The sequence below is a fragment of the Billgrantia ethanolica genome (assembly GCF_021404305.1).
Lineage (GTDB): Bacteria > Pseudomonadota > Gammaproteobacteria > Pseudomonadales > Halomonadaceae > Halomonas > Halomonas ethanolica.
This window is the reverse complement of the sequence record NZ_JABFTX010000002.1, coordinates 507,899-563,594: the sequence shown is the minus strand read 5'-3', so window position 1 is coordinate 563,594 and position 55,696 is coordinate 507,899. Positions and strand designations below refer to the sequence as shown.

Here is a 55,696-nt window from a genome sequence, read left to right as displayed (position 1 = left end):
TGCTTGGAATGCTGGCCTGGCTGCTGGCCCTGTTGAGCTGCTACGGCACCCTGGCACTGGTGGCCCTGCTGCCGCTGCTGGGCGTTCACCTGACCCTCGACGAAGGCCTGTGGGCCGGTACCATTGCCGCCCTGGTCGTGCTGACCCTGGCGGTCGTGGCCGGCGGCATCCGACGGCATCACGCTGTCGGCCCCGTTCTGGCGGGCAGCATCGGTGCCGGGCTCGTGCTGTATGCTCTGTTCGTCGATTACGCCATGGCGCTGGAGCTGAGCGGTTTCCTGCTGCTGGCAATCGCCGTGGGATGGGACGTGCTCTTGCGTCGTCGAAGTGAAGCCGAGCTGCTAGGGGTGGGAAAAAAAAGGCGCGACCGGAGTCGCGCCTGAACGCCGCCAGCTCAGGCGACGAGAGAGCAATCTTTCAGCTGGCCAAATCGAGCACCACTCGGCCTTCGATCTTGCCTTCGTGAAGACGCTGGAAGACGGCGTTGATGTTCTCCAGTCGGTCGGTACTCACCGTGGCCTTGACCTTGCCCTCGCAGGCGAAGTCGAGCGACTCCTGAAGGTCCTGACGGGTGCCGACGATGGAGCCACGTACGGTGATACCGTTGAGCACGGTCTCGAAGATCGGCAGCGGGAAGTCGCCGGGCGGCAGGCCGTTGAGCGAGATCGTGCCGCCGCGGCGCACCATGCCCTGGGCCTGCTCGAAGGCCTTGGGCGACACCGCCGTGACCAATACGCCATGGGCGCCACCGATGGCCTTCTTGAGATAGGCCACCGGGTCGGCCTTGGCGGCGTTGACGGTGACGCTGGCCCCCAGACGCTCGGCCAGCGCCAGCTTGGCGTCGTCGATGTCCACGGCGGCCACGTTGAGCCCCATGGCCTTGGCGTACTGCACTGCCATGTGACCCAGGCCGCCGATGCCCGAGATGACCACCCACTGGCCAGGGCGGGTGTCGGTGACCTTGAGCCCCTTGTAGACGGTGACGCCGGCGCACAGCACCGGGGCGATTTCGACGAAGCCGACGTTGTCCGGCAGGTGACCGGCATAGTCCGCCACCGCCAGGGTATAGTCGGCGAAGCCGCCATTCACCGAATAGCCGGTGTTCTGCTGCGACTCGCACAGGGTTTCCCAGCCGCCCAGGCAGTGCTCGCAGTGGCCACAGGCGGAGTGCAGCCAGGGCACGCCGATACGGTCGCCCTCCTTGAGGTGCTTGACCCCGGCACCGACGGCGGCGACGTGGCCCACGCCTTCGTGGCCGGGAATGAAAGGCGGGTTGGGTTTGACCGGCCAGTCGCCGTGGGCGGCGTGCAGGTCGGTATGGCACACGCCGGAAGCAGCGATCTTGACCAGCACCTCGCCGGGGCCGGGACGTGGCACCTCGACCTCCTCGATGGCCAGCGGTTCGCCGAACTTGCGCACCACGGCGGCTCTCATCGTCTTGTCCATAGCCTTGCTCTCCTTATCTCCTGTCGTGTCGGACGGCAGTTGCCGAGCGACGGAATCAACGCAATCGCCAGGGCCTGGAGTGGTGGGCCACTCTCGAAAAGAGGAAGGACGCCGCCCGGCGGGGCCGGGCGACGTGGTTCACGACATGCCGGCTCAGAAGAAGCCGAGCGGGTTGATGTCGTAGCTCACCAGCAGGTTCTTGGTCTGCTGGTAGTGCTCGAGCGCTACCTTGTGGGTCTCGCGGCCGACGCCGGATTTCTTGTAGCCACCGAAGGCGGCGTGAGCCGGGTACTGGTGGTAGCAGTTGGTCCACACGCGGCCAGCCTGGATGCCGCGGCCCATGCGGAAGGCGACGTTGATGTCGCGGCTCCACACGCCGGCGCCGAGACCGAACTCGGTGTCGTTGGCGATGGCCAGGGCCTCGGCCTCGTCCTTGAAGGTGGTCACCGCCACCACCGGGCCGAAGATCTCCTCCTGGAACACGCGCATCTTGTTATTGCCCTTGAGCAGGGTCGGCTGGATGTAGTAGCCCTTGTCGTAGGCCGGATCGAAGCTCTCCTTGTCGCCGCCGGTGAGGAACTCGGCGCCCTCTTCACGGGCGATGTCCATGTAGGACATGATCTTGTCGAACTGCTCCTGGGAGGCCTGAGCACCGACCTGCACGTCGGTGTCCAGCGGGTTGCCGCGCTTGATCTTGCCCACACGTTCCATGACCTTGGCCATGAAGGCGTCGTAGATGTCTTCCTGGATCAGCGCCCGCGACGGGCAGGTACATACCTCGCCCTGGTTGAAGAACGCCAGCACCAGGCCCTCGGCGGCCTTCTCGATGAACGCCGGCTCGGCATCCATGATGTCGGCGAAGTAGATGTTGGGCGACTTGCCGCCCAGCTCCACGGTGGATGGAATGATGTTGTCGGCGGCGCACTTGAGGATGTGTGCACCCACCGGGGTGGAGCCGGTGAAGGCAATCTTGGCGATGCGCTTGCTGGTGGCCAGCGCCTGGCCCGCTTCTGCGCCGTAGCCGTTGACCACGTTGACCACGCCCGGCGGCAGCAGATCGCCGACCAGCTTCATCAGCTCGAGCACCGAGGCCGGGGTCTGTTCGGCGGGTTTGAGCACCACGCAGTTGCCGGCGGCCAGGGCCGGGGCCAGCTTCCACACCGCCATCAGCAGCGGGAAGTTCCACGGGATGATCTGCCCCACCACGCCCAGCGGCTCGTGGAAGTGGTAGGAGACGGTGTTGGCGTCGATGTCGGCGGCGGTGCCCTCCTGAGCGCGGATACAGCCGGCAAAGTAGCGGAAGTGGTCGATGGCCAATGGCAGGTCGGCGTTGAGGGTCTCACGCACCGCCTTGCCGTTGTCCCAGGTCTCGGCGACGGCGAGCTTCTCCAGGTTCTGCTCGATACGGTCGGCCATCTTGAGCAGGATGTTGCTGCGCTCGGCGGCGGAGGTCCGGCCCCAGGCGGGAGCGGCGGCATGGGCGGCATCCAGCGCCTTGTCGATGTCCTCGGCGGTGGAGCGCGGAATCTGGCAGAACACCTCGCCGTTGACCGGGCTGACGTTGTCGAAGTACTGGCCCTTGACGGGCGGAACGAACTCGCCGCCGATGTAGTTGCCGTAGCGCTGTTCGAAGGTGATGACGGAACCGGACTGACCGGGATTGGCGTAGATCATGATGCTAGCTCCTGATTGAGTTGTTCTTGCTCGGCAATGCAGAGAAAGGCTGCTTGCTTTCGGGTCATCGGTATCGCCGCCGGGTACTGCCACCTCTGCCCCGACTCGCTTCACCGGCCCGCCAGGAAGCGAGTCTTGTAGCCAGTGTAGATACCCTTTGAAGGCCTGCCCCATACTTCATTTGAAGGAGGATGGGGTGGCCTTTGGTAGTAGCCTGCCGGGCCCGGTTTCGGCCCGGCGAGCAACGTTTTCCCGCCCCTATTACTGCGCGTACTCACTCGGCAGCTTGAAGGTCCACAGCATGCCCCCCTGGTTGAAGTTCTTGATCACCTCGGCCACCTCGCCGCCCCATAGGGGCACCGCACCGCCCCAGCCGGACACCACCGAGACGTACTGTTCGCCATCCATCTCCCAGGTGATGGGCGTACCGACCACGCCGGAGCCGGTGTTGAAGCCCCACAGCTCCTCGCCGGTGACGGCGTCGAACGCCTTGAGATAGCCCTCCGGCGTACCGGTGAAGACCAGGTTGCCGGCAGTAGTCATCACACCGCCCCACAGCGGAGCGCGATTCTCGTGGCGCCAGACTTCTTCGCCGGTGCGCGGATCGACAGCCCGCAGCACACCGATGTAGTCGTCGTTGGCGGGCCGGATGGTGAACCCCGCGCCCAGGTAGGCCGCCCCCTTGCGGTAGGAGACTGGCTCGTTCCAGATATCCATCATCCACTCGTTGGAGGGGATGTAGAAAAGGCCGGTGTCCTGGCTGTAGGCCATGGGGTTCCAGTTCTTGGCGCCCAGGAAGGCCGGGTAGGCCTGCACCGACTCGCCTCGCTCATCCGCCACATCCGCTGGATTGCCCGGTCGCCCTGCGGGGTTGAAGATCGGCCGGCCGTTCTCGTCCAGGCCTTCCGCCCAGGTGATCTTGTCGGCGAAGGGGAAGCCGCGAATGAACTCGCCGTTCTCACGGTTCAGCACGTAGAAGAAGCCGTTGCGATCCGCCGTGGCCGCCGCCTTGATCACGCTGCCGTTATCCTCGTAGTCGAACGAGATCACCTCGTTGACGCCGTCGTAGTCCCAGCCGTCGTTGGGCGTGGCCTGGAAGTGCCACTTGATGCTGCCGTCGTCGGGAACGATGGCCAGCCGTGAGGAGCTGTAGAGGTTGTCGCCGGGGCGCAGGTGAGAGTTCCACGGCGCCGGGTTGCCTGTGCCGATCAGCAGGGTATGGGTGTCGGCGTCGTAGAAGCCGCCCAGCCAGGGGGCGCCGCCGCCCTGCTGCCACATGTCGCCCGGCCAGGTCTGCCCGGCCTCGCCGCCGGTGATGCCGTGCTCCACCGCTTCGCCGTTCTCGTAGACGTAGCCCATGTGGCCCTCGATCACCGGCCGGGTCCACAGTTCGTCGCCGGTCTCGGCATCGAAGGCGAAGATCGTGCCCACCACGCCGAATTCACCTCCGGCCACCCCGGTGATCAGCTTGCCGTCGATCACGATGGGCGCCGCCGTGATAGAGTGCCCCGCCTGATAGTCGGCCACGCGCTTGATCCACTGCACCCGGCCGGTTTCGCGGTCCAGCGCCACCAGACGCGCGTCCAGGGTGCCGAAATAGACCTTGTCGCCATAGATGGCGGCACCTCGGTTGATCACGTCGCAGCAGGGCATGATCCCATCCGGCAGACGCGCCTCGTACTGCCAGATCTGTTCACCGGTATAGGCATCCACCGCCCAGATACGCGAGTAGGAGCCGGTCACGTACATCACGCCGTCCTTGACCAGCGGCTGGGACTCCTGGCCCCGCTGCTTCTCGCCACCGAAGGAGAAGGCCCACACCGGCCTGAGTTGATGAACGTTGTCGGTATTGAGTGTCGTCAGCGGGCTGTAGCGCTGGCCGTGCAGGCCCATGCCATTGGTGACCACCTGATCGGTGGCGAGGTGGTCGTTGAGCATGTCGTCGAAGGTGACGGCCTGGGCCTGGGCGGAAATGGCCAGGGCAAGGGCCGTCAGGGCAAACGGTCGAGACAGCTTGCCGATGGGAAATGACTGAGTCATGACGCTCTCCGGAGGGGCAGTAGGTCAACAGGATTGTTATTCGCTCCAGCGCCGCTCCTGCCAGGCGCTTCACGACTCAATGTGTGTCAAGTGTTACTGGCCAACCATGGCCAACAGGGACGACATGTTCTCCTCTCTTGGTCGTAAGACTCTTATTGAAAAGATCGCTGCGATACTGTCGCATAGCCAATGTCGTCGCCTTTTTGTCAGCCATTACTTACACGCTGATCAGAGAAAAACGACAGAAGCCTCCGGGAGGGGGTGGTATTTTTCTCATTCGATAAAGCAACCACTAATGCAGCATCGGGCGTACTTGCGCGCCCGGCAACACGGACGTAGGGAGGCGTCATGGCGCACGCAACTGGACTGCAGTTCACCCTGACCCTGCCCGGTGTCGATGACGTGGCGGTGGTGGACTTCATCCACCGCGAGGCGCTTTCCAAGCCGTTCGAACTGATCCTCAATCTGGCCAGCCGCCACGGTGACCTGGACGCCGCTGCTCTGCTCGACCGCGAGGCTTGCCTGACGATTTGGCAGGACGGCGAGCCGCTGCGCCGGGTGCATGGGGTGATCAGCGAGTTCGGCCGCGGCGACCGCGGCCATCGCCGTACCTTCTATTCGCTGGTGCTGCGTCCCGCCCTGTGGCGTCTCTCGTTGCGCCAGAACTCGCGCATCTTCCAGCAGCTCTCGCCGCTGGCGATCATCGAGACCCTGTGCGGGGAGCGCGGTCTGCACGACATCGCTTTTGCCGTGACACGCGAACCCCAGGTTCGGGAGTTCTGCGTGCAATATCGCGAATCCGACCTGGCCTTCATCGAGCGCCTGGCCGCCGAAGAGGGGCTGTGCTACTTCCACGAGTTCAGCGACAGCGGTCATCGCCTGGTGTTCGCCGATGCGCCCCACGTGCTCAGCGCTCTCGGACCGCGCCGTTACCACAGCCGCGCCGGTGGCACGGCCCCTGAGCGTCACGTGCGCCAACTGCGCCAGCTCGCCCGGGTGGCACCCTCCTCGGTGACCCTCAAGGATTACTCCTTCAAGCAGCCCGCCTATGATCAGCTGCATGAACACGTCGGTCAGGACGTGGAAGCACTCGGTCAACGTGGCGTCGCCGATCAGGGGTACGAGCACTACGACTATCCCGGCCGCTACAAGCAGGATGCCTCCGGCCAGCCCTTCACCCGCGTGCGCCTCGAGTCGCTGCGCCACGAGGCCCTCACGGCCGAAGCGGTCAGCGACCTGCCCGAGTTCGCCCCCGGCGCTCGCTTTGAGCTGACCGACCACGATGCCGCCAGCCTCAACCGCGACTGGCAGCTGATCGCGGTCACCCATTACGGCAAGCAGCCCCAGGCCCTGGAAGAGGACGGCATCGTCCTGAACGGTGAGCAGGGGGCGGCCGATGATGCGGGTGGCATGACGCGCTACCACAACGAACTGTTGCTGACCCCCGGCGACATCGCCTGGCGCCCCAGGCCCAATCCCAAGCCGCGGGTCGACGGCCCCCAGATCGCCTTCGTGGTGGGACCGGCGGGGGAAGAGATCTACTGCGACGAATACGGCCGGGTCAAGGTGCAGTTCCCCTGGGACCGCGACGCCGCGCCTGACGAAACCGCCAGCGCCTGGATCCGGGTCGCCCAGGGCTGGGCCGGTGGCGGCTACGGCAGTATCGCGATTCCCAGGATCGGCCATGAGGTGGTCGTCAGCTTCCTCGAGGGCGATCCAGATCAGCCACTGATCACCGGGCGCACCTACCACGCGACCAACACGCCGCCTTACCCGCTGCCCGTCCACAAGACTCGCACCACGATCAAGACCCAGACCCACCAGGGCGAGGGCAGTAACGAGCTGACCTTCGAAGACCTGGCCGGCGAAGAGTTCATCTACGTGCATGCCCAGAAGAATCTGGAGCTGCACGTCAAGAACTCGCGCCAGAAGCGCGTGGAGTACGACGACAGCGCCACCATCGGCCACGACTCCACTCTCGCCGTGGCCAACGACCGTATCGAAACCATCGAGGGCAACCGCGACGTCACCGTCGGCGCCAACCTCAGTGAAAAGATCGACGGCGAGCGCGGCCTGCGCGTCGGCAGCAGCTTCCAGACCCACGCCGGGGGTGACATCACCCTCAAGGCCGATGGCGAGATTGTCCTCGACGCGTCCAAGATCACCCTCGTGGCGGGCGCCGCCGCGTTGGTCGTCGCGGGCGGTCGTGTCGACGTCACCCCGCATCTCAACGTCGGCTCCGCCTCACCGGGGGCCGCCGCCCTGCCACCCATTCCCGCCGTGCTGGAAGCGGCCGCCGGAGAAGGCAGCCCCTTCGTCTCCCACTGCCCGCTGCAGGGCTAAGCCCCATGTCGTCCCACGACTACTGGACCGGACGCTGCCACCTGCGTGCCGGCTCGCCGGCGGCGAGACGCTGGCAGGCCGACACCGACGACGCCATGGTCACCGTGGTGGTACGGGCCGAGTCGGAAGAGGACATGCGTACCCAACTGCAGGCGACGCTCGACGGCGAAGGGCTCCGACTCGTCCGGCTCGACGCGGTACAAACCCTGCTGCAGCGCTTTCGCCGCGAAGGCATGTCGAAAACGCTGCTCGACCTGGCGGAGGCGCTCTCATCGCGTACCCCGGTGGCCTTCGGCGAGATGCTCCCGCTACTGCCGGAGGCGACAGCGCCGGCCGAGGCAGTCCCCCCGACACAGCCCCCGGTCCGCTACGACGAGATCGCCTGGGCAGACCTCTTCACCCCCACCTCGCCACCGCTGTGGGCGGTGATCGACGGCGTCAACTGTCGCGAGGCCATGCAACGGCTCGCTGCTGCCGAGGTCCAGAGCGCCTGCCTCTACGCCACCACCGATGCCGCCACCCGCGCCATCGCCCCCTGGCTGGTACGGCTTGAACCCGACAGTGAGATCCGCCACTGGCTGGCAGGCCTGCCCCAGGAGCAGCACTGGGGCCTGCTGCTGCAGTCCCACGCCACCCTGAAGCAACTACGCAGCCACCTGCGCAAATTCACCATGCTGTGGACCCCGGCCAACGATCAGGCGCCGGTCTACTTCCGCTTCTACGACCCGCGCGTGGCGCTGGACATGGCCCAGGCGCTGGCCCCCTGGAAACTGGCCGCCCTCATGGCCCCGCTGGACACGCTTATCGTTGGGCTCTCGCCCCTGATGAACGTGCCCGACATGGCCAACCTCAGCGACCCGCCCCATTTCGCCGCCACGTCTCAGGAAGTGCAAGGGCGGCTGCTACGGCTGACGCTGAACGACAGCGAAACCGAGCGCCACGGCGAGGCCACTCCCATCACCCCTGGGCGCAGCTTCGCCATCGACCCAACCGAGTTCACCCGTTTCGGCGCCCTGCAGGCCACCCGGGCGCAGCGCAAGCTGGCCAGGGAACTCATGGAACCCTACGCCAAGACCCCGCTGGCAGAACTCCTGGCCGCGGTCGAGGCTGCCGGCAGGCTGGGGCAACGCTATGGAATGACCTCGGGGAAGCAGGTGGCGACGTTAGCCAAGTGCGTGCTCGAGTTCGGCCAGGATTTTCTCCATGAATACCAGGATGCCAAGAGCATCCTGAACCATCCTGGCAAGCTTGCATGGCAGAAGCGCAAGCTCATCGAAGAGTGGATTCCGCGTGGCCGTATTCGGCGTGACTTCCTGAAACAGCAAGCACAGATCAGCGTGATACATGGCGCCTGGATCGAGTCGCCATAGCAGGCAGAGGAAAATCGGAATGAGCTATAACCCAACCGCAGAAGATCTCGCCTATATCCTCGCCTCGGATGGAGAGCGCTTCAACGCCCATGACCGCCGCTTGCTGGAGAACGAGATCGGCAAGGCCTTCCAGCGCAGGAGCGACAACGGCGCAAGTAACCTGGAAAACCCCGTCATGAGAAATTGGGCCAATAGGTGGGTCGAGCAGGGTGGTAATGGCGGGCAACCGCTTGCCAGAAGCCCCATCCCACCGGAGCCGGGTAGCGATCCCACCCTCGATCCGGATTTCGCAGCGGCCTGCGTCGAATGCCAGTCCAACGAGCCTTGCTGTCTAATCTCGGGAAGCATATCCGACAGCACCGATAGCACTCGCAAGGTTACCTGGCCACCGGCAATGGCCGAGTCGGACGAGCAATGTGTCGCGGCCACTACACTCTTGGTCGTTGCCAAGGAGGTAGAAGGCATGCATCTGCTCTCCAAAGTGCAAGTCGAATGGGAAGGACAGCGCTGCCAGGCCGGGCACTATGATCGGCCCAGAATGGATACAACGGGCCTGACCAATGGGCGAAGTCGCATCGAAGAGCAGCAGGTGGAAGTGGCCACAGGTTACGAGCAAATGCTCAACGTTAGCCTGGCGCTGCGAAACTACGTACCAGAAAATGTACTGTATGCGCTATTTGCCATGGATGCCGTACTAGCCATTGCCTCGGCTGTGAGGGGAAGACAGGGAGCCAGTTTCACACCCTTCCAGTGCCTTTCGGATGCCTCGATGGGAGTGCCTTGTCGAGTCATTCCGCTGCCCTATGCCAAGCTGGATGGAAAACTGGAGTTGGCCACTCGCATCAGCTTCACAACGGCTGGGGTTTCCGCCTCCGCGGAGGCCAAGGGATCGCTCACCGGGCAGTACGGTGCCTACGAGTTGACGGCCGAGGGCAGCGCCGGTGGCTCCGCCAACACCGGCCAGGCAGTCGATAGCGGCAGCGAGGCCCCGGGGCTCGTGGGCACCATGGCCAACATCATTGGCAAGATGGATCACTATGTTGCCGTAGGCAACCGGCAGCGACAGGAACTGAATCGCACTCAGTTCGCTTCCGGCATACAGCTCAGCAAATCGTTGACCTTCGAGCCGAAGGGCTTCGAACTGACCGCCGTTACGGGGGCGCCTGACCTGCAACTTGCCATCTCCAGCCTTGAATCGACGCTCAGCATCGGAGTATCGGGTAAGCTCGATTTCATCGATGCCCTGGCTATGACCTTTAGTGGCCCTGGAGCAAATGCCATCAGCGAAGCTCGGGCACGTATGGCGGCAGGTGAGCATATCACCGGGAAATTGGACGCTTACCTGGAAATGGCCGCCACGGGCAGCCTGCGGCATACGATCGATAGCGGAGCGAGTATTACGATCCCGGCCAATGGCAATCTGGAAGCGGCCTACGCTGGTATTCAGCAACAGTTTGGCGGTGAGCTAAAGATCAACGGTAAAGCCGAGATCGCCATCGAAATCGAAGCTCAAGTGTGGGTCTTCAGCGCCAAGGCCGGGGCCAGCGGTTCGCTGCATACTGCCTGGATCTGGGCCATGCGTATGCATGAAGGTGAGCGGCAGTGCCGCTATGAGTTCGAAGGCGTCGTGTTGACTCTCACGGCTTATACGGAAGTAAGAGTGCGCAATGATGAAGACAATGCTAAGCAAACGGGATTCAATGTCGGCAGAGAGAACACCTCCGAGGTGCAAGTAGGGGATCTTTTCGAACAGGTAGGACAGCATATCGGCTCATCACAAACGGCGGCTGAGAGGATGGCCCAGGAACGACCGGATGCTCCCGTTAGCGGCACGAATTATTCCATATGGAGCCCCGAGGTAATCGAATGGCAAGCATATTGAGACTGTTGAGTATCGCACTTCTGACAATGATAGTTTGGCAAGGATCGGCAATGGCTAACAATTTCGAGTATCGATACAACGCTTATATTCACACCGAGGGATCCGCTTGGTCCCTTCGGGTCAATGATATTTATGTGCGTGACAATGTCGATGTTCCCTATGCAGATTATTCACCAAATATCGGCTTGAACCTCCGTCCTGGAAAAAACACCCTTTCTCTACTTTTCTCTCCTATTACCGGGCAGGACCCGAGTACCGAAGAGTATCTCTATTCCCTACATGATGGAGTGGCGATCGACATTGCGGTCGAGCGTTATCAATGGACGACCCAGGAGCGGGAGCGCATTCACCCTATTCGCATCCGCTACAACGAGGCGGAAGGCAGGTTCGAACATCTCGAACTCACTGCCAGTGGCGAGGAGCGTGTGCTAGAACAGCCGCACCTGCGTAGCAATGGTCGCATGCAACTCTCCGAATTTGATGACATCATTTTTGGTGGTGGTCAGACGATTGATGGCTATCGTCTGGACATCACTTTTACCGTCGATGATCCCATCCCGGCCTTTCACTGGGAGCGGGAAGCCGTCGTGCTGGAGGATACTCCTGAACTGCGCCGTGAGCTACGCGATGCCTATCGGCATATTCATGGTTTGATTTCAAGAAATGATACAGAGGCGATCTTTCAAGAGGTTGAGCCAGTCTGGGAGCGTACGGCATATATGCTGACGGAGAGAAACTCCGCTCGTGATTTCATCGAAAACACTCAACATGGTTTGGCTGGATACGAGCGGGTGGGTCCAGGAGGTGAGGTATTGCAGCCTCTCTACTGGGGTGATAACCCGCAGGAAGATCAGTTGGAGTTTCTGGATAACGGTCGTCTAGTTCGGATCCGTCCCAATCCCATTCTCTGGGAGCATCCCCCTGCTGGCAGCGAGCGTTTTGCCAGCTTCCCGGTGGTCTTCTACAAAACCCGCAATGGCGAATGGCGGGTGGCGGATGTAGCGACCGGCATATGAAACCCATTGCACGAAAAGGCGATCTGCATCGCTGTCCTATCCCCGGCCACGGCGTAACGGAAATCGTCTCGGGCTCGCCCTCTCAAGTCGAGGGCCAGCCCGTGGCCCGGGTGGGCGACAAGACCGGCTGCGGCGCCACCATCATCGAAGGGGCGAGCAGCTCCACCACCGATGGAAGGCCTACGGCTTACCTTGGCTGCAAAACGGACCACGGTGGTGAGATTATCACCGCCTCGGGCAAGGCAAAGGTGCAGCCGTAGTCGTCTCTGCCCAACGACTGCGTGAGACGAGCAACAAAGGTGTCCAGAAGAGAGGAAGCACGAATGCGGCAACGTAATCGAGGCGCCTCACGCGAATGGACGCAGGGTGAACTAGCTCTGCTTGAGAGCCATTACCTGGACATGACGTGGTGGGAGCTGCAGGTACGCCACTTTCCTCATCGTACCCCCGCGGCGATCAAGCGCATGGCCCACAAACAGGGGTTGAAAAAGCGGGCGGTCCCGATCACGGAGAAGCAGCCTTGGACCGAGGAAGAGCTGCTCGTGGTGGTTCAACACTTTCCCACACTCACGGCACCGGAGATTCGGCGTCGCTTTCTGCCGCACCGTACCGTCATCGCCATCCGCCACGTGGCCAAGAAATTCGACCTGAAGGCCTTTTCGGCAGAGCGCTGGACCGAACGAGATCTGGCGATTCTACGACGCGGCTTTCCTCAAGGCGGCGCTTCGCAGGTAAGAAGGGAACTGCCACATCGCACCGAGGAGGCGATCAAATTTAGGGCTCGGGCAGAAGGCCTGCGCTATGTGCCCCAAGGTGATGGCGATACAGGTGATAGATGGAGTGCCGAGGAGCTTCAGCGTCTCGAGGAGCACCGACACTTGCCTGCCGAGGAGCTGGCCAAGCTATTTCCACACCGGCCCAAGCGAGCAGTTATCAACAAGCGCTACAAGCTACGGTGGGCACCGACCCAACGATGGTCAAAGGCCGAGCTGCAGCACTTGCAAGAGAACCTGAACGCTCCTTTGGAAGTCTTGTGTCAGCTGTTTCCCCACCGCCCCCGAGATGGCGTCCGGATCAAGCGGGACCGTTTTCGGAGGCGTGAAAAAAGCCACCCAAATCTCACCTGATAGTATGAGGAGGATGGCAAGAGCCATGCGCGACAAGAAACGGCAATGAATCGGGGTCGGTGTGGTGTCATCCTCCTTCGGAAATCAGTTCGAGAGCCTCCAGCTCATAGCGCCCGTAGAGGTGCACCACGCTGCGCATCAGCTCGTGGCGAGCCACGGCAATTTCATCGAATCGTTCGGGAATCGGCAGTGCCATGACCTCGCTTGCGGTCATGCCGGCGCCGGCGGCACTGCGCAGGGTGTCGTCCAGCCAGGCGAGATAGTCGTGCATCTGCTCGAAGGGGGCCGTTCCCTCCACCACCGGCCCGTGACCGGGCACCAGATAGCGGAAATCGAGCGCTTCCAGCGTACGCAGCTCCTCACGCCAGACGTCGATCCCCGGTGTGTGCGGCGTGGTCGGGGCGCGTTGGTAAAACACCATGTCGGCGGCCAACAGCACACCGGCCGTATGATCCAACAGCACCATATCGGCGCCCGAATGCCCGCTCATGGCGATCAGTTCGATCTCCCGGCTGCCGATCATCACACGTCCGGGTGTCACCGCTTGCGTGGGCAGCACGACCTCGGTACCACGCATCCAGTCGCCCAGTGCGCGGTAGAGATTGTCCGCGAAGTCGTCGCCCTGCTCGGCAAGACGCCGAGTCGTTCCCTCCAGGGCGTGGAGGTTGTCGGCATCGAAGGCCTGGTTGCCGAACACATGGTCGGGATGGTGATGCGAGAGAAACACATGGGTGATGGGCAGCGCGGTCACCGCCTCTATCGCTTCGCGCATCTGCTCGCCATAGCGACGCGATGGCCCGGTGTCGAACACGATCACCCCTTCCTCGGTGATGAGGAAGGCGGCATTGACGATATTGCCGCCATTGGTGCGGGCAAAATCCTCCCTGGCGCCTTCGAAGACCCACACACCCGGAGCGATCTCCAGCGGCTCGAGATGGTAGCGATAGGCATCGGCCAGGGCGGGGAAATGCCCCATCAGCAGACAGCCCAGCAACAGCAATAGCTGGCGCATGCTCATCCCCCCAAATGGCTTTCGATGAGGTTGCCGCCATTGTCGCGCAGCAGCAGGACGATGCCGGCCGGCTCGTTGTCGTGCTCCAGGTCGAAGACGAACAGCGGGTTCTCCGAGGCCGACTCCGACAGCGTCATGCTGGCCAGGCGCTGCCGGCTCGCTGCGTGCCGAAGCTCCACGCTCTCGATATTGAAGCGGGGAATATTGGCCACCATGCCGGAGTCCATGGGATGCATGACCTGGGCCTTGAGCCGGCTGCCGGCCATGCCCCCGGCCGGCGAGAACAGGGCGCCGCGCACCTGGCCGAAGCTGTTCGCCCAGTCGGGGTTGCTGGCGGTGACGCTGGGCGCCGTGCACCCGCCACCAGCGGCCTCGACGTGAATGCTGCCGATGTGCCAGATGCCCTGGTCGTCACGCACTGCGGCACGCACGGTGGACGCCTGCTGAATGCGGAAATTGAGCGCCACCGTGCGGATGTCGGCCGCCTCTGGGCGCAGGGTGAAGAGGTGCGGCACCGGATTGAGATCCACCCAAGTAATCACCTCCTGGACGGCATGGGGAAACGCCGACAGATCGACGGTCAGCGGCACCTGGGTGGCATCCTCGGCAAAGGGCGGCACCTTGAGCACCACCGTGTCGCTGTGGCGGATCTCGGCCCCCTCGCCCAGGTAGCGGGCCAGGTTGTAGTCCCACATCGGTGAGCGGAAGGGATCCTCCGGCACCTCGGCTGCCACAGGCGTGACCGTCAGCCAGGCCAGGGCCAGCAGCCAGACGCAGCGGCGCGATTCGGGTAGCAAGCGGGGCATCGCCGTCACTCCGTCTGGCCGAGTATCTCGGCGTAGAAGTCGGGCATGCGGTAGACCAGTGCATGGGCCTGGAAGATGTCGCCCAGGCGGCCCTCGCGCAGCGCGCGGTCGACGATCGCCTCGACGGCATAGCCCAGTTGGCGGTGGCTTTCGCGCACCGCCATGCCGATGTCCCATTGCTGGCGGGAGATGCCCGGGAACACCGCCTCGGCGAGGTGGAAATCATGCTGCGGATACTGCGCCAGATAATGTTCGAGCTCGCCGCGCATGGCCATGACCCCGGCCACCTCGCCGCGGGCCATGGCGGCGAAGGCATCTCCCACATCGCGGTAATGGCGTACGCCATCGCGCAGCTGGCCGCCCATGGTGGCCGTTAGATAAGTGGCCGGCAGGGTGTCGTACTCCGCGCCGATGCGCTGTTGGCGGAAGCTGCCCAGGGTGACCTCGCCCTCGAGCCGGCCGGCATCGTAGGCGATGTCCCACTGCTCACGCTGATAGGGGCCGAACATCACCACGCTCTTGTTGATGTACTCGCCGGTGGAGTCGCGCATGTAGGAGAAGTCGCGGTCGTAGGGCACCCGCATCATCACGTCGGCCACCTGAGTGGGGCGCAGATAGTGGCCGCGGGAGACACTGTTGCCAAGATCCCGCCCCAGGCTGCTGCCTGGCTTGATCCAGAAAGGCCGGAACTCCACGCCCAGCCCGGCGGCAATGGCCCGACCGATCTCGGCATCGATACCGCGCGCCTCTCCCTGCTCGTCGCGATAGGCGTAAGGGGGAAAGTCCTGGTAGAGCCCGATGTTGATGTGCCCCGATGCCAGGACCTCATCCAGATCGCGCAGCGCAGGGCGCCGCAGCAGCTCGGCGCTGGCTTGGCTTCGCGTCACCTCGTGGGCGGTTTCGAGTGCTGCCGCCGAGAGTTCGCCCGCACCGCTTGGCGGTGCCAGCAGCAGCCAGCCGGACGCCGCCAGGACGCTGATCCAGTTGCGCTTGCCCATGATGCGCTCCTCCTTCCCGGGAAATCGGTCGGCGGGCGCCCCTCAGGGGGTCACCGATTCGATATAGGTCTTGATCGCCCAGATGGCGGTCTGATCGAGGTTGGACTTGAACGACGGCATCCCCCGCTCGGTGCCGTTGACCACGCGCTGCAGATAGAACTCGTCGTCCCACTCCTCGAGGTTGCGCAGATCGGGGGTCAGGCCGCCCGACATGGCCTGGATGCCGTGACAGACGGCGCAGTTGCCGGCGTAACCGCGCTCGCCGACCGCAACCGCCTCGTCGTGTAGGTCAGCGTGCTGGTTGCCAGGCCGGAAGGGGTTTTCCATCAGCGGCGCCTCGCCCAGGTCGGGCAATCCCTTGGTGTCGACCTCCTGGGGCGTGACGTCGCCATGGCCCAGGGCAGCGCTGGCGGCGCCCAGCGACAGCGCCAGCAGCGCCACGCCGGCAAGGCGTCGGGTAGAAAACGCGGCGGAAGAGAGAGCGGAAAAAGGCATGCGGTTCATGGGGGCACCTGTTGTTGTGGAGACAGACCGGTGTGGTGACTGGCTGGTGATGACTAGCTGAGTCGAGTCTGGTCACAACGCAGCGCAGCCGCATCGCCACTTTCTGCCCCTTACCCCTCCTTCCTTGGTCGTAGTTCGCTTTTCCCGCCCTGCTCCCGTCTTACGCCCTTGGGAGGAGCGCAAGGGCCCCATGGTGTCATGGGCCGATACCGGGCGAAGTGCTGAACTGCTTCTCACCCCTCACGTCACGCAAACGCACATCACGACAGCGCTCATCACGACAACTCTTCATGACAACAAGGACAACGAACATGACTGACGCCACTCTCACCTTACCGGTCGCACGCCCCACCCACCGTCACGCCGGCCTGGCTCTACTCGCTGCGGCCCTGGGCCTCTCCTCGACCCTGGCCCTGGCGGCCGGGGATCTCGCCAACCGCCCCGAACGCCTGGAGCGCCTGGTGATCGGCACCGGCGAGAGCATGCTCGGCGTATCGGTACGCGAACATCACATGGAGACCGGGCAGTCCTACCGCCTGGTGATCGAAGCCACCGGCATGCAGGAGTGCGCCTGGGTGGCGCCCGGCTTCTTCAAGAACGCCTGGCTGCGCAAGATCGAGGTGGGCAACGTCGAGATCAAGGCGCCCACCCTCACCGAGCTGGAGTTCGAGCGGGAGGGCGAGGCGGAGCTGTTCTTCGTACCCATTCGCCCTGGCACCTACGAATGGGCCTGTGCCGGCCTGGAAGAGCGCGGTGTGACCGGCACCTTCATCGTGCAGTGACCTGACCTTCCACTGCCCCTCAGGAGCCGATCATGAAGCCGATTATGAAAGAGTCCCCGCTTAGCCGTTGCCTGGCCGGCGGCGTATTCCTCGCCACCTGCCTGCTCGCCCCCCTGGCCCAGGCCGATACGCTCGAGGTGCGTTTCGGCTACCTGCAGTGGCAGCCCGACCGCGGCCCAGCGCTGGCCCGGCTGACCCCCGAGCCCGAAGACGCCGGCCTGCAGGGGGCGCAGCTGGCGATCAGCGACAACCTGAGTACCGGCCGCTTTCTCGGCCAGCACTATCAACTCGAGAGCGCCATCCTGGGCAGTGAGGACGCCCTGCTGGAAGCGCTGGCCGCCATGCTCGACGCCGACATCGAGTTGATCGTGCTGAACGTGCCGGCGACGACCCTGCGCAAGGCGAGCGAGATCGGCGGTGAGCGCGCCCTGCTGTTCAATGCCGGCGCGCGTGACGTCTCGCTGCGCCTCGACGAGTGCTCCCCCTATCTGCTGCACACCGTCCCCAGCCACGCCATGCTCACCGATGCCCTGGCCCAGTGGTTGAACGTGCGCCGCTGGCGCTCGGTGTTTCTGATCAGCGGAACGACCGACGACGACCGGGCCTGGGCCGAGGCCTTCCGCCGCTCGGCGCAGAAGTTCGCCTTGAACGTGGTCACCGACAAGGAGTGGACCTTCGAGGCCGACATGCGCCGCAACGCCTCCGCCGAGCTGCCGCTGTTCACCCAGGGGCCCGACTACGACGTGGTGGTGGTGGCCGACGAGCGCAACGACTTCGGCGACTTCGTGCCCTTCAACACCTGGCTGCCCAGGCCGGTGGTAGGCACCCAGGGCATGGCGCCGGATGCCTGGCACCCGGCCATCGAGGCGTGGGGGGCCGCCCAGCTGCAGAACCGCTTTGCCAAACAGGCCGAACGTGACATGACCAGTACCGACTATGCCGCCTGGGCGGCGATACGCGCCGTGGGGGAAGCCGTGACGCGCACCGGCAGCGACGACATGCAGACCCTGCGCGACTACCTGCTCGGCGACGACTTCGAGCTGGCCGCCTTCAAGGGCCGGCCGCTGAGCTTCCGCGACTGGAACGGTCAACTGCGCCAGCCGGTGCCGCTGGCCCACCCCAACAGCCTGGTGGCCATGGCTCCGTTCGAGGGCTTTCTTCACCAGCATACCGAGCTCGACACCCTGGGCTATGACCGTCCGGAAAGTCGCTGTCGCCTGACCGACTGAGCCCCCTCCCTGACCGCACCGAGGAATCGACATGAAAATCGCCACTCGCCTAGCCGCCTTCTGCCTGACCCTGGGGCTCTCCACACCGCTGTGGGCCCAGAGCCTGGCCTACGTCTCCAACGAGCGCGATCACACCATCTCGGTGATCGACATGGCCACTCTGGAGGTGGTGGACACCTTCCCCGTCGGCCAGCGCCCGCGCGGCATTCTGCTCTCCCCCGACGAGAGCCTGCTCTACGTCTGTGCCAGCGATGACGATACCGTCCAGGTGGTCGATCTGGCCACGCGCAAGGTAATCGACACCCTGCCCTCCGGCGAGGATCCGGAGCAGTTCGCCCTGCACCCCAACGGCCGCCACCTCTACATCGCCAACGAGGATGATGCCCTGGTCACCGTGCTCGACGTGGAAACCAAGCGCGTGCTGGCTCAGATCGAGGTCGGTATCGAGCCCGAGGGCATGGGGGTGAGCCACGACGGCCGCTGGGCGGTGAACACCAGCGAGACCTCCAACATGCTGCACTGGATCAACACCGAGACCTTCGAGATCGAGAAGAACATCGTGATCGGCTCCCGCCCGCGCCACGTGGAGTTCACCCGCGACGACGCCCTGCTGTGGGCCTCGGCGGAAATCGGCGGTACCGTGCACATCATCGACGTGGAGAGTCTCGAGGAGATCCACACCATCGACTTCCGCATTCCCGGGGTGAATCAGGACCGGGTCCAGCCGGTGGGCATCCAGCTCACCTCCGACGGCCGCTACGCCTTCGTCGCCCTGGGTCCGGCCAATCATATCGCCGTGGTGGATGCTCAGACCTTCGAGGTGCTCGACTACCTGCTGGTAGGCGCCCGGGTGTGGCAGGTAGCGCTCAGCCCCGACGAGAAGACACTGCTGACCACCAACGGGGTGAGCGGCGACGTCTCGGTGATCGATGTGGACAAGCTGGAAGTGATCAAGAGCATCGACGTGGGCCGCTTCCCCTGGGGAGTGAAGATCACCTCGGGAACCCAGTCATGAACGTGCAAGCCCTCGGTATCGGCTATCGCTATCGGCACGATCCCGTCCTGCAGGAGGTCAGCTTCACGCTGGCCTCCGGCCGTTTCCACGCCCTGCTGGGTCCCAACGGCGCCGGCAAGTCGACCCTGTTCGGCCTGCTCACGCGCCTGCTCGCCCTGCAGCAGGGCGATCTGCTGCTGGGCGGCCGCTCGCTCCGGCGCCAACCCGCCGCCGTGATGCGCCACATGGGCGTGGTGTTCCAGCAGAACGCCCTGGACCTGGATCTCAGCGTGATGCAGAACCTGCTCTATCACGCCGCCCTGCACGGCATGTCGCCACGCGAGGCCCGCCGGCGCTGCGCGGAGGAGCTCGAGCGCCAGCGGCTGGACGCCCATGCCCGCACGCCGGTGCGCCGACTCAATGGCGGTCACCGCCGCCGCGTGGAGATCGCCCGCGCTCTGTTGCACCGCCCCGCCCTGCTGCTGCTCGACGAGGCCACCGCCGGGCTCGACCTCGACAGCCGGGCAAAGCTCAACGCCCACGTACACGAGCTGTGTCGCGAACGGGGCCTCACCGTGCTGTGGGCCACCCATCTCATCGAGGAGATCGGCGACAACGATCGGGTACTGGTGCTGCACCGCGGCCGGCTGCTGGCCGACGAGACCGGCGAGGCGCTGTGCCGCCGCCATGGCGGTACCAGCCTGACCGAGACCTTTCACAGCCTGACCCGGGAGGCCGTGGCATGACTCCGCGCGACTGCTGGTACTGCTTTGTGGGCGTGCAGAAGCGCGAATGGCTGCGCTTCTGGCAGCAGCGCACGCGCTTCGCCAGCGCCCTGGTCCGGCCATTGCTGTGGCTGGTGGTGTTCGCCGCCGGCTTCCGCATGGTGCTGGGCGTGTCCATCATCCCGCCCTACGTGACCTACATTACCTACGAGACCTACATCGTGCCCGGGCTGTGCGGCATGATCATCCTGTTCAACTCCATGCAGGGAGCGCTCTCGATGGTCTACGACCGTGAGCTGGGCTCCATGCGGGTGCTGCTCACCAGCCCCCTGCCGCGCCCCTTCCTGCTACTGACCAAGCTGCTGGCCATGGGCAGCGTCTCGGTCGCCCAGGTGTACGTCTTCCTGCTCATCGCCCGCTGGGGCGTCGGCGTGCGTCCGCCGCTCGAGGGTTACCTGGCGGTGCTGCCCGCGCTGCTGCTGGCATCGCTGATGCTGGGGGCGCTGGGGCTGCTGATCGCCACCTGGATCAAGCAGCTGGAGAACTTCGCCGGGGTCATGAACTTCGTCATCTTCCCGATGTTCTTTCTCTCCTCGGCGCTCTACCCGCTGTGGCGCATGCAGGAAGCCAGTCCCTGGATCTATCAGCTATGCCTGCTCAACCCCTTCACCCACGCCGTCGAGACGCTGCGCTTCGCGCTTTATCTGCAGTGGAACGGCGAGGCGGCCACCATCACGCTTGCCACCACTCTGGTGCTGGCCACGCTGGCAATCGGCGGCTTTCGGCCGCAGCGGACCAGGCTACTTGGCATGCCTATCAACTAGGCTATGCCTGAAAACTGCCTGCGCTTGGCCATACAGCGTTAAAAATCAGCTCAAAGTACTCATTTACACTACGTAAACTCCGTCTTTTGACTCGCGACATCCCTGTCGCTCGCTCTTCGAGCAGCGGAGCTGCCCAAATCGGCTTCCCTGCCGATTTGTCGCTGATTTTTGCCTTGTCTGACCTTCGCTCGCCGACTTTTCAGACACAGCCTTGTGCAAAGAGCGCCTAGCTTTCGATCGAGAGAGACTCCCCGGACGCCTGACGCCCCAGCGCATCCAGGCGCCGGGCCAGCCCGGCGTGGGTCTCGGCATCGAGCCGGGCATCGTAGCGCAGGTGGGCGGGGCGCCCCGCCAGATACCAGATGCGATTGGCCAGCGCCTCGGCGTCGCGCGCCTCGTGGGTCACGCAGATCATGGCCATGGCGGGAAACTGCTTCAGCAACGTGCGGATCAAGCGTTTCAGCTCGTCGGCGCGGTGAGGGTCCAGAGAGGCGAAGGGTTCGTCCAGCAGCAGCAGATCGGGGCGCATGGCCAGGCAGCGGGCCAGGGCGGCACGCCGGGCCATGCCCAGCGACAGCTGATCGGGATAGCGGTCGGCGGCCTGCTCCAGCCCGACCCGGGCCAGCAGCGGCTCGACCTGGTCGCGGCCGACCCCGACCAGGCGCAGGTTGTCGCGCAGCGTACGCCAGGGCAGCAGGCGGTGCTCCTGAAACAGGTAGCCGATGCGTAGCGTCGGGCGCGGCTGGCCCCGCTCCAGGCCGGTCAGACGGTTGAGCAGAGTGGTCTTGCCGATGCCGGAGGGGCCGAGCAGGCAGATATGGTCGCCCGGCGCCACCTTGAGGCTCATGGGCGCCAGGATGGCGTGGCCGGCCGGCACGACGAATTCAGACTTGACGAACTCAGGCATGTTCGACTCCGGTACGGCGCCAGCGCGTGGCGCGGCGCTCCAGCGGCTGCAGCAGACCGAGCTCGATCAGCTGCACGATGGCGATGAACGCCAGGCTGTAGGCCAGCAGTCCGGCCACGTCGAAGACCTGGAACGCCAGATGCAGCTGGAAGCCGACGCCGTCGGAGCGCCCCAGCAGCTCGACCACCAGCACGATCTTCCAGATCAGCGCCAGCCCGCCGCGGGTCGCCGCCATCAGGTAGGGAAACAGCTGCGGCAGCCACACGTGCCTCAGGCGCATGAGGGGAGAAAAGCCGTAGGCACGCGCCATCTGCTCCAGCCTCGGGTCGAGACTGCGCGCCCCCTCACGCAAGGTGACGGCGACGTTGGGCACCTTGTTGATGACCACCGCCAGGATCGCCGCGGCCTCCACCAGGCCGAACCAGACATAGAGCAGGATGATCAGCACCAGCGCCGGCAGGTTGAGCAGCAGTACCAGCAGCGGGTCCAGCAGGGCGTCGAGCCAGACCAGGCGTCCCATGGCGATGCCGATCAGGGTGCCGAAGGCCATCGCCAGCAGGAAACTGAGCGCGACCCGCTGCAGGGTCACGGCCAGGTGGCGCTGCAGCTCGCCGCTGGCCGCCTCCCGTTGCAGAGTGTTCAGCACCGCTGCCGGCGAGGGCAGCAAGGAGGTGTCGAGCTGCCAGGCCAGCACGCCCCACAGCCCCACCAGTAGCGGCAGGACCACCCAGCAGGCGAGCGCCGAGCGCCTCATGGCACGCCGCCCGGATCGAGCACGAAGAGCCGGGCGGGCATCACCTCCTCCGCGGCGCTGCCGGCCATGACCAGCAGCCGTTGCAGCGCCGCCACCCGCGCCTCGTCCAGCGGTTCGGGAATGCCCTGCAGGTAGCCTTGGCGCAGCGCGGTGAAGTGGGCGTCGTCGCTTACGCGCATCAGCGGGCGCAGCGCCTCCCAGTGGTCGGGGTCGTCGCGCAACTGCCGTTTGGTGCTCGCCACGGCGCGGACGAAGCCGGCCACCAATGCCTGATGGTCGTCGGCCCAGTCGTCATGGAACACGTAGCCCAGAATGGGCAGCCCGGTGGGAATATCGAGACTCGCCAGCAGCGAGTCCATGGGCAGCGCCACGTCGGCCTCACCGGCGGCGGTCAGCTCGGCAGCGAAGTGCCAGAAGGTCACCAGCACGTCGAACTGCCCGCGGCGAAAGGCCTGGCTCAGCAGCGGCGGCGCGCCGAACTGCACCTGCGCCTCACGCTCCAGTGCCATGCCCCGGGCCTGTGCCGCTCGGGTCAGCAGCACCCAACCCTTGCTGTCGGGGCCACCGGCCACGCCGATGCGCTTGCCGCGCAGGTCCTCGATATCGTGAATGGGCGCCCCGGGGGCGGCCAGCACGTCGCCCATCTGCGAGGAATAGGGTAGATAGCGGTAGGAGTGCCCCGCCACATGCCGAGCCTGGGCCCAGGTCAGATCGACCACGGCACCATCCACATCGCCGCTGGAGACAGCGATGCGCGAGGCCGGCAGGTTGGCCACCAGGCGCACGTCGAGCACGAAGCCCTCGTCCCGATCGAGGCCGTGGCGCTGCAGATGGTCCAGCTCCCAGTGGGCGGTGCCGAACTGCAGCACGCTGAGGCGCAGCAGCGGCGGCTCGGCGCGCAGGCTGTCGGCGGCGACCAGCAGCGCGAGCAGCAGCGCAGCACGGGCCAGCGGCAGGAACTTGGCAAGGCTCGGTGTTTTCATGTCTTCAGACTAAGGAGCTGCCTGTCGCGGCAGAATAGTACTTTCGTGCTTTACGCTTCGCGACAAAGGTGCAATTCCGGCTTACGACAAAAGAGAGTCCCATAGTTCCAATGAGGCTAGCTCCATGAGGCTAGTTCCAAGAGGCCACGGGAAGCACGCCATGAGGATAGCGAAGCGGATACTGGCCGCCCTGCTGCTGGCGGCACTTTGCCCGGCCACTGCCGGTGCCGCCGCCCCGGGCGAGGATCCGCTGCTGTTCTCTGAGCGGGGCTATCGCATCGACCGCTATCGCAGCCCCACTCCCGCCACCGCACCAGGCGCGGAGACGGTGGACACCGCGGCGGTGGTCGAGCTGCTCGGCGCCAGTCCGCCGGCGCTGGCCATCGACGTGATCAACCTCACCTTCCGCCATGGCCGCTTCCTGCAGACCGAGCCGCACCGCTCCGTGCCGGGAGCGCTGTGGCTGCCCAACACCGGGCTCGGTCATCTCGACGACGACTGGTACTACAGCCGCCACGACTGGGTGGGCTACCTGCTCGACGAGGTCGGCGCGGCCAGCGGCGGCGACCTACACCACCCCATCGTGGTGCTGTGCCGTTCAGATTGCTGGCTCTCCTGGAATGCGGTGAAGCGCCTGGCAGAGGCGGGTTATCGGCGTCTTTACTGGTATCGTGACGGTATCGACAGCTGGGAGGCGGACGGTCAGCCGCTGGAGAACGCCGCCCCGCGCCTGCCGTCATTCGCCGCTACTGGACGTCAGGCCCCACGACGTACGACTACAAGGATAACGACAAGATGCACGACCACGCCCCCAGCTACCGTATCCTGATCGCCGACGATCATCCGCTGTTTCGCGAGGCCATCGCCCGGGTGGTCGGCGACGGCTTTCCCGGCAGCGAGCTGCTGGAAACGGCGGATCTCGACGCCACCCTCGCCGTGACCGCCGACGAGGAGGACCTGGACCTGATCCTGCTCGACCTCAACATGCCCGGCATGAGCGGTCTCACCGGCCTGCTGCAGCTGCGCAACGAGGCGCCCACCATTCCAGTGGCGATCATCTCCGCCGAGGAGGACAAGAACGTCATGCTGCAGGCGGTCTCCTGCGGGGCGGTCGGCTTTCTGACCAAGTCCTCGCCCAAGGAGCAGCTGATCAAGGCCATCGCCCAGATACTGGAGGGCAACATCTATCTGCCTTCGGAGATCATGCGTGCCAGTGCCGCCCGCGCCCATGAGCCCAACGAGCGCGGCATCAGCGCCGAACAGCTCGAAACCCTGACCCGCAAGCAGATCCAGGTGCTCGAGCGCATGACCCGTGGCGAATCCAACAAGATGATCGCCTACAACCTCAACATCGCCGAGACCACGGTCAAGGCCCACGTCTCGGCGATCCTACGCAAGCTCGGCGTGAGCAACCGGGTCCAGGCGATCCTCTCGGCCAGCGACATCGACTTCAGCCGCTATCTGCGCAAGCCCTGATTCGGGCTCTCGACGAATTCGAGCGGGGTCTCCGCCAGCAGCTGCTGCAGCGTGGTTCTCAGCCGCAGCGGCTTGACCGGCTTGTTGAGCAACTGGAAGCCCAGCTCGCGCACCCGCTGACGCAGCTCGCGGCTGTGGTCGGCGGTGATCACCAATACCGGCAGCGGCTCCTGACGTAGTGCGTTGATGCGCTCCGCCAGCGCCACTCCGCTGCGCTCGTAATCGAGGTGGTAGTCGACCACCAGGGCGTCGGCCTCGCCGTCGGCCAGACTCACCCGCGCGGCGAGGCGCTCCTCGCTCTCGGCGACCACCACCTGGCAGCCCCAGCGTTCCAGCAGGTGGCGCATGGCCAGGCAGATGGAAGGATCGTTGTCCACCACCCACAGCCGCCGTCCGGCGAGTTCGCGACCGGCCACGCAGCCCACGGCCTGGCGCCGCTCGCCGGCTTCGACGCGCTGGGCGTAGGGCAGCGTCACGCCGAACAGGGTGCCGCGCCCGACCTTCGACTGCACCCGCACCGGCTGTTGCAGCATGCGCGTGATCTTGTCGACGATGGAGAGGCCGAGGCCCAGGCCGCGATCCCGCGCGTTGGCCGCCGCGGGCAGGCGGCGAAACTCCTGGAAGATCAGCTCGCGTTCCTCTTCGGCGATGCCGCAGCCGGTATCGAGTACCTGGATCTCGAGCCCCTCCCGACGCCGCCGGCAGCCCAGCAGCAGGCGGCCGCGAGGGGTATAGCGCACGGCGTTGCTGAGCAGGTTGCGGATCACCCGGACGAGCAGCGAGATGTCGCTGCTGACCAGCGCCGACGACGGCACGTAGTGGAACTCCAGGCCCTCGCTGGCGGCCACCTGGCGATACTCCCGCGCCAGGCCGTCGAGCAGGTCGCGAATGGCGAAGGGTACTATCTCGGGGGTGATCACGCCGGCGTCCAGCTTGGAGATGTCGACCAGGGTGCCGAGCAGCGCCTCCACGTCCTTCAGCGAATGGCCGACCTGCTGGATCAGCTCCTGATTGGCCGGCGACATCTCCTGTTCCACCAGGGCACCGACGAACAACCGGGCCGCATTGAGCGGCTGCAGCAGGTCGTGGCTCACCGCTGCCAGGAACTTGGTCTTGGAGAGGTTGGCCGCCTCGGCCTCGGTCTTGGCCTCGCGCAGCTGGCCTTCGGCGGCCAGCCGCTCCTCGATCTCCTCGCGCAGTTGGGCGTTGACCCGGGTCAGCTCCGCGGTGCGCTCGCGCACCCGCTGTTCGAGGTTCTGATAGGCATGGTGCAGCGCCTCGGAGGTGCGCCGCTGCTCGGTGATGTCGCGGATCAGCACGAAGAACCCGATCACGCTGCCATCGCTGTCCCGGTGCGGCACGTAGGCCCGCAGCAAGACCCGCTGCTCGCCGTCGGCGTTCTGCTCGGGCAGTTCGAAGCTGATGCGCTCCCCCGCCAGCACCCGCTGCAGGTAGGGCATCAGGCGCGCGCAGTGCTCCGCCGAATGGAGATCGCCGAGCGTCGAGCCCAGCAGCAGGTCATGGGGCCAGCCGTACCACTCCTCGTAGACCCGGTTGGTGAACACGTAGCGCAGCTCGCGATCCAGGTAGGCGATCATCGCCGGCACGTGGTCGGTGATGGTACGGATCCAGCGTTCCCGCTCGGCCAGCGCCTCGGCCTGGCGAATGCGCTCGGTGATGTCGGTGTAGGTCAGCACCTGACCGCCGCCCGGCATGGGGTGGCCGCGCACCTCCACCACGCGGCCGTCGCTGAGCCGGCGCTCGCAGGCGGCCAGCACGGCCTGCCCATCGGCGGGATCGACCAGCTCGCTGGCACGGCTAAGCTCGGTCAGCGCCAACGGCAGCGCCAACCCTTCCAGCCCAGTGAGCTGCGAAAAGCGCTGGTTGTGCATCTCCAGCTGGCCCTGAGGGGTGACTACGGCAACGCCCTGGGAGAGGCTGTCCAAAGTGGCCTGCAGCAGGCGCGACTTCTGTGCCAGGGCATGCTCGCGCTCGGCGTGCTCATGGCGCTTGAGTTCGGTGATGTCGACGTAGAGAAACACCCTGCCGCCGCCGCGAATCGGCCGCTGGTTGACCTGCACCCAGCGCCCGTCGTGGAGCTGATAGACGGTGCGCCCCTGGCGCTGCTTGAGCTGCTCGCTGACCACCAGCCCCGAGCTCAGCGCCAGCCGGCGCAGCTCCTCCAGGGTCATGCCGGCGTGCACCTCGATGCCGCCAGGCCGCCAGAACTCGGCGAAGCGGCTGTTGTAGTGACGAATGCGCTGATCGGCACCGAACAGCACGAAGGCGTCGGTGATGCTCTCGATGGCATCGACCAGGTACTGGTTGGCCTGCTCGGCTCGCTCCCGCGCCTCACCCAGCAGGCGGTTGCTGGCGCGCAGCTCATGCAGGGTCTGATTGAGGGCTCGGGTTCGCTCGCGCACTTGCTCGGCCAACAGGGCAGCATGCTCAAAGGCGGCATAGGGTGCGGTGCGCGGCAGGTTGCTCGACTCGACCCGCTCGATCAGCGCCGCATTGATGCGCTGCAGCTTGGCAACCTGGCGCTCCAGCTCGCGTTCGCGCTCAGTGGTCGCCACGGGAGCGTCCTATGTAGACCCCACTGAAGGTCTGGTTGAGGTGCAGGCCGCTGTAGTGCTCGCCGTAGGTGTTGAAGCCGAGAATGCGGCGCTGGCGGTAGAGCTCCCCGGCCGCCTGCTGCCGCCCCTCCTGCTCGAGCTCCAGGCGGCGCAGGAAGCAGTCGCAGCCGAGGATGCACTCCGCCGGCCCCAGGCGCTCCTCGATGGCGGCGATTTCGCGGTCGAGATCCGTCAGCAGGTCGCTGGCCTGCATGGCCGTCAGCACGATGCCGGTCTCCACGGCGCAGTAGAAGCTCAGGCTGAGGTCGGGATTGACGCTCTGGATGGCGCGTACGTAAGTCTTGTCGTGGAGCCTCACGGCCAGCGGATGACGCGCGAACACCTCGGGGTTCAGCTCCTCCAGCGTACAGCCCACCAATCGCGCGTATTCCAGGGCCGCCGGCTCGGCGTTGAGCTCCATCACCCGGCGCTGCTCCTGATCGGCCGCCGTGACCACCAGCTTCTCGCCGCTGGGGCGCAGGTGGTGAGTCGAGAACACCTCGAAGTCCAGCGCGGTGTTGACCATCAGCACCACGGCGGCACGGTCATGGAAGGCGCCCTCACCGTACACGTGCGTGCCGGTGAGGCGGTTGTCGTCGCCAGCGCTGCCGCCGAAGTGAGGGATACCGGCCAGCACCGAGGTCAAGGTCAGCAGCACCTGCTCCTCGCAGGTCGAGAGCCCGTCGAGCAGGGTCATGGCGAAGGTGTGGCCCTTGAGCGGCGCCAGCCCCGAACGGGTACAGTGCTCCATCAGCCGGTCGGTGATGCGCTGGGCGTCGAGCAGGGTGAAACGGTCGAGATCGCGGATCAGCCGATAGTCGAGAGCAAAGGCCCGGCGGTCGAAGCCCACCGCCACGATGGAGCCCCGCGAGTAGCCGTCGCTGCCAAGTTCGCCGGCGGTGGTGCAGCCGCACAGCTTGACGCCCCCCAGGTGCGCTTCCAGGGCCGTGGCCAGGGCCGGCAGATCGTGTTCGGCGGAACAGAAGAACAGCACGCCCTCGAGATCGGGATGCAGCAGCCGGCTGGCCAGGTACTGGGCCGCCAGCTCGGGTTCCTTGGCGAAGGAGTGCGCCACGCGCAGGGGCTCATCCGGCAAAGCCTGGTCACGGTAATGCGACTTCGCTAATGGCAACATGGCACTCCTCGAGCAGGCAGGGATCCTGCTTTCAGTCTAGGGCCTGGTGCAAAGCAGCAACATAGGACTTGAGTGCCGGAGCACGCTCACGCGGCTAGGACCAAGGTTGTAGCTTCACTCATCCCTGTCTTGGCGCGCGATCAGTTGACTGAGCACGGCGCGCAGCTTGCCGGGCCGCAGCGGCTTGTGCAGCAGCGGGATGCCGCACTCCGCCAGGGTGCGGCGCCAGGCCTCGGAGCGGTCGGCGGTGATCACCACCGCCGGCAGTTGCGGCCGCTGCCAGTGCCGCCGCAGCTTCTCCACCAGCCGGTCACCGGTCTCGCCGGCATCGAGATGCAGGTCCACCAGCAGCACGTCGGGCGCCGCGAGCCGCTGCTCCAGCACTTCGTCGAAATCATGGGCGGTGTCGCACCGCATGCCCCACTGTTCGAGCAGGGCCTGCATGCCCATCAGAATGCGGCTATCGTTGTCCACCACCAGCATGCGCCGCCCCGTCAGCGGGCTGTCCGGCTGAGCAAAGGCCGGCGAGGCAGCCAGGGCAGGTGCCGGGCGGCAGATTGGTACCTGGACGGCAAAGCTCGAGCCCCGCCCCAGCGTCGAGGATACCGACACCGCCAGCCCCAACCGCTGGCAGATGCGCTCGACGATGGCCAGCCCGAGCCCCACCCCCTGACGGTTGCGCGCCCGTTCGGCGTTGAGCTGGTGGTACTCCTCGAAGATCGCCCGCAGCTGATCCGGCGGAATGCCCGGCCCGCTGTCGTGCACCTCGATGGAAACGACGTCGCCGCGGCGCCGCACTCCCAGCAGTACGCTGCCAGCGTCGGTGTAGCGGCAGGCATTGGAGAGCAGGTTGCGCAACACCCGCCCCAGCAGTCGGTGATCGCTGTCTACGTACAGGCTGCTCTCCACGCAGCGAAAGCGCAGCGCCTTGCGCTGGGCACGCGGCGCGTACTCGGCCACCAGACCGCACAGCATCTGCGAGAGCGGGAAACACTCACGCTGGGGCTGGATGCGCTCCTGGTCGAGCCGGGCGATGTCGAGCAGGTCGGTGAGCAGCTCCTCGGCCCCCTCGAGGGAGAGATGGATGCTGTCGACCAGGCGGCTCGCGTCATCGTCCAAGGCACGCTCGCGCAGGGTGGAGACCAGCAGCCGGGCCGCATTGAGCGGCTGCAACAAGTCGTGGCTGGCTGCCGCCAGGTAGCGGTCCTTGCTGCGATTGGCCTCCTGGGCCAGATCGCGGGCGGCGCGCAGCTGCTCCTCGATCAGGCGGCGCTCGGCCACCTCGCCGGCCAGATCGTCATTGAGCTGCTCGAGCCGCTGGGTGCGCTCGCGCACGCGAGCCTCGAGCCGGGCGTTGAGTGCCAGCAACTCCTGGCGGGCGCGCTCGCGCTCGGTGATGTCGGCCACGAAGCCCTCGACCAGGATCTCGCCGCCCCGGTCCGGCTTGCGCAGCAGGGTCAGGGCCACCGGCACCCGCTTGCCATCGCAGCCGGCCAGCCAGGTGGTATGCCCTTGCAGGTGGCCCTGCCTGTGCAGCAGACGAGAGACCTCGTCGAGCCCCTCGGCATCGGCGAACAGCGCTTCCAGCGACGTGCAGCGTGCCAGCGTGGCGGCCACGTCGGCATCGCCGAGCATGGCCGCCAGCGCCGGATTGGCGGCCAGCAGGCGCCCGCCCAGCGAGGCCTGGAAAATGCCGTGCAGGGCGTTTTCGAACAGCCATTTGTAGCGGTTGCGCTCCGCCTCGAGCTCGGCCATGCGCGCCGTCAGCTCGGGGTAGTAGCTCTTGCGCGCCGACTGCTGACCCAATCCCAGCAGTTGGTTGACCGAATAGCCCTCGGGGTCGCCGGCCTTCTTCATCGGCTACCTGTCGCTTGGCGCGTCACATCGCCTCCTCGTACACCACCTGAACGTCGCGGGGGCTGGAGCGGCGCGGATTGGTCAGGATGCAAGGATCCTCCAGCGCGTGGCGGGCCAGGAACGGCACATCGCTGGTATGAACGCCGAGCCTGCCCAGGCTGCCCGTCAGGCCCACGGCACGCTTCAGCTCGATCAGGTGATCGATCAACCGCGCCTTGACCTGTGTACTGCTCAACCCGCGACAGTCGATGCCCAAGGTCTCGGCGATCCGCGTGAAGCGCTCCGGCGAGGCCTCGAAGTTGTAGGCCACCACGTGCTCGAGCAGCAGCGAATTGCACAGTCCATGGGGCAGGTCGAGAAAACCGCCGAGACTGTGCGACATGGCGTGCACCGCACCGAGGATGGCATTGGAGAACGCCAGCCCCGCCTGCATGCTGCCGAGCATGACCTGGGAACGCAGCGCCAGATCGTGGGGAGCCTGCACCAGCGCCACCAGATGCCCATTGATCAGGCGTATGGCCTCCAGGGCGTGGGCATCGGTCAGCGGCCCGCTGCCGGTGGAAACGAAGGCTTCGATGGCATGCACCAGGGCATCGACGCCGGTGCATGCCGTGAGGAAGGGGCTCATGGTCAGGGTGACCTGGGGGTCGATCAGCGAGACGTCCGGCACCACCGACTTGCTGACGATGGAAAATTTCATGCGCCGCTGCTGGTCGGAGATGATCGCGAACTGGGAGATGTCCGCCGAGGTGCCCGCCGTGGTAGGTACGAAGATCAGCGGCGGGATGGGCACCCGCAGGGTGTCGACGCCCTCGAAGTCGATGATGTGGCCGTCGTGAGCGACGACGATGCCGATGCCCTTGGCGCAATCCATGGGGCTGCCGCCGCCGATGGCGACGATGGCCTGGGCGCCCATCTCGCGGTACGCCATGGCGCCCGCCATGACCTCCTCGGCCCGCGGGTTGGGCGAGACCGAGGTGAAGCGCTGGCTGAAGATGCCCTGCTCCGCCAGATCCGCCTCCACCTCCTCGACCCAGCCGGCCAGCACCACGCCGGGATCCGACACCAGCAGCACCCGCTCGGCGCCGAAGGTGCCCACGAAGTTGGCCACGGCGCGCCGGGCACCGTCGCCGAAGATGATCTCCGGAGCCACGAACTTGCGCAGCTCGTTAATATTGGATGCCATACCGGGTCTCCGCTTGGGAAACACTGCACAAATGCCTGCACGAGCGAATCACTGCGTTGCGCGGTGCGCGGAATCCTCACATATACCTCATATGCTCCGGTTCCTGTGCTCCGGGCGCCTTGTGCTTCACCTCGCTCGGCGATTTGTCCAGCGCTTCCCTTGACGCTGACCGGCAAAGAGGCACGGCCGAGATCAGCGGCTACTTGTTATGTCGTCGCCTCGCGCAGGCGCATTACCGTCATGGTACGAGCCGGCCGGCCCCCGCGCCCTTCGCCCTTGGTCGGGTACTCTCAGCCGCGCCAGAAGGTGCGCGAATGCTTCGCCTGCCGCGGCACCAGCGCCGCGATGTCGCCGGCCGATGCGGCGGCTTCGGCCACGGCCCGGTCGATCAGCTCGCGCCGGGGTGACTTGCGACACACCGGGTCGGCCGCCGCCGGGTCGCCGGTCAGCAGGAACGCCTGACAGCGGCAGCCGCCGTGGTCCTGGTGACGCTCGCTGCAGCTGCCGCAGGGCTCGGGCATCCAGGCGTCACCGCGAAAGCGGTTGAACGCTTCGCTGGCGTACCAGATCTCCTCGATCGAGCCGTCGCGCACATGGGGAAAGGCCATGGGCAGCTCGCGGGCGCTGTGACACGGCAGCACGCTGCCGTCCGGCGCCACGGTGAGAAAGATCGCCCCCCAGCCGCCCATGCACGCCTTGGGGCGCTCGGCAAAGTAGTCGGGCACCACGAACAGCAGACGCATCTCCCGCCCGCGCTCGGCGAGGCGCTCGCGCCAGCGCTGCGTCACCGCCTCAGCGCGCTCGACCTGGGCACGGCTCGGCAGCAGGCCGGCGCGGTTGAGCTTGGCCCAGCCGTAGTACTGACAGCTGGCCAGCTCCACGGCGTCGGCCCCCAGTTCATCGCACAGGGCGATCAGCCGGTCGGTGTCGTCGATGTTGTGCCGATGCAGCACCACGTTGAGCACCATGGGATAGCCGGCCGCCTTGACCGCCCGCGCCATGGCCAGCTTGGCGGCATGGGCCTTGGCCGAGCCCGCCACGGCGGCGGCCAGCTCGTCATCCGCGGCCTGCAGGCTGATCTGGATGTGATCCAGCCCCGCCTCGCGCAGCGCCGCGATCCGGGCGCCGTCCAGCCCCACCCCGGAAGTGATCAGGTTGGTGTAGAAACCGAGCCGCCGCGCCTCGGCGACCAGCACCTCCAGATCGCGCCGCACCAACGGCTCGCCCCCGGAGAAACCAAGCTGTACGGCGCCCATGGCCCGCGCCTGGCGAAGCACGTCGATCCAGGCATCGGTGTCGAGTTCGTCACGATAGCGGGCGAAGTCGAGCGGGTTGGAGCAGTAGGGACACTGCAGCGGGCAGCGATAGGTCAGCTCGGCCAGCAGCCACAGGGGCGGGGCGATCGCTTGCGGGGACGTGGCATGGCTCATGGGCCCGCCTCCAGCCAGCCCTGGCGCCCGGCCTCGGTGAGAAACGCCGCCACGTCGTCGGCGATCTCCGCGGCACCGGGGAACTGCGCCTCCAGCTCGGCCACGATGTCCTCCTCATGGCGCTGACCATCGACCAGCGCCAAGATGGCGCCGGCACTCTCGTTGAGCTGCACCATGCCCTCGGGGTAGAGCAGCACGTGGCGCTGTTGAGCAGGCTCCCACTGCAGCCGCCAGCCGCGGCGCAGCGCCGGAGCCACCTCCGGGCTCATACCAGCCCCCGATGGAACATGGCCCGCTCGGTCACGCTGTGGTAGGGCGGACGGCCGAGCTGATAGGCCAGGGTCATGGCGTCGAGCATGCTCCACAGCACGTCGAGCTTGAACTGCAGGATATCGAGGGCGCGCTGCTGGGTTTCTGCGGTGGTGCACACCGCCAGCGCCACCTCCAGGCCATGCTCGACGTCGCGGCGGGCCTCCTTCAGGCGCTTGCGGAAGTAGCCGTAGCCGGCCTCATCGATCCAGGGATAGTGACCCGGCCAGGTATCGAGGCGACTCTGGTGCGCCAGGGGGGCGAACAGCTCGGTGAGCGAGGAGATCGCCCCCTCCTGCCAGCTCGCCCGGCGCACGAAATTGACGTAGGCATCCACCGCGAAGCGCACGCCGGGCAACACGTGCTGCTGCGACCACAGCTCGTCGCGGGAGAGGCCCACCGCTTCGCCAAGGGTCAGCCAGGCCTCGATGCCGCCGGCGTCGTCATCGCGTCCGTCGTGGTCGAGCAGGCGCTGAATCCAGCGCCGCCGGGTGTCGGCATCCGGGCAATTGGCCAGCAGCGCCGCGTCCTTCTGCGGGATCATCACCTGGTAATAGAAGCGGTTGGCCACCCAGCCACGGATCTGCTCCGGCGTGGCACGCCCTTCTGCCATGTCGATCTGATAAGGATGATGGATGTGGTAGTAGGCACCCTTGGCCATCAGGGCCTCACGAAAGGCCTCGGGCGAGAGTGCGGCGGCCAACGGTGATGGTGTTTGCACGGCGTTCATGGCGAGCCCCTCTTTGTTGTTCTGTTTTGTCTTGTCGTCGTCTGTGACGCGGCGACGATACTTCCAGCGGCTACAGGGTGAGCCGCATGCCGTCGTGGGCCACCTCGATGCCACGCCGGTTCAGCACGGCGCGCTCCGGGGAGGCCTCGTCCAGCACGGGATTGGTGTTGTTGATGTGAATCAGAATGCGCCGCGTCGTCTCCGGCAGCGCATCGAGCTCGGCGATCATGCCGGCTTCGCCGGCCAGCGCCAGATGCCCCATGTCGCGCCCGGTGGCATGGCCGATGCCGAGGCGAATCATCTCGTCGTCGTGCCACAGGGTGCCATCCACCAGCACGCAGTCGGCCTGCTGCATCAACTCCCGCGCCGCCTCGCTCGGCTCGCCCAGGCCCGGCCCGTAGAACAGCGCGCCGCCCGTCAACGTGTCGCGCAGCAGCAGCCCCAGGTTGTCGCCGGTGGCCGGTGCGCCACGGCGCGGAGAATAAGGCGGCGCATTGGAGCTCAATGAGAGTGCGGTGATCTCGAGCCCGGGGCAGCTCGGCACCTGAAAGGTGCAGCGCTCGCGCTCCCCTGCCAGCGGGATCTCGCGCCAGTTGAGCCCACCGTTCCAGTGGCGCAGCATGGGGAACAGCGGAAAGCCGCTGGAGAGGTCGTCATGCACGCTGGGCGTGCACCAGACATCCAGCGGACACCCTTCACGCAACGACAGCAGCCCGCTCACGTGATCGATCTGGGCATCCACCAGCAGCACCTCGGCAATGCCGGTGTGGCGCAGGCCACGCCTGGGAAAGAGTGCCGGCGAGGCACCGAGCTGGGCGCGGATGTCGGGTGAGGCGTTGCACAGCAGCCAGCGCTCGCCGTCCATGCTTACCGCGATGGACGACTGGGTTCGCGCCACGAAGCCGGGTTGGCCGAGACGCACGTCGCGGCAATTGCGACAGTTGCAGTTCCACTGCGGGAATCCACCGCCCGCCGCCGAGCCGAGTATCAGCACCTGCATGGCACTCTCCTGGAGCTGAAACACGGGGCCTCTCGGCCCCGTGACGTCGATCTATCAGCGATTGGCAATGTACAGGGTGACTTCGAAGCCGAGGCGCAGGTCACGGAAGCTGGGCTTGGTCCACATGGCGGTTCCTCCAGGGTTGTTGTCGTGTCGAGTGGCACCGCGCCGATGGGCGACGGCAACCTCAGTAAAGCACTGGTGAGGTCTCGCCAAGACGGTACTTTGGAGGGAGAAGCGCCCCTTCATTGGGCCCAGGTCCCAACTTGAGGAGCCCGCTGGGTTTTCCTACGCTGGCAAGGGACCGGCGCTTCACGGCGTCTCTCCCTCATCTCGCCTGCAAGGAGCACCGCGATATGCAGTTCCATGGATTCTCATCCCATCCGCGCTTTACGCGCACCCCGCTCGCCCTCGCCGTAACCGGCGGCATGGCATTCGCCGGACTCACCCACGCTGACGTCCAGGTCACCAATGAAGAGGTGGCCTCCGGCGTGGAGAGCGAAGAGGCCACCCTGACCGTGACTCAGGTGGTGGGCGGTATCGAACACCCCTGGGCCGTCGCCTGGCTGCCGGACGAGCGAATGCTGATCACCGCACGCCCGGGCAGCCTGTATCTGGTCGACGGCGACGAGGTGACCGAGGTCGGCAATCTGCCCAAGATCGACACCGACGAAGATCAGAAGCCCGCCCCCGAAGGCGGCAACCAGGGCGGCCTGCTGGATGTCGTCGTGCATCCCGATTACGAGAACAACGGCTGGATCTACTTCACCTACTCCAGCCCCGGCGACGACGACTCGGTCATGGGCGACGACGAGTACGGCACCGGCACGGCGCTGGCCCGCGCCCGCCTGAGCGACGACGGCAGCGAGCTGACCGACCTCGAGACCATCTATGCCCAGGTGCCGCGCACCGCACCCGGCCGTCACTACGGTTCGCGTATCGTCTTTCCCGGCGACGGCAGCGTGATGTTCTCCATCGGCGACCGCGGCATTCGCTATCCCTCCCAGGATCTCACCGACCCGGGTGGCTCGATCATTCGCCTGCACGAGGACGGCGGCGCCTTCGAGGGCAACCCCTTCATCGAGGCGGAGCCGGGCAACCTGCGTCCCGAGATATTCTCCTACGGCCACCGCAACAACCAGGGGCTGGCACTGCACCCCGAAACCGGCGAGCTGTGGGCCATCGACCATGGCCCTTCCGGTGGCGGCGAGCAGCTCTACGTTGCCGAGGCCGGCAGCAACCATGGCTGGCCTCAGGTCTCCTTCGGACGGGAATACGATACCGACGAGTTCATCGGCATCGGCGAGGTGGCGCCCGGCGTCAAGCCACCGGTGCACGTATGGGAAGACACCCTGGCCCCATCTGGGCTGACGTTCTACACCGGGGACGAGTTCCCGGGCTGGCAGGGCAACCTCTTCGTCGGCGCGCTCTACGCCGAACGTCTCCATCGCGTGGTGCTGGATGGCGAAGCCATCGCCCATGAAGAGATTCTGCTGGAGAACGAGCTGGGTCGTATTCGCGACGTGCGCCAGGGCCCCGACGGTCTGCTCTACGTGCTTACCGACGAGAGCGACGGCGGGCTCTATCGCATCGAGCCTGAGGCCTGACGCCCGGTATCGAAAGACGCCGCATCAGTCTTGGCAGGCACTCAGCCAGCTCTCCAACGCCTCTAGGGTGACGGGGATGCTGGCCTGCAGGACCCGAAGCTCGACGGCCGCCTCGTCATGCCGCTCATCGCGCGCGGCAAGCTCGAGGCGCCGTGCCGAGTCGGCAAGCCTGCGCCCGCCAAGACTGCCCGACTCCCCCTTGAGCCGGTGCGCACGCGCGGCAAGTGCCGATAGATCCCCCTGCTCGAATGCCTGCTCAAGACTCTGGGAATGCTGCTGCATTTGTTCGCGATGCACGACAAACAATGCTGCCAGTGCCTCAAGCCCCAGCGACTCGCGCAACTCTTCGAGCACACCCTCATCGAGCATCTCGGCGCCCACACGCTCTTCCGCACTCTCGATCTGCTCCTTCCCGGACAGACACTGGCGCAGCACCGCTGCCAGCTCGGCGCGTCGCAGCGGTTTCGCGAGGTAACCACTCATGCCGGTAAACAGACAGCGCTCACGCTCGGCTCCCGGCCCCCCTGCCGTCATCGCCACGATAGGCACTTCGGCAAGCCAGCCTCCGATCGAGCGCAGGCGGCGAGTCGTTTCCAGACCGTCCATGCCGGGCATCTGTACGTCCATGAAGATCATGTCGAAGGCCTCACGACCGACCATTTTCAGGGCCTTCTCGCCGCTGTCTGCGACACTGACCGTACAGCCGTGACGCTCCAGCATCGCCACCGCCACCTGCTGGTTGACCGGGTTGTCTTCGACCAGCAGCACCTTCCCACCTGCTGTAGGCTCCAGAATCGGTTGCAGCACCGGTGACTCAAGTTCGCTGGAAACCACCGTCTCCAGCGGCAGAACGACCCAGAAACGGCTGCCCTGGCCGGGGGCGCTGTCGAGGCCGATTCTGCCGCCCATGGCTTCCGTCAGGCGACGGCAAATGGCGAGGCCCAGCCCGGTACCGCCGTAGCGCCTGGCCGTCGAGGCATCTGCCTGTCGAAAGGGTTCGAAAAGCCAGTCCTGCTTCTCCAGCGCGATTCCGGGCCCCGTATCCTTTACGGCAAGCATCAGCTCCCCCTGCTCGCTCAACGCCGCCTCGACACGGACCTCACCGTGTTCGGTGAACTTGATGGCGTTGGAGAGCAGGTTGAGCAGCACCTGACGCAGCCGTGCCGGGTCGCCCATCACGTGCTCAGGCAACGCCGGGGAAAACGCCGTCGTCAGTTTGAGCCCCTTGGCCTCGGCATGCGGCCCGAACAGCCGGCAAGCCTCACCGATCAGCGTGGACAGGCGAATCGGGCGCCGTTCGAGCTCCAGCTTGCCCGATTCGATCTTGGAGAAGTCGAGAATGTCGTTGATCAGTTCCAGCAGCCGTGCAGCGCTGACATGCAGGGTACGGGCGTACTCTCGCGATTTTGGATCGATCGGCTGATCCATGAGCAGGTCGCTCATGCCGATGACCCCATTCAGCGGCGTGCGGATCTCGTGACTGACGGTAGCCAGGAACTCCGATTTGGCCTGACTGGCAGCCTCGGCACGGTGCGCAGTGGCCTGCAATTCGCGGCTCAGCGACTCCAGCGAACGACGAGCCTCGGCATTGTCGCGGGCCTCTCGTACCAGGAACACCACCACCATCAGCGCCGTCAGACTCATGGCCATGATCAACGCCAGCAGCAGCGCGTACAGCGATTGCAGCGCCTCCCGGTCGCGGGTTGCCGATTCGGCGAGGTGACCATTGATGGCGATGATCAACTGCTCGGTCAGTCCCCCGACCCGCTCCAGACGGTCGGACAGCACCCAGCGTTCTCCCTGCCCCAACAGGTCGATCTCATCGAGCAGGCTGTCGACATCGGTCATCAGTACCACGAGGTCCGGCAGCAGTTGTTCTACCGAGGGGATCTGCTGCAGCATTTGATTGACATCGCCGCGCTGCAGCAGATTGACGCGACTGTAAATCAGCTCGAAGCGCAGCCGCAGGGCATCAAGCGAATGGGCGCTGCCAACTTGCAGCGCCAGATCGCTGCGTAGCTGAACGATATCGCGATCGAGCTTGTAGGCATGCCAGGTAGCGTCGCCGATGACACTCTGATGCAGCTCATCCTGACGCCATGCCGCCAACCCCACGACCACCAGGGCGGCAGCGAAGAACAGCAGAGCCGCCACCGCTCCCAGCTTCAGTCGCAGCGGATAGCGCAACATGCTTCAACGCCCCGTACTGAGGCTTTGCCATGAGACCTCACTGCACATCGACGGTACCCACATGCCAGACGGAGCGATGGCGGATGGTTTCGTTGAGCAGCTCGGGATGTTCGTCGAAAGGATAGAGCACCAGCACGGGCCCCAGGTCGCGTACTGCGATGGGCTCACCATCACGCATGACGGCGAGAATCACATCGTAATCGTGCAGGTCGGAAAAGGGTATCTCGATTTCGTACTCATTCAGCGACGCCACCCGAACCCGCTCACCTTCCGCACCGGCCGCTTCCAGCACGGCGCGAAACAGCGGCCCCTCGAAGCGACCGACCCCCTCAGTCCAGGGCGTGGCCGTCTCTATCACGTGTGGAGAGAGCGTCATCAGTTGGTCCAGATCAAGCTGCAGCTCTCCGTCAACGTTCGGATGCTCGATATTGCCCATCACTCTGAGCAGTACCTCACCCTCGGGTGGCGGCAGCGGCGCAGCCTGCACAGGCAGCATGGTCGAGGAAAGTAGCAAAGCAGTTACAGCCATTGCACAGCTTGGCCATGATCGAGGCATAGTGGGCCGTCCGAGTCATTGGGATGGGCCAAGCGTACGCGAAACTGAAGAAAAGTTCAGTTAGGAAAAGCGTAATCAGAATTGGCAGGAGGCACCGGCCCCCTGCCAAGGGTGAGGTTCACGATTTCAGCTGTTCCACCGGCTCACAGCGCACCAGATCCTCATAGGCGTGCCAGCTGGCATGCCCCAATACCGGCAGGATCAGCGCCAGGCCGATGTAGAACGTCATCATTCCGATCAGCACACTGCCGGTCAGAATCACCGCCCACAGCAGCATCGGTTTGAAGTTGCGCGCGACGGTGCGCACGCTCGCTTCGATGCCCTCCATGAAGGTCAGGTCCTGGTCCATCAGCGTCGGAATGGCGACCACACTGATGGAAAAGGCGCCGAAGGCCAGCACGGCGCCCGCCGCGGTGCCTACCACGATCAGTCCGAGCCCTTCCGGCGTGGTCAGCAGCGAAGCGTAGAGCTCCGCCACCCCCGGCGCCTCGAAGCCGAAGAAGAGTGCAAAGAGCAGGGTTGCCAGACGAATCCAGGCCAGGAAGAAGATCATCATCATCACGCCCATCATCGCCAGCTGCCCGGCATGGGGGCGCCAGGCGCCGAATGCGTCACCGAGATGCGGCACACGGCCCTCTTCGAGTGCCCGGCTGATCCCGTAGGAACCTACCGCGACCAGGGGGCCGATGAACATGAAGCCGGCCACCAGCGGCAATAGCCAGTGCCAAAGGTCGAGGACGATGGCCCCGGCCGTGACGGCGATACTCAAGCCGACCCAGAACATGCCGTAGGCGAGACTGACGGCCGTGGCCCGGCGGAAATCTTCGAAGCCCGCTGCCAGCCAGGCTCGCGGTCTGTCCATGCCAATGGGGTTGATGGTGATCTTGACGTTGGGGGCTGAGCTCTGCCCTGAGGATCTGGTCGCTGCATTCATTGTCGTACCCCGTTTGTTGCCATGGTTGGGACTGGCAAGCGTCTTTCCGGCCGGGAGGTCCGGACGACGTCTTGTTGTCTTCATGATTTCCACTCTAGTTGACCGCGCACAAGAGTGCCGCGCAAAGTTGTCAACGCTGCGCGTGAAATTACAGCGATCCTTTCACGCCGCTTGGTCTCGCCGGGGCGTCATGATTTGTGCGGGATGGTCTGAGAGCTGCCAAGGATTGGCGACGGCCCATTGGCGTATATTCAGTCATAAGAGAATGCCGAAGTATTCCTTCTGAGCTTCTGCCGATGGCTTTAACATTCGGCTTACGGTCAGTTGAACAATAGATAACGCAATCAGGAGCCTGACGATGAAACGGTTCTTTCGCAGGGCGGCCGCACCGGTGCTTGGGGTGCTGCTGTTCGGGGGCATCGCCGCCAAGGGGCTCGCAGAGCCCAGCTTCTCCTCCGAGCAGATTGACCTCATGGCCGCCGCTTGCGCCAACTGCCACGGTACCGACGGTCGCCTGGTAGGCAGCGTGCCGACCATCGCCGGGCGGCCTGCCGAAGCTCTCGAGGCGCGGTTACTCGCCTTCAAGCACGAGGAACAGAGCGATACCACTATCATGGATCGTATCGCCAAAGGCTTCACCGATGAGGAGCTCGTCGCCTTGGCGGCCCATTTTGCCGCCATCGACCCGGACGGCGATGACGATTCGCAAGCAGAACCAGAACCGCAGGAGTGAGGCGCGCCATGACACAGCATTCCCAACGTTCCGGCATCAACCGCCGGCAACTGATCAAGGGCCTGGGTGCCGCCTCGCTGCTGCCCCTGGTGGGTGGCGTCACGCCCTTCGCCATCGGCGGACAGCATGCCGGCAGGGTCGTCGTCGTGGGCGGCGGCTTCGGTGGTGCCACGGCGGCCAAGTATCTCAAGCGGGCCAATCCGGCCATCGAGGTGATCCTGGTCGAGCCGGCCGAGACCTTCTACACCTGCCCGTTCAGCAACCTGCATCTGGGCGGGCTGCGCAGCATGGACGAGATCGCCCACGGCTATGACGAGCTGCAGGATCGCTACGGGGTCCGCGTGATCCACGCCATGGCCGAGGATGTCGACGCCGCCGCGCACAAGGTCCATCTCTCCACCGGCAGCGAGCTCGACTACGACCGGCTGGTGCTCTCCCCCGGGATCGACATCCGCTGGAACGCCCTCGAGGGTTATGACGAAGCGGCTGCCGAGAAGGCGCCCCACGCCTGGAAGGCCGGCCGTCAGACGGAGACGCTGCGCGCTCAGCTGGAAGCCATGGAGGATGGCGGCACCTTCGTCATGGTGGCACCGGAGAACCCCTTCCGCTGCCCGCCCGGCCCCTACGAGCGTGCCAGCCTCGTGGCCAATTATCTGGCCCAGTACAAGCCCAAGTCCAAGGTGCTGATCCTCGATGCCAAGGACAACTTCTCCAAGCAGGGGCTGTTCATGGAAGGCTGGGAGCAGCTCTACGGCGACCGTATCGAGTGGGTGGGCCTCTCCAACGACGGTCGTGTCACTCGGGTGGACGCCGAGCGTCTGGAGGTGGAAACCGAATTTGGCACCGTGCACAAGGCCGACGTGCTCAACGTCATCCCGCCGCAGAAGGCTGGCTGGATCGCCGAACGTGCCGGCGTCACCGACGACTCCGGCTGGGTGCCGGTCAAGCCCGACACCTTCGAGTCGCGGCAGGTCGAGGACATCTACGTGATCGGCGATGCCACCGTCGCCGCGCCGATGCCCAAGTCGGGCTTCTGTGCCAACGCTCAGGCCAAGGTCGTGGCAGCTGCCATCGCCGCTTCGCTCGAGTCACGCCCGGCGCCCGAGGCCTACTGGACCAACACCTGCTACAGCCTGGTGGGCCCCGAGTACGGCATCTCGGTGGCCGGGGTCTACCGTGTGGTGGACGGAGCGATCGCCGAAGTGGAAGGTTCCGGCGGCGTGAGCCCGACAGGCGCTCCCGACACGACGCGGGCGCTGGAAGCCCAGTACGCCGTCGGTTGGTACAACGCCATCTGCCAGGATACCTGGGGCACTCAGGCCTGAACTCCATCGCCGCAAGGCGCTATACTGCTCGGCCACCCAAGGTGGCGAGTCATCGAAAGGGCCGCCTGCGGGCGGCCCTTTTCATTACATTGCATTTCTCGAGGAGCTGAGCACCATGAGTCATACCGAGCTGGTCGTTTGGGCGGGGTTGGCGATCGGCCTTGTCTTCGGCACCGTCGGTCAGCTCTCCGGTTTCTGCCTGCTGCGCGGTGTGGTCAACGCCACGACGCAGGGCGACTCACGCAAGCTGCGGGCCTTCGCCGTGGCCATGGGCGTGGCCGCACTGGGCAGCCAGGGCCTGGCCGCGACCGGGCTGGTCTCGCTCGATGCCTCGCTTTACGCCGTCGACAGATTCTCCTGGCTTGCCGTACCGCTGGGCGGCCTGCTCTTCGGCTACGGCATGGCCCTGGCCAACGGCTGCGGCGCTCGCGCTCTGGTACTGCTCGGCAGCGGCAACCTGCGCAGCTTCGTGGTGCTGGTGTGCCTGGGTCTGGCAGCCTTCATGGTACTGTCGGGCGTGCTGGCCCCGCTGCGCCTGTGGCTCGAAGGCGCTACTACGCTGCGCCTGCCCGCGGCCACCCTGCCGAGGCTGATCGGCCTGCCTGGCTGGCTGCCGGCGCTGCTGGTGGGTGGCGGGCTGTGCGCCTGGGCCTTCGCCAGCCAGGCCTTTCGTAACACTCCGCGAGAGTGGGCCAGCGGCCTTGCCATCGGCGCCCTGGTGCCTGCCAGTTGGTACACCACCGGCGTACTCGGCTTCGACGACTTCGAACCGGTGCGCCTGGCCAGTCTCACCTTCGTTGCGCCCATCGGCGAGTCGCTGCAGTACCTGATGCTCTCCACCGGCACCCGCCTGGGCTTCGGCGTCAGCGTGGTGGGTGGCGTAGTGCTGGGCGCGCTGGCCACGGCACTGCTGCGACGGGACTTCCGCCTGCAGTCGTTCGACTCGCCGGCCCATATGCTGCGCAGCATGGCCGGGGGCGTTCTCATGGGCATCGGCGGCGTGATGTCCCTGGGCTGCTCCATCGGCCAGGGCCTGTCGGGCTTCTCGACGCTGTCGCTCGCCTCGTTCCTTGCCGTGGCCGGCATCGTGCTGGGTGCGCGGCTGGGAATCCGCGGGCCGCTGGCGCTGTCAAAGCATTGATCAACAGGAGGAGTCCATGCATCCGTTCCGTTACTCTCGTCACGACGCCTCTCGCCGCCGTCTGTTGCGCGGGCTGACCCTGGCCTGCGCCGGCATCGGACTGGCCGGCCTGGCCCTGCCCGGGCTCGCCAATGAGCCGTGGCAGCGCCTGGAAGCCGCTCAGAGCGTACTGGGCGAGAGCGAGCCCCGCACAGAGGGGCTGACACTCGACCTGCCGCACGTATCCGAGGACGGCTCCGCCGTGCCACTCACGGTCAGCTTCGACGGTGAACTCGCCGAGGGCGATTACATCGAGCGCATCGATCTGTTCGCCAACGGCAATCCTTATCCCGAGGTGGCCACCTTTCGCCTGACCCAGCTGAGCGCCAAGCCGGAGATCTCCACCCGGGTACGGCTGAACGAGACCCAGCAGGTCATTGCCATCGCCACCAGCCATCAGGGCGAGCGTTTCGCCACCTCTCGCGAGGTGCGCATCACCGTGAGCGGCTGTCTGATGCGTAACGGCAACGACGCCAACGACGCGCTCTCCAATCCGCGCGTCAGCGTTTCCTCGGGGCTGTCCGCCGGAGAACCCGCCGAGGTGCGCACCCTGATCAACCACCCCATGGAAACCGGACTGCGCGAAGGGGAGGACGGTGAAACCCTGCCCCGCCACATCGTCGAGCGTTTCAGCGTCTCCATCGAGGGCGAGGTGGTATTCGAAGCCGACCTGCATCAGGCGGTTTCCGCCAACCCCTACCTGCGCTTCTTCCTCACTCCCGAGGAGAGCGCAGAGGCCGAGTTCACCTGGCAGGACGACACGGGCGAAACGGCCCGCCACGTCGCCGAGCTGGATCTGTCCTGACCTCATTCGACGGGTACGTCTGAACGCAGAAGACCCGGCCTTGGCCGGGTCTTCTGCGTTTCCTGCATGACCACTCAACGCACTCAGCGCACGATCATCACCGACATCTTGGTGTGATGGACCACGTGCTCGGCGTTGGGGCCCAGCACGTAGTCGGCGAACTTGCGCTTGTTGTGCGACGCCATGACGATCAGGTCGACCTCGAGCTTCTTGGCCGACTTGACTATCGCCTCCCAGGGCGAGCCGTCGACGATCACGGACTGTACCTTGATGTCGTCGGGCACGTGCTCCTCGATGAAACGGTGCTGAGCCTGGGAAATGGCCTCATGGGCCTTCTTGGCGAAATCGCGTGGAAAGTAGGAGCCCACCAGCGGCATGTGGTAATCCGGTAGCACCGTGACCACGTGCAGCGAGGCACCGAAGGTCCGGCACAGGGTCACCGCCGTGGGCAACGCCTTGGCCCACGACGATTCCTCATTGAGATCCACAGCCAGCAGTATCTTGTCGTACATCTCTGCACCCTCCTCAGGCGTGAGCAGTCGACGACGGCTGCTGAAGCTTGCGCCGACGCTGCAACAGCACCACCAGGCCGAACAACAGGAACCCGGGGATCCACATCCACTCCTTGGCCCAGCGATCCACCGGCGCCAGTACCTCGATGATCTCCTGATCGAAGTCGAAGCCGATGTCCGCCGCCAGGCTACCGAACTCGACGAAGTCGACCGTAGCCTGATCACCATCGACCCACAGCTCCATGCCCAGCCGCTCCATGCGCTCCTCGGCGCTGTCGCCGCGTGGCACCGGCACCAGCAGATAGGTGGTCATGGGGTCGCCGAAGGCATCCTCGCCAGCGATCTGCACACGCAGCTGGCTGCCATCCTCGACCTGGCCCATCGCCTGGGCAAACTCGGCCGGCGGGATCGACTGATAGGGATCGTGGATGCGATCCATCCAGTAAGCGGGGCGAAACAGGGTGAAGGCCACCAGCAGCAGCAGAACCGATTCGTACCAGCGGCTGCGCACCAGCAGATAGCCTTGAGTCCCGGCCGCGAAGATCAGCATGGCGATGGTCGCTATGATGAATATCACGATTCCCTGAAGCCAACCGACGTCGATCAGCAGCAGATCGGTGTTGAAAATGAACAGGAACGGCAGCGCCGCGGTACGCAGGCTGTAGTAGAACGCCTGAAAACCGGTACGCAGCGGATCGCCACCCGATACCGCGGCCGCGGCGAACGAGGCCAGCCCCACCGGCGGCGTCACGTCGGCCATGATGCCGAAGTAGAACACGAACAGGTGCACCGCGATCAGCGGCACGATCAGACCATTCTGCTGCCCCAGCATCACGATGACCGGCGCCATCAGCGCCGATACCACGATGTAGTTGGCGGTGGTGGGCAGCCCCATGCCGAGGATCAGGCTGAGCACCGCGGTGAGCAGCAGGATCAGCATCAGATTGCCCATGGCCAGGATCTCGACCACGTCGGCCAGCACCAGGCCGACACCGGTCTGCGAGACCGCGCCCACCACGATGCCTGCGGTAGCCGTGGCGATACCGATACCGATCATGTTGCGGGCACCGGCGACCAGACCGTCCCACAGATCGAGAAAGCCCTCCTTGATGTCGGCAGCGAGACGGCTGCGGCCGCGGAAGAAGGCGGTGATGGGACGCTGAGTGATCATGATGAAGATCATGAACACCGTGGCCCAGAAGGCCGACAGACCGGGCGAGAGACGCTCCACCATCAGGCACCACACCAGCACGATCACCGGCAGGATGTAGTGCAGCCCCACCATCACCGTGGGCTTGGTACGGGGCAGCGTGACGACCTTGGAAGTCGGGTCGTCGAGCTCGAGCTCGGGATAGTACGAACCGAGCTTGAGCAGACCCACGTAGATGATGGCCAGTCCCACACCGACGACCCAGGGAGTGGCATCGCCCAGCACCGGTTTGAGCCACCCCAGGCCGTAGTAGACGGCAAACGAGAGCGCCATCAGCAGGATCAGACCGGTCAGGAAGCCCAACACCTTGTTGAGGAGCGGCCGTACCGGGTTGCTGGAAGGCAACCCCTTCATGTCGGCCTTGAGCGCTTCCAGATGCACGATGTAGATCAGCGCGATATAGGAGATCACCGCCGGCAGGAAGGCGTGCTTGATCACCTCCACGTAGGGTATGCCGACGTATTCGACCATCAGGAAGGCCGCAGCCCCCATGACCGGTGGCATGATCTGCCCGTTCACCGACGAGGAGACCTCGACCGCACCGGCCTTTTCTGCCGAGAAGCCCACTCGCTTCATCATGGGAATGGTGAAGGTGCCGGTGGTCACGGTATTGGCGATGGAGGAGCCGGAGATCAGGCCGGTCATCCCGGAAGCCACCACGGCGGCCTTGGCCGGCCCGCCCTTGTAGTGTCCCAGCAGCGAGAAGGCGACCTTGATGAAATAGTTGCCGGCACCGGCCTTGTCGAGCAGGGCGCCGAACAGAACGAAGAGGAAGACGAAGCTGGTCGATACCCCAAGGGCGATACCGAACACGCCTTGGGCAGTGAGCCACTGGTGGTTGACCAGGCCGTACAGGCTGACCCCACGGTGGGCCAGGATGCCCGGCATGTGGGGGCCGAAAAGCGAGTAGAGAATGAATATCGATGCGACGATGGCCAGCGGCGGACCGAGGGCGCGCCGGGTCGCCTCGAGCAGTACCACGATACCCACCACACCGACGATCACGTCGCGCAGAATGGGCGACCCGGGCCGGTCGGAGAGCTCCGCATAGAAGAGAAAGATGTAGGCGGCGCAGAAGGCACCCACCAACGCCAGCAGCCAGTCCTGCAGCGGTATGCGGTCGCGCGGCGAACGCTTCAGCGCCGGATAGGCCATGAAGGCCAGAAACATGGCAAACGCCAGGTGGATGGAGCGCGCCTCGGTGGCATTGAACACCCCGATGCGGAAGATATAGGGCAGCGGTGAGGCAATCCAGAGCTGGAACAGCGACCAGGCGGCAGCCACTCCGACCAGCAGCTTGCCGGGTGCCCCCAGCGGCTTGCGCGCTCCGGTATCACTGGAGGCGACCATGTCCTCCAGGTCGGCCTCGGGGTTTCGTGGATTCGTCTTTTCGTCAGTCATTACCGTCGTGCCCCATTGGCTTGACACCTGGGTACAGTCGCTGCGGGTAACGTCTCAGCAACTGACCCAAACAGATGCGCGGACCCCGAGGGTCCGCGCATTTTACCGAAGGGAGTGGCTCCCCCCTGCCTCTCACTCGATCCAGCCACGCTCACGATAGTAGCGAGCGGCGCCGTCATGCAGCGGTGCGGTCAGACCCTCGGAGATCATGTCCTCTTCATTGAGGTTCTCGAAGGCCGGATGCAGACGCTTGAAGCGATCGAAGTTCTCGAACACCGCCTTGACGGTTTCATAGACGACTTCTTCATCCACGGCAGTAGAGGCCACGAAGGTAGCCGCGACGCCGAAGGTTTCGACGTCTTCGTCGTTGCCGCGATAGAGCCCGCCGGGGATCACCGAGCGGGTGTAGTAGGGATATTCCTCGATCAGGGCGTCGATCTCATCGCCGGTCACCGGAATGATGCGAGCATCGATGGTGGTGGTAGCTTCCTGGATGGAACCGTTGGGGTGACCGACCACATAGACCATGGCGTCAATGTTGTTATCGGACAGAGCCGCGGCCTGCTCGGCGGCATCCAGCTGCGACGCCAGCGAGAAGGTGCTGGTATCCCAGCCCATGGCCTCCATCACCACGTTCATGGTGTTACGCTGGCCGGAGCCCGGGTTGCCGATATTGACGCGCTTGCCGGGAAAATCGGTGAAGTGCTCGATACCGGAGTCGGCACGTGCGACCACGGTCAGCGGCTCGCCGTGCATGGTGAAGATGGCACGCATCTCTTCCCAAGGGCCGTCGGACTCGAAGTTGGCCTCACCGTGATAGGCGCGGTACTGCACGTCGGACTGCACCACGCCCATGTCGAGCTCGCCGCTCTTCATGCCGTTGACGTTGGCCACGGAGCCGCCGGTAGAGGGGGCGTTACAGCGAACGTTGTGCTCGTCGCTGCCGCGATTCACCATACGACATACCGACTGGCCCACCACGTAGTAGACACCGGTCTGACCGCCGGTGCCGATGGTGATGAAACGGTCCTGCGCCACGGCCGGGGCAGAGAACATGGCAGCGCCCAACAGGGCTCCCGAGAAGGCGGCTGCGGAAAAAGCATGGCGTTTCATTAACACACCTCTTTTAGACGTTATCGGCTAGCAGGTTTTTCACCAGCTGCTTTGGCTGAAGCAAGATCCCTGGTGACCAAGGCGCATGAACCTTGGCCAGCGGTTTCCACCGCTCTCATCTACTTTAGCGAAAAAAACGCCGTCATGATGGTCTTTTTCAACTGACCTAATTCTAGTCGGGATTTACGTTAACTGTACGTTAATTCCTAAATTGCATGACCCATGTAAGGGAGCACGGCTGCTCCTCACCGATAGCGACAAGGACAGGAAAGACTGACTCCTCAAGGCTTCTTGATCAGGCGACCAACGAGGCGCTGCAGGCGTGGCGCACCCAGCAAGATTAGTGCAAAGGCGATCGGCCAAGCGATATAGAACGCACGCCACCAGCGCCAGGCAAAGCCATCACCGAGGCCGGTGTTGACCCAGGTGATGACGAAGGTCATCAAAGTGACCATGTAGACGGACATCAGCACGGCGAAGGCCAGCGGCGCAAAGCGGGGAGAAATCATGAAATGATCACTATGGAATAAGGTAATAACCAAATTATATCAACACCGGTACTGCACTGCCTACTCGAAGCATTCGCCTTTTGCTGGTTCTCACTCTGACTGCCAGGCTACTGACAAACCCCAAGGAGCCCCGCCATGACAGCCCGAATCGAATGCCTGCAGGGAGACATTGCCGATCAGCCCGATATCGACGTCGTGGTCAACGCCGCCAACGCCCAGCTGCGAACCGGCGGTGGCGTGGCCGGTGCACTGCACCGGGCTGCCGGCCCTGAGCTCGAGCGTGCCTGTCGGCCACTGGCGCCGATCGCACCCGGCCAGGCGGTGATCACCGAAGCCTTCGGCCTGCCCAACCGGCATGTGATTCACTGCCTGGGGCCGGTCTACGGTCGCGACAGGCCGGAAGCGGAACTGCTGGCGGACTGCTATCGCAACGCCCTGGAGCTGGCCGAGCGGAACGGCCTTTCCAGCATCGCCTTCCCTGCCCTTTCGGCCGGCGCCTTCGGCTATCCCCTCGAAGAGGCCGCCCGGGTCGCCCTTGCCACGGTGCGCGAGACGCTGCCTCGCTGCCCCGGCATCGAACGGGTGCGCTTCGTGCTGTTCGATGCCGGCAGCGCCAAGCTCTTCCAAGACACCCTGGCAAAGCTCGATCAGACGTTGTAGCCGAGAGTGCGCGGCAACCACAGGGCAATTTCCGGGAAGATCGCCACCAGCGCCAGGGCGCTGGCCATGGCCAGCACGAACAGCAGCGCCCAGCCCACGGTCTGCTCCAGGCGTATCCTGGCGATGTTGGTGGTCACCATCAGATTGACCGCCACCGGTGGCGTGAACTGGCCGATGGCGATGTTCATCGCCAGCAGGATGCCGAACCACACTGGGTTCCAGCCGAAGTGCTGCATCACCGGGAGCAGGATCGGCATCATGATCAGATAGATCGAGATGGCGTCGAGCAGCATGCCCGCCAGCAACACCGCCAGCATGATCAGGATCAACAACAGCACGCCGTTGTCGGTGAGCCCGATGATCCACTCCGCCAGATGGCGGAAGGTACCGAGCATGGTGCCGGCCCAGGCGAAGATACCGGCCAGGGCGATGATCAGCATCACCACACCGGAGATCACCGCCGCCTCGCCGAGCAGGCTCCACAGATCGCGCCAGCCGATCTCGCGAGTCAGGAACAGCCCGACCAGGGCGCCGTAGGCCACCGCCACCACGGCCGCCTCGGTAGGCGTGAACAGACCCGAACGCAGCCCGCCCAGGATCAGCACCGGTGCGAACAGCGCCGGCAGCGCCTGCTTGAAGGTCTCGCCCACCTTGAGCCGTTCCGCCCCCTCCACCGGCGTGCCGCCCTCCCAACCATAGCGCTTCGAGACGAGCAGCGCCGGCACCAGCAGCGCCAGGCCGGCCAGGATGCCGGGGAACAGCCCGGCCGCGAACAGCGCCCGCAGGTCGACCCCGGGCACCACGATGGAGTAGAGGATCAGCGCCACCGAGGGCGGGATCAGAATGGCCGTGGAGGCGGACGCAGCGATCAGCGTGGCAGAGAAGGGCTTGGGGTAGCCGGCCTTGGTCATGCTCGGCAGCATCACCATGGCCACCGCCGCGGCGTCTGCCGGGCCGGAGCCGCTCATGCCGCCCATGATCATGCACACCAGCACCGCCACCAGCGCCAGGCCGCCATGACGAGGGCCGATCAGCGCCTGGGCGAAGCGCACCAGGCGCAGCGCGACCCCGGCGCGCTCGAAGATCAAGCCGGTCATGATGAACAGCGGAATGGCGATCAGCGGGTACTTGGCGATGCTGTTATAGGTGTTGGTACCGAGGGTGGCCAGCATTTCCGGGGTGAGGCCGACGAGGATGCCCACCGCCCCGGCCAGTGCCAGGGAGAAGGCCACCGGCACACCGGCGATCAACAGACCGGCGAAGGCCAGGATCATCCACAGGTCAGGACTCATCGTCGAGCCTCCCGCGCAGACGATCGACGGTCTGCTGCACCAGGCGCACCAGCATCGCCGCCGACAGCAGCGGCAACCACAGCAGGTACCACCACTGCGGCAGGCCGAGCCCCGGCGACAGCGACTCCCACTGATACTCCTCCCAGGTAAGCTTGGCACCAAACCAGGTGATCAGCCCCAGCACGATGGCACCGCACACGCCCTGAAACAGGATCAGCGCACGCCGCGGCGCAGCCGGCAAGGCCCGCTCGAGCAGGCCGATACGAATGTGTCCATTGCGCCGCAGCGCCACCGAGGCACCGGCGAAGGTGAGCACCACCAGCAGGAACACCGAGAACTCTTCGGTGAAGGCCAGCGAGCCACCGGTCACGTAGCGCGTGATGACGTTGCCCAGGCTGATCAGCGAAATGATCGCCAGCGCCAGCGAGCCCAGCCAACGCTCGGGACTGGCATCGGGAGAGAACTTCATGGATGCCTCGCAATATAAGGCCCGGCTCGAAGCCGGGCCTAGGCGTTGAAGCGGCTCAGCGAGCCTCGATGGCCTGACGCGCAGCTTCGACCAGCTCCGGGCCGATCCGCGGAATCCACTTGTCGTGCACGCTGCGCGTAGCATTGACGAAGGCGGCATGCTGCTCTTCGGTCAACTCGGTGACCTGCACGCCGCGTTCCTGGATGTCAGCCAGCCGCTCGCTCTCCTGCTCGCGGGTCATGGCGATCTCCCACTCGCCGGCCTCGACGGCGGTCTCACGCAGGATCTCGCGATGCTCTTCCGAGAGGGAATCCCATACGCGCTGGTTGACGGCGAATATCAGTGGGTCGTTCATGTAGTTCCACAGGGTCAGGTGCTCCTGACCCACCTGGTCGATGCGCGCCACGTCGAACACCGACAACGGGTTCTCCTGGCCATCTACGGCGCCGGTGGTCAGCGCCGGCTGGGCATCGGTCCAGCTCATCTGGGTGGGGTCGGCACCCAGAGCGGTGAAGGTGTCCTGGAACAGCGGCGAGCCGACCACACGAATCTTCAAGCCGTTGAGGTCGCCAGGCTCGCTGATCGGACCGCGGGAGTTGGAGAGCTGGCGGAAGCCGTTCTCGCCCCAGGCCAGCGGAATCACGCCGCGGGATTCGATGGCCTCGAAGACCATCTCGCCGGCCTCGCCGCCGGTTACCGCATCGACCGCCGCCTCGTCGGGCATGAAGAAGGGCAGCGAGAAGAGGTTGAGCTCCGGCACCTGGGGCGACCAGTTGATGGTCGAGCCCACGGCCATGTCGATCAGGCCGGAACGCATGGCGGAGAACTCACGGGTCTGGTCGCCAGCCACCAGCTGCGAGTTGGGGTAGACGCGCAGGGTCAACTCGCCCCCCGTACGCTCCTCCACCAGTTCGGCCCACTTCTCCGCCGCCTGGCCCCAGGGGAAGGCGTCGGAGAGCACGGTGGAAACGGAAAGCTCCCGCGCCTGCGTCGAGAGCGAGGCCGTGAGCACGGCGGCACCGGCCAGGGCCGCGGCGATACGGGTGATACGACGTGGTGAATTCATGACGTGTCCTTGCAGCAGGGGCCGGCTCCGACAGGGCCGGCCGTGATTATCGTTCTGGCGGGCATCGACAATTTCGCCTCGCCTCGACATTCTACGATGTCGGGCGTTGAATGGTAGTCCGTTAACGATATCGGCGACGCACGGCATCGGGCTGCCATCCTCGCCGGGGCGAATACGACAAGGAGCCTGCCGTGCCACTGCGCGACCTGCTGTTGGGCCTCTCGATCGTGATGATCTGGGCCTTGAACATCATCGTCATCAAATGGGGGGTAACGGAGCTGCCACCGCTGCTGCTCACCACCCTGCGCTTCATTCTGGTGGCGGCGCTGCTGGTGCCCTTCCATCCGGTGGCGCGTCGTCATCTGCCCTTCCTGCTGCTGCTCTCGGCGACCTTCGGCACCCTGCACTTCGCCCTGCTGTTCATCGGTCTGGGGCAGGCGGAGGCCGGCACCGGCGCCCTGCTGGTGCAGATGGGCACGCCCTTCGCCACGCTGCTGGCGGTGCTGTTCCTGGGCGAGCGCCTGAGCGTCAAGCGCGTGGTTGGCCTCGCGCTGTCGTTTGGCGGGGTGGTAGTACTGGCCGGCGGCCCCAGCCTGCCCTCGGCGCTACCCATGACGCTGCTGCTGCTCAGCGCCTTCGGCTGGGCCGTGTCGCAGCTGCTGATCAAGATGGGGCCCAATATCCCACCGCTGGCACTGGCCGGCTGGACGGCCCTGCTCGCCGTGCCCCAGGTGGCCATCGGCTCCTGGTGGTTCGAAAGCGGCCAGGTCAGCGCCATGGCCACCGCCGGCTGGTTCGGCTGGGGCGCGGTGTTCTATACCGCGGTGATGTCATCGATCGTCGCCTACGGCATGTGGTACGGCCTGCTGCGGCGCCACCCGGTAAGCCGACTGGCCCCGCTGAGTCTGATGGTGCCGATGGGCGCGGTCGTGCTGGGCATCGTGCTGTTGGGTGAGAGCCTAAACGTCCATGTACTGATCGGCGGCGTCATGGTCATCGCCGGCGTGGCACTGATCGTGATTCGCTTCCGCGCCCTGCTTGGTCGCTAGTTGCAGCCGTCCGGCCGGCCCGGCCAGATGACGCAGTCGCCGACCTCGATGTCGTGCGCGTCGAAGTAGCCAGCGTTGACTTCAAGCGCCGCATGATAGGTCACGCCCGCCAGGGTGACCGGGCAGTCGTAGGGATTCTGCGAAGGGCAAGGCTGCATGGTGGCCTTGGCTGCGATACGCCCTTCGGCGTCGATGAAGGCGATGTCCAGCGGGATGCGGGTGCGGTACATCCAGAAGCCGCCCTGGGGCGACTGGGGCTCCGTGTAGAGAAACAGCATGCCGGCGTCCGCGGGGAGATGGTCGCGATCCATCAGCCCTTTCTGGCGCTCGGCCGAGCTGCGAGCCAGCTCCACCTCGAGCCGATGGCGCTCGCCCTCGGTCACGACCTCCAGCGGTGCACGTTCGAGTGTGGACGGCTCCCCGGCCCCGGCCGGCCACTGCCAGACGAGCAGCAGACCGCCGAGCAAGGCCAGAGCGGCAGCCTGGTACCTGCGGGTGCCGAGTGTCAGGTCTGCCGAGCGTTTCAAGACATCGCACCCTCACGCTGACCGAGAATCGCCATCAGGTCGATGCGAGTCTCGCGTGTGCTGAGATCCAGCAGCCCTTCCAGCGCCTGAAGATGCTCGTGGATGCAGCGCCGTGCCGCCTCACCGTCGCCGCCACGCAGGTGGCCAAGCAGCGCCGGGTGATCCTCGGCCAGGTAGCAGCTCGCCAGGCCGGCCCGCTTGTACAGGGCGATGACAATGGAGGTGCGCAAGATCAGGTCGGTGAGCATGGCGCCGAGCACCCGGTTGGGCGAATGCTCGGCGAGCAGGTGGTGGATTGCCAGAGAGTTTTCGATGCGGGCCGCCTCGTCGCCGCGGGCATGGGCCTCAGCCTCTCGCTCGACCCGCGAGGCGATCTCCTCCAGCAGCTCGGCGTCGAGCCGGCCCGCCAGCAGGGCCGCCACCTCGCCCTCCACCAGACGCCGTGCAGCGAAAGTCTCGCGGGTCTCTTCGATGCTAGGTGCGCGCACCCGGGCCACCTGGTTGGGCTGTTGGCTGACGACGTGATCGGCAGCCAGCCGAGTCAGCGCCTTGCGGACCACCGAGCGGCTGACGCCGAAGATCTCGCCCAGCGCCACCTCGGGCAGGCGCGTACCTGGCGGCAGACGCTGGGTCAGCACCGCCGCGCGCACCTTGTCGACGATGAAACGATCGCTGATCCTGCCGCCTGCCCGGGTTTCAGCGGCAACCTCGTCCTGCCAGGTGGTGCTCATGGCTTGCCCTCTCGCCTTGTCATGAGCTTACCTTCGCACGTTTCCTCCATTCTGGCCACAGGAAAGCAGGCTTCCTGTATACAAAACCAAGCCGTATAACATCAAGCCTGGTGCTTCTCGGAAACGTCGAGAATCTTCAGGGTATTGGTTCCACCGTGGGCGTTCATGTGATCGCCTCGGGTCAGAATGACATGATCCCCCGGTTCGGCAATCCCCTGTTGCACCAGCAGCGCCAGCGCCCGGTCGTTGAGCTCGCTGGCCGCCATCGCGCTGGTGTCGAACGGCAGCGAGACCACCCCGCGGTAGAGCGCCATGCGGCGCTGGGCGATGGGGCTGTGGGCCAGCCCGACGATGGGCAGCCCCGAACGGATGCGCGAGGCGATCAGCGGGGTGTAGCCGGTCGAGGTCATGCAGGCGATGGCGGCCACCCCGGTAAGGTGGTTGGCGGCGTACATGGCGGAGAGCGCGATGGTCTCGTCGATACGCGAGAAGCCCTCGTGAATGCGGTGCCCCGACTCCTGAGCCACACGCTCGCGCTCGGCGCCCAGACACACCCGACGTATCGCTTCGAGGGTCTCCACCGGGTAGTCGCCGGCGGCGGTCTCGGCGGAGAGCATTACCGCGTCGGTGCCGTCGAGCACGGCGTTGGCGACGTCGAATACCTCGGCGCGGG

At 65.3% G+C, this 55,696-nt stretch carries 53 protein-coding genes (2 of these 53 cut by a window edge); 21 read left to right on the top strand and 32 right to left on the bottom strand.

Annotated features, from left to right (window positions below; translation table 11 throughout):
- Positions 1-383, top strand: the 3' end of a protein-coding gene (locus tag HOP53_RS11420; protein ID WP_234270154.1) for a MerC family mercury resistance protein. Its footprint begins 862 nt before the window's first position; only the last 383 of its 1,245 coding nucleotides appear in the window; the start codon falls outside the window, past its left edge; the stop codon is at positions 381-383.
- 34 nt (positions 384-417) lie between these two features.
- Here the strand turns inward: HOP53_RS11420 and adhP are convergent, their stop codons facing one another.
- From adhP to HOP53_RS11405, 3 genes are all read right to left on the bottom strand, one after another.
- A complete protein-coding gene (gene adhP / locus HOP53_RS11415; protein ID WP_234270153.1) occupies positions 418-1,446 on the bottom strand; it encodes an alcohol dehydrogenase AdhP in 1,029 nt (342 codons plus the stop codon).
- A gap of 153 nt (positions 1,447-1,599) precedes the next feature.
- Positions 1,600-3,120, bottom strand: a complete 1,521-nt coding sequence (exaC, locus tag HOP53_RS11410; RefSeq protein ID WP_234270152.1) for an acetaldehyde dehydrogenase ExaC — start codon at positions 3,118-3,120, stop codon at positions 1,600-1,602.
- A gap of 261 nt (positions 3,121-3,381) precedes the next feature.
- Positions 3,382-5,160, bottom strand: a complete 1,779-nt coding sequence (locus tag HOP53_RS11405) for a PQQ-dependent methanol/ethanol family dehydrogenase (RefSeq protein WP_234270151.1) — start codon at positions 5,158-5,160, stop codon at positions 3,382-3,384.
- 348 nt (positions 5,161-5,508) lie between these two features.
- Between HOP53_RS11405 and HOP53_RS11400 the strand changes: the two genes are divergently transcribed.
- The 6 genes from HOP53_RS11400 to HOP53_RS11375 all read left to right on the top strand — a co-directional run bounded on the left by HOP53_RS11400 (position 5,509) and on the right by HOP53_RS11375 (position 12,898).
- Complete coding sequence (locus HOP53_RS11400; RefSeq protein ID WP_234270150.1) at positions 5,509-7,503, top strand: type VI secretion system Vgr family protein; 1,995 nt, start codon at positions 5,509-5,511, stop codon at positions 7,501-7,503.
- A 5-nt stretch (positions 7,504-7,508) separates the two neighbouring features.
- The gene (locus HOP53_RS11395) at positions 7,509-8,873 is read left to right on the top strand and encodes a DUF4123 domain-containing protein (protein ID WP_234270149.1); all 1,365 of its coding nucleotides are present in this window, start codon (positions 7,509-7,511) and stop codon (positions 8,871-8,873) included.
- Positions 8,874-8,892: 19 nt separating this feature from the next.
- Positions 8,893-10,755 carry a hypothetical protein gene (locus tag HOP53_RS11390; protein ID WP_234270148.1) on the top strand — a complete coding sequence of 621 codons (1,863 nt, stop codon included), beginning with the start codon at positions 8,893-8,895 and terminating at the stop codon, positions 10,753-10,755.
- Positions 10,756-10,805: 50 nt separating this feature from the next.
- Entirely contained in the window at positions 10,806-11,771 is a 966-nt protein-coding gene (locus tag HOP53_RS11385; protein ID WP_234253558.1) for a hypothetical protein, read from the top strand.
- On the top strand, positions 11,768-12,031 hold the full coding sequence (locus HOP53_RS11380; protein WP_159549502.1) for a PAAR domain-containing protein: 264 nt from the start codon (positions 11,768-11,770) through the stop codon (positions 12,029-12,031). Before HOP53_RS11385 ends, HOP53_RS11380 begins: the two co-directional genes overlap by 4 nt.
- A 63-nt stretch (positions 12,032-12,094) precedes the next feature.
- Positions 12,095-12,898 (top strand): hypothetical protein, encoded by an 804-nt coding sequence (locus HOP53_RS11375; RefSeq protein WP_234270147.1) that lies wholly within the window; start codon positions 12,095-12,097, stop codon positions 12,896-12,898.
- 67 nt (positions 12,899-12,965) lie between these two features.
- Here the strand turns inward: HOP53_RS11375 and HOP53_RS11370 are convergent, their stop codons facing one another.
- From HOP53_RS11370 to pedF, 4 genes are read right to left on the bottom strand one after another with little or no spacing between them, the layout of a single operon-like run.
- Positions 12,966-13,910 (bottom strand): quinoprotein relay system zinc metallohydrolase 1, encoded by a 945-nt coding sequence (locus HOP53_RS11370; RefSeq protein WP_234270146.1) that lies wholly within the window; start codon positions 13,908-13,910, stop codon positions 12,966-12,968.
- Between the two features lie 2 nt (positions 13,911-13,912).
- Entirely contained in the window at positions 13,913-14,716 is an 804-nt protein-coding gene (locus HOP53_RS11365) for a quinoprotein dehydrogenase-associated SoxYZ-like carrier (protein ID WP_234270145.1), read from the bottom strand.
- A 5-nt stretch (positions 14,717-14,721) separates the two neighbouring features.
- Entirely contained in the window at positions 14,722-15,714 is a 993-nt protein-coding gene (locus HOP53_RS11360; protein ID WP_234270144.1) for a substrate-binding periplasmic protein, read from the bottom strand.
- 42 nt (positions 15,715-15,756) lie between these two features.
- On the bottom strand, positions 15,757-16,218 hold the full coding sequence (gene pedF, locus HOP53_RS11355) for a cytochrome c-550 PedF (protein ID WP_234270143.1): 462 nt from the start codon (positions 16,216-16,218) through the stop codon (positions 15,757-15,759).
- Between the two features lie 311 nt (positions 16,219-16,529).
- Here pedF and HOP53_RS11350 point away from each other — a divergent pair, with 311 nt between their 5' ends.
- From HOP53_RS11350 to HOP53_RS11330, 5 genes are read left to right on the top strand one after another with little or no spacing between them, the layout of a single operon-like run.
- Positions 16,530-17,000 (top strand): cupredoxin domain-containing protein, encoded by a 471-nt coding sequence (locus HOP53_RS11350; RefSeq protein WP_234270142.1) that lies wholly within the window; start codon positions 16,530-16,532, stop codon positions 16,998-17,000.
- Between the two features lie 32 nt (positions 17,001-17,032).
- A complete protein-coding gene (locus tag HOP53_RS11345) occupies positions 17,033-18,229 on the top strand; it encodes an ABC transporter substrate-binding protein (protein WP_234270141.1) in 1,197 nt (398 codons plus the stop codon).
- Positions 18,230-18,260: 31 nt separating this feature from the next.
- Positions 18,261-19,244 carry a YVTN family beta-propeller repeat protein gene (locus tag HOP53_RS11340; RefSeq protein WP_234261716.1) on the top strand — a complete coding sequence of 328 codons (984 nt, stop codon included), beginning with the start codon at positions 18,261-18,263 and terminating at the stop codon, positions 19,242-19,244.
- Positions 19,241-19,969 (top strand): ATP-binding cassette domain-containing protein, encoded by a 729-nt coding sequence (locus HOP53_RS11335; RefSeq protein ID WP_234270140.1) that lies wholly within the window; start codon positions 19,241-19,243, stop codon positions 19,967-19,969. Before HOP53_RS11340 ends, HOP53_RS11335 begins: the two co-directional genes overlap by 4 nt.
- The gene (locus tag HOP53_RS11330) at positions 19,966-20,772 is read left to right on the top strand and encodes an ABC transporter permease (RefSeq protein ID WP_234270139.1); all 807 of its coding nucleotides are present in this window, start codon (positions 19,966-19,968) and stop codon (positions 20,770-20,772) included. The genes HOP53_RS11335 and HOP53_RS11330 overlap by 4 nt, the downstream gene beginning before the upstream one ends.
- Positions 20,773-20,998: 226 nt before the next feature.
- Here the strand turns inward: HOP53_RS11330 and HOP53_RS11325 are convergent, their stop codons facing one another.
- From HOP53_RS11325 to HOP53_RS11315, 3 genes are read right to left on the bottom strand one after another with little or no spacing between them, the layout of a single operon-like run.
- Positions 20,999-21,679 carry an ABC transporter ATP-binding protein gene (locus HOP53_RS11325; protein ID WP_234270138.1) on the bottom strand — a complete coding sequence of 227 codons (681 nt, stop codon included), beginning with the start codon at positions 21,677-21,679 and terminating at the stop codon, positions 20,999-21,001.
- Positions 21,672-22,433, bottom strand: a complete 762-nt coding sequence (locus HOP53_RS11320; protein ID WP_234270137.1) for an ABC transporter permease — start codon at positions 22,431-22,433, stop codon at positions 21,672-21,674. The genes HOP53_RS11325 and HOP53_RS11320 overlap by 8 nt, the downstream gene beginning before the upstream one ends.
- On the bottom strand, positions 22,430-23,416 hold the full coding sequence (locus HOP53_RS11315) for an ABC transporter substrate-binding protein (protein WP_234270136.1): 987 nt from the start codon (positions 23,414-23,416) through the stop codon (positions 22,430-22,432). Before HOP53_RS11315 ends, HOP53_RS11320 begins: the two co-directional genes overlap by 4 nt.
- A gap of 160 nt (positions 23,417-23,576) precedes the next feature.
- Between HOP53_RS11315 and HOP53_RS11310 the strand changes: the two genes are divergently transcribed.
- Both HOP53_RS11310 and HOP53_RS11305 read left to right on the top strand, forming a co-directional pair.
- On the top strand, positions 23,577-24,245 hold the full coding sequence (locus HOP53_RS11310; RefSeq protein WP_234270135.1) for a rhodanese-like domain-containing protein: 669 nt from the start codon (positions 23,577-23,579) through the stop codon (positions 24,243-24,245).
- Positions 24,212-24,892, top strand: coding sequence for a response regulator (locus HOP53_RS11305; protein WP_234270134.1), 681 nt, complete (start codon positions 24,212-24,214; stop codon positions 24,890-24,892). The genes HOP53_RS11310 and HOP53_RS11305 overlap by 34 nt, the downstream gene beginning before the upstream one ends.
- On the opposite strand, the gene HOP53_RS11300 is transcribed toward HOP53_RS11305, so the two are convergent.
- The 9 genes from HOP53_RS11300 to pqqA all read right to left on the bottom strand — a co-directional run bounded on the left by HOP53_RS11300 (position 24,874) and on the right by pqqA (position 35,280).
- Positions 24,874-27,468 carry a hybrid sensor histidine kinase/response regulator gene (locus HOP53_RS11300; RefSeq protein WP_234270133.1) on the bottom strand — a complete coding sequence of 865 codons (2,595 nt, stop codon included), beginning with the start codon at positions 27,466-27,468 and terminating at the stop codon, positions 24,874-24,876. The genes HOP53_RS11305 and HOP53_RS11300 overlap by 19 nt on opposite strands.
- On the bottom strand, positions 27,455-28,642 hold the full coding sequence (gene nosP / locus HOP53_RS11295) for a nitric oxide-sensing protein NosP (RefSeq protein WP_234270132.1): 1,188 nt from the start codon (positions 28,640-28,642) through the stop codon (positions 27,455-27,457). The genes HOP53_RS11300 and nosP overlap by 14 nt, the downstream gene beginning before the upstream one ends.
- Positions 28,643-28,756: 114 nt before the next feature.
- On the bottom strand, positions 28,757-30,499 hold the full coding sequence (locus HOP53_RS11290; protein ID WP_234270131.1) for a PAS domain-containing hybrid sensor histidine kinase/response regulator: 1,743 nt from the start codon (positions 30,497-30,499) through the stop codon (positions 28,757-28,759).
- A gap of 22 nt (positions 30,500-30,521) precedes the next feature.
- Positions 30,522-31,685, bottom strand: coding sequence for an alcohol dehydrogenase-like regulatory protein ErcA (gene ercA / locus HOP53_RS11285; RefSeq protein WP_234270130.1), 1,164 nt, complete (start codon positions 31,683-31,685; stop codon positions 30,522-30,524).
- Between the two features lie 290 nt (positions 31,686-31,975).
- Entirely contained in the window at positions 31,976-33,115 is a 1,140-nt protein-coding gene (gene pqqE / locus HOP53_RS11280) for a pyrroloquinoline quinone biosynthesis protein PqqE (protein ID WP_234270129.1), read from the bottom strand.
- Complete coding sequence (gene pqqD / locus HOP53_RS11275) at positions 33,112-33,384, bottom strand: pyrroloquinoline quinone biosynthesis peptide chaperone PqqD (protein WP_234270128.1); 273 nt, start codon at positions 33,382-33,384, stop codon at positions 33,112-33,114. The genes pqqE and pqqD overlap by 4 nt, the downstream gene beginning before the upstream one ends.
- A complete protein-coding gene (gene pqqC / locus HOP53_RS11270) occupies positions 33,381-34,154 on the bottom strand; it encodes a pyrroloquinoline-quinone synthase PqqC (protein ID WP_234270127.1) in 774 nt (257 codons plus the stop codon). The genes pqqD and pqqC overlap by 4 nt, the downstream gene beginning before the upstream one ends.
- Positions 34,155-34,224: 70 nt before the next feature.
- A complete protein-coding gene (pqqB, locus tag HOP53_RS11265; protein ID WP_234270126.1) occupies positions 34,225-35,154 on the bottom strand; it encodes a pyrroloquinoline quinone biosynthesis protein PqqB in 930 nt (309 codons plus the stop codon).
- A 54-nt stretch (positions 35,155-35,208) separates the two neighbouring features.
- Positions 35,209-35,280: a pyrroloquinoline quinone precursor peptide PqqA gene (gene pqqA / locus HOP53_RS11260; RefSeq protein WP_010627037.1), complete on the bottom strand. Its 72-nt coding sequence runs from the start codon at positions 35,278-35,280 to the stop codon at positions 35,209-35,211.
- Between the two features lie 230 nt (positions 35,281-35,510).
- Here pqqA and HOP53_RS11255 point away from each other — a divergent pair, with 230 nt between their 5' ends.
- Positions 35,511-36,761, top strand: coding sequence for a PQQ-dependent sugar dehydrogenase (locus HOP53_RS11255; protein ID WP_234270125.1), 1,251 nt, complete (start codon positions 35,511-35,513; stop codon positions 36,759-36,761).
- Between the two features lie 24 nt (positions 36,762-36,785).
- Here the strand turns inward: HOP53_RS11255 and HOP53_RS11250 are convergent, their stop codons facing one another.
- From HOP53_RS11250 to HOP53_RS11240, 3 genes are all read right to left on the bottom strand, one after another.
- Complete coding sequence (locus tag HOP53_RS11250; protein ID WP_234270124.1) at positions 36,786-38,951, bottom strand: ATP-binding protein; 2,166 nt, start codon at positions 38,949-38,951, stop codon at positions 36,786-36,788.
- A 37-nt stretch (positions 38,952-38,988) separates the two neighbouring features.
- The gene (locus HOP53_RS11245) at positions 38,989-39,480 is read right to left on the bottom strand and encodes a putative pterin-binding protein (protein WP_234270123.1); all 492 of its coding nucleotides are present in this window, start codon (positions 39,478-39,480) and stop codon (positions 38,989-38,991) included.
- Between the two features lie 145 nt (positions 39,481-39,625).
- The gene (locus HOP53_RS11240; RefSeq protein ID WP_234270122.1) at positions 39,626-40,441 is read right to left on the bottom strand and encodes a DUF2189 domain-containing protein; all 816 of its coding nucleotides are present in this window, start codon (positions 40,439-40,441) and stop codon (positions 39,626-39,628) included.
- Positions 40,442-40,799: 358 nt separating this feature from the next.
- On the opposite strand from HOP53_RS11240, the gene HOP53_RS11235 reads away from it, so the two are divergent.
- The 4 genes from HOP53_RS11235 to soxZ all read left to right on the top strand — a co-directional run bounded on the left by HOP53_RS11235 (position 40,800) and on the right by soxZ (position 44,484).
- Positions 40,800-41,174: a c-type cytochrome gene (locus tag HOP53_RS11235; protein ID WP_234270121.1), complete on the top strand. Its 375-nt coding sequence runs from the start codon at positions 40,800-40,802 to the stop codon at positions 41,172-41,174.
- An 8-nt stretch (positions 41,175-41,182) separates the two neighbouring features.
- Entirely contained in the window at positions 41,183-42,499 is a 1,317-nt protein-coding gene (locus HOP53_RS11230) for an NAD(P)/FAD-dependent oxidoreductase (protein ID WP_234270120.1), read from the top strand.
- A gap of 115 nt (positions 42,500-42,614) precedes the next feature.
- Positions 42,615-43,640: a YeeE/YedE family protein gene (locus HOP53_RS11225; protein WP_234270119.1), complete on the top strand. Its 1,026-nt coding sequence runs from the start codon at positions 42,615-42,617 to the stop codon at positions 43,638-43,640.
- A 16-nt stretch (positions 43,641-43,656) separates the two neighbouring features.
- Positions 43,657-44,484, top strand: a complete 828-nt coding sequence (gene soxZ / locus HOP53_RS11220) for a thiosulfate oxidation carrier complex protein SoxZ (protein WP_234270118.1) — start codon at positions 43,657-43,659, stop codon at positions 44,482-44,484.
- An 83-nt stretch (positions 44,485-44,567) separates the two neighbouring features.
- Here soxZ and HOP53_RS11215 read toward each other — a convergent pair whose 3' ends face one another.
- The 4 genes from HOP53_RS11215 to HOP53_RS11200 all read right to left on the bottom strand — a co-directional run bounded on the left by HOP53_RS11215 (position 44,568) and on the right by HOP53_RS11200 (position 49,229).
- Entirely contained in the window at positions 44,568-44,996 is a 429-nt protein-coding gene (locus tag HOP53_RS11215) for a universal stress protein (protein WP_010627028.1), read from the bottom strand.
- Between the two features lie 13 nt (positions 44,997-45,009).
- Positions 45,010-47,607, bottom strand: coding sequence for a TRAP transporter permease (locus HOP53_RS11210; RefSeq protein ID WP_234270117.1), 2,598 nt, complete (start codon positions 47,605-47,607; stop codon positions 45,010-45,012).
- Positions 47,608-47,739: 132 nt separating this feature from the next.
- Positions 47,740-48,720, bottom strand: coding sequence for a TAXI family TRAP transporter solute-binding subunit (locus tag HOP53_RS11205; RefSeq protein ID WP_234270116.1), 981 nt, complete (start codon positions 48,718-48,720; stop codon positions 47,740-47,742).
- Between the two features lie 281 nt (positions 48,721-49,001).
- The gene (locus HOP53_RS11200; RefSeq protein ID WP_234270115.1) at positions 49,002-49,229 is read right to left on the bottom strand and encodes a DUF2798 domain-containing protein; all 228 of its coding nucleotides are present in this window, start codon (positions 49,227-49,229) and stop codon (positions 49,002-49,004) included.
- 135 nt (positions 49,230-49,364) lie between these two features.
- On the opposite strand from HOP53_RS11200, the gene HOP53_RS11195 reads away from it, so the two are divergent.
- Positions 49,365-49,889, top strand: a complete 525-nt coding sequence (locus HOP53_RS11195; RefSeq protein ID WP_234270114.1) for a macro domain-containing protein — start codon at positions 49,365-49,367, stop codon at positions 49,887-49,889.
- Here the strand turns inward: HOP53_RS11195 and HOP53_RS11190 are convergent.
- Genes HOP53_RS11190 through HOP53_RS11180 form a run of 3 tightly spaced genes read right to left on the bottom strand, consistent with a single transcriptional unit; the run spans position 49,877 to position 52,716 of the window.
- Complete coding sequence (locus HOP53_RS11190; RefSeq protein WP_086510160.1) at positions 49,877-51,181, bottom strand: TRAP transporter large permease; 1,305 nt, start codon at positions 51,179-51,181, stop codon at positions 49,877-49,879. The genes HOP53_RS11195 and HOP53_RS11190 overlap by 13 nt on opposite strands.
- Positions 51,171-51,650: a TRAP transporter small permease gene (locus HOP53_RS11185; RefSeq protein WP_234270113.1), complete on the bottom strand. Its 480-nt coding sequence runs from the start codon at positions 51,648-51,650 to the stop codon at positions 51,171-51,173. Before HOP53_RS11185 ends, HOP53_RS11190 begins: the two co-directional genes overlap by 11 nt.
- Positions 51,651-51,705: 55 nt before the next feature.
- Positions 51,706-52,716 carry a DctP family TRAP transporter solute-binding subunit gene (locus HOP53_RS11180; protein ID WP_234270112.1) on the bottom strand — a complete coding sequence of 337 codons (1,011 nt, stop codon included), beginning with the start codon at positions 52,714-52,716 and terminating at the stop codon, positions 51,706-51,708.
- A 191-nt stretch (positions 52,717-52,907) separates the two neighbouring features.
- Here HOP53_RS11180 and HOP53_RS11175 point away from each other — a divergent pair, with 191 nt between their 5' ends.
- A complete protein-coding gene (locus HOP53_RS11175; RefSeq protein WP_234270111.1) occupies positions 52,908-53,765 on the top strand; it encodes a DMT family transporter in 858 nt (285 codons plus the stop codon).
- Here HOP53_RS11175 and HOP53_RS11170 read toward each other — a convergent pair.
- The 3 genes from HOP53_RS11170 to pyk form a co-directional block, all read right to left on the bottom strand.
- Positions 53,762-54,292 carry a DUF192 domain-containing protein gene (locus HOP53_RS11170; RefSeq protein ID WP_234270110.1) on the bottom strand — a complete coding sequence of 177 codons (531 nt, stop codon included), beginning with the start codon at positions 54,290-54,292 and terminating at the stop codon, positions 53,762-53,764. The genes HOP53_RS11175 and HOP53_RS11170 overlap by 4 nt on opposite strands.
- Complete coding sequence (locus HOP53_RS11165) at positions 54,289-55,023, bottom strand: GntR family transcriptional regulator (protein ID WP_234270109.1); 735 nt, start codon at positions 55,021-55,023, stop codon at positions 54,289-54,291. The genes HOP53_RS11170 and HOP53_RS11165 overlap by 4 nt, the downstream gene beginning before the upstream one ends.
- Before the next feature lie 101 nt (positions 55,024-55,124).
- Positions 55,125-55,696: the end of a pyruvate kinase gene (gene pyk, locus HOP53_RS11160; RefSeq protein WP_234270108.1), read on the bottom strand. 913 nt of this gene lie beyond the right edge of the window; only the last 572 of its 1,485 coding nucleotides appear in the window; the start codon falls outside the window, past its right edge — the gene reads right to left on this strand; its stop codon occupies positions 55,125-55,127.

Bases quoted from the DNA above. Each gene is read 5' to 3' on its own strand.
- HOP53_RS11360 (WP_234270144.1), bottom strand. From the start codon at position 15,714: ATGGGCAAGCGCAACTGGATCAGCGTCCTGGCGGCGTCCGGCTGGCTG.
- exaC (WP_234270152.1), bottom strand. From the start codon at position 3,120: ATGATCTACGCCAATCCCGGTCAGTCCGGTTCCGTCATCACCTTCGAA.
- HOP53_RS11370 (WP_234270146.1), bottom strand. From the start codon at position 13,910: ATGCGCCAGCTATTGCTGTTGCTGGGCTGTCTGCTGATGGGGCATTTC.
- HOP53_RS11190 (WP_086510160.1), bottom strand. From the start codon at position 51,181: ATGAGTCCTGACCTGTGGATGATCCTGGCCTTCGCCGGTCTGTTGATC.
- HOP53_RS11320 (WP_234270137.1), bottom strand. From the start codon at position 22,433: ATGAGGCGCTCGGCGCTCGCCTGCTGGGTGGTCCTGCCGCTACTGGTG.
- HOP53_RS11290 (WP_234270131.1), bottom strand. From the start codon at position 30,499: ATGAAGAAGGCCGGCGACCCCGAGGGCTATTCGGTCAACCAACTGCTG.
- HOP53_RS11205 (WP_234270116.1), bottom strand. From the start codon at position 48,720: ATGAAACGCCATGCTTTTTCCGCAGCCGCCTTCTCGGGAGCCCTGTTG.
- HOP53_RS11340 (WP_234261716.1), top strand. From the start codon at position 18,261: ATGAAAATCGCCACTCGCCTAGCCGCCTTCTGCCTGACCCTGGGGCTC.
- pqqB (WP_234270126.1), bottom strand. From the start codon at position 35,154: ATGCAGGTGCTGATACTCGGCTCGGCGGCGGGCGGTGGATTCCCGCAG.
- HOP53_RS11245 (WP_234270123.1), bottom strand. From the start codon at position 39,480: ATGGCTGTAACTGCTTTGCTACTTTCCTCGACCATGCTGCCTGTGCAG.
- adhP (WP_234270153.1), bottom strand. From the start codon at position 1,446: ATGGACAAGACGATGAGAGCCGCCGTGGTGCGCAAGTTCGGCGAACCG.
- HOP53_RS11225 (WP_234270119.1), top strand. From the start codon at position 42,615: ATGAGTCATACCGAGCTGGTCGTTTGGGCGGGGTTGGCGATCGGCCTT.
- HOP53_RS11255 (WP_234270125.1), top strand. From the start codon at position 35,511: ATGCAGTTCCATGGATTCTCATCCCATCCGCGCTTTACGCGCACCCCG.
- HOP53_RS11380 (WP_159549502.1), top strand. From the start codon at position 11,768: ATGAAACCCATTGCACGAAAAGGCGATCTGCATCGCTGTCCTATCCCC.
- HOP53_RS11185 (WP_234270113.1), bottom strand. From the start codon at position 51,650: ATGAAGTTCTCTCCCGATGCCAGTCCCGAGCGTTGGCTGGGCTCGCTG.
- HOP53_RS11325 (WP_234270138.1), bottom strand. From the start codon at position 21,679: ATGCCTGAGTTCGTCAAGTCTGAATTCGTCGTGCCGGCCGGCCACGCC.
- HOP53_RS11365 (WP_234270145.1), bottom strand. From the start codon at position 14,716: ATGCCCCGCTTGCTACCCGAATCGCGCCGCTGCGTCTGGCTGCTGGCC.
- HOP53_RS11315 (WP_234270136.1), bottom strand. From the start codon at position 23,416: ATGAAAACACCGAGCCTTGCCAAGTTCCTGCCGCTGGCCCGTGCTGCG.
- HOP53_RS11405 (WP_234270151.1), bottom strand. From the start codon at position 5,160: ATGACTCAGTCATTTCCCATCGGCAAGCTGTCTCGACCGTTTGCCCTG.
- pqqD (WP_234270128.1), bottom strand. From the start codon at position 33,384: ATGAGCCCGGAGGTGGCTCCGGCGCTGCGCCGCGGCTGGCGGCTGCAG.
- pqqC (WP_234270127.1), bottom strand. From the start codon at position 34,154: ATGAACGCCGTGCAAACACCATCACCGTTGGCCGCCGCACTCTCGCCC.
- HOP53_RS11165 (WP_234270109.1), bottom strand. From the start codon at position 55,023: ATGAGCACCACCTGGCAGGACGAGGTTGCCGCTGAAACCCGGGCAGGC.
- HOP53_RS11335 (WP_234270140.1), top strand. From the start codon at position 19,241: ATGAACGTGCAAGCCCTCGGTATCGGCTATCGCTATCGGCACGATCCC.
- soxZ (WP_234270118.1), top strand. From the start codon at position 43,657: ATGCATCCGTTCCGTTACTCTCGTCACGACGCCTCTCGCCGCCGTCTG.
- HOP53_RS11215 (WP_010627028.1), bottom strand. From the start codon at position 44,996: ATGTACGACAAGATACTGCTGGCTGTGGATCTCAATGAGGAATCGTCG.
- HOP53_RS11180 (WP_234270112.1), bottom strand. From the start codon at position 52,716: ATGAATTCACCACGTCGTATCACCCGTATCGCCGCGGCCCTGGCCGGT.
- HOP53_RS11385 (WP_234253558.1), top strand. From the start codon at position 10,806: ATGGCTAACAATTTCGAGTATCGATACAACGCTTATATTCACACCGAG.
- HOP53_RS11390 (WP_234270148.1), top strand. From the start codon at position 8,893: ATGAGCTATAACCCAACCGCAGAAGATCTCGCCTATATCCTCGCCTCG.
- HOP53_RS11200 (WP_234270115.1), bottom strand. From the start codon at position 49,229: ATGATTTCTCCCCGCTTTGCGCCGCTGGCCTTCGCCGTGCTGATGTCC.
- HOP53_RS11250 (WP_234270124.1), bottom strand. From the start codon at position 38,951: ATGTTGCGCTATCCGCTGCGACTGAAGCTGGGAGCGGTGGCGGCTCTG.
- HOP53_RS11310 (WP_234270135.1), top strand. From the start codon at position 23,577: ATGAGGATAGCGAAGCGGATACTGGCCGCCCTGCTGCTGGCGGCACTT.
- HOP53_RS11400 (WP_234270150.1), top strand. From the start codon at position 5,509: ATGGCGCACGCAACTGGACTGCAGTTCACCCTGACCCTGCCCGGTGTC.
- HOP53_RS11395 (WP_234270149.1), top strand. From the start codon at position 7,509: ATGTCGTCCCACGACTACTGGACCGGACGCTGCCACCTGCGTGCCGGC.
- pedF (WP_234270143.1), bottom strand. From the start codon at position 16,218: ATGAACCGCATGCCTTTTTCCGCTCTCTCTTCCGCCGCGTTTTCTACC.
- HOP53_RS11230 (WP_234270120.1), top strand. From the start codon at position 41,183: ATGACACAGCATTCCCAACGTTCCGGCATCAACCGCCGGCAACTGATC.
- ercA (WP_234270130.1), bottom strand. From the start codon at position 31,685: ATGGCATCCAATATTAACGAGCTGCGCAAGTTCGTGGCTCCGGAGATC.
- HOP53_RS11345 (WP_234270141.1), top strand. From the start codon at position 17,033: ATGAAGCCGATTATGAAAGAGTCCCCGCTTAGCCGTTGCCTGGCCGGC.
- HOP53_RS11235 (WP_234270121.1), top strand. From the start codon at position 40,800: ATGAAACGGTTCTTTCGCAGGGCGGCCGCACCGGTGCTTGGGGTGCTG.
- HOP53_RS11375 (WP_234270147.1), top strand. From the start codon at position 12,095: ATGCGGCAACGTAATCGAGGCGCCTCACGCGAATGGACGCAGGGTGAA.
- HOP53_RS11305 (WP_234270134.1), top strand. From the start codon at position 24,212: ATGCACGACCACGCCCCCAGCTACCGTATCCTGATCGCCGACGATCAT.
- nosP (WP_234270132.1), bottom strand. From the start codon at position 28,642: ATGTTGCCATTAGCGAAGTCGCATTACCGTGACCAGGCTTTGCCGGAT.
- HOP53_RS11240 (WP_234270122.1), bottom strand. From the start codon at position 40,441: ATGAATGCAGCGACCAGATCCTCAGGGCAGAGCTCAGCCCCCAACGTC.
- HOP53_RS11350 (WP_234270142.1), top strand. From the start codon at position 16,530: ATGACTGACGCCACTCTCACCTTACCGGTCGCACGCCCCACCCACCGT.
- pqqE (WP_234270129.1), bottom strand. From the start codon at position 33,115: ATGAGCCATGCCACGTCCCCGCAAGCGATCGCCCCGCCCCTGTGGCTG.
- HOP53_RS11195 (WP_234270114.1), top strand. From the start codon at position 49,365: ATGACAGCCCGAATCGAATGCCTGCAGGGAGACATTGCCGATCAGCCC.
- HOP53_RS11210 (WP_234270117.1), bottom strand. From the start codon at position 47,607: ATGACTGACGAAAAGACGAATCCACGAAACCCCGAGGCCGACCTGGAG.
- HOP53_RS11330 (WP_234270139.1), top strand. From the start codon at position 19,966: ATGACTCCGCGCGACTGCTGGTACTGCTTTGTGGGCGTGCAGAAGCGC.